74 protein-coding genes (2 of these 74 running past the window's edge) are annotated in these 52,069 nt (G+C 55.4%); 44 read left to right on the top strand and 30 right to left on the bottom strand.

Features of this window, described 5'->3' with window-relative positions; all coding sequences use genetic code 11:
• The 13 genes from BJP61_RS12305 to BJP61_RS12245 all read right to left on the bottom strand — a co-directional run.
• Positions 1–661, bottom strand: the 5' portion of a protein-coding gene (locus BJP61_RS12305; protein ID WP_171998459.1) for a putative FMN-dependent luciferase-like monooxygenase. Its footprint begins 389 nt before the window's first position; 661 of the gene's 1,050 nt are visible here — the first part of the coding sequence; it begins with the start codon at positions 659–661; the stop codon falls past the left edge of the window.
• Entirely contained in the window at positions 658–2,268 is a 1,611-nt protein-coding gene (locus BJP61_RS12300; protein WP_171999319.1) for an ABC transporter ATP-binding protein, read from the bottom strand. The genes BJP61_RS12305 and BJP61_RS12300 overlap by 4 nt, the downstream gene beginning before the upstream one ends.
• Positions 2,268–3,116, bottom strand: coding sequence for an ABC transporter permease (locus BJP61_RS12295; RefSeq protein ID WP_161578978.1), 849 nt, complete (start codon positions 3,114–3,116; stop codon positions 2,268–2,270). Before BJP61_RS12295 ends, BJP61_RS12300 begins: the two co-directional genes overlap by 1 nt.
• Entirely contained in the window at positions 3,116–4,060 is a 945-nt protein-coding gene (locus tag BJP61_RS12290; RefSeq protein WP_171998458.1) for an ABC transporter permease, read from the bottom strand. Before BJP61_RS12290 ends, BJP61_RS12295 begins: the two co-directional genes overlap by 1 nt.
• The gene (locus BJP61_RS12285; protein ID WP_171998457.1) at positions 4,060–5,676 is read right to left on the bottom strand and encodes a TIGR04028 family ABC transporter substrate-binding protein; all 1,617 of its coding nucleotides are present in this window, start codon (positions 5,674–5,676) and stop codon (positions 4,060–4,062) included. Before BJP61_RS12285 ends, BJP61_RS12290 begins: the two co-directional genes overlap by 1 nt.
• 146 nt (positions 5,677–5,822) lie before the next feature.
• Complete coding sequence (locus BJP61_RS12280; RefSeq protein WP_161578981.1) at positions 5,823–7,010, bottom strand: carbohydrate porin; 1,188 nt, start codon at positions 7,008–7,010, stop codon at positions 5,823–5,825.
• Between the two features lie 114 nt (positions 7,011–7,124).
• Positions 7,125–8,645: an alpha-N-arabinofuranosidase gene (locus tag BJP61_RS12275; RefSeq protein WP_171998456.1), complete on the bottom strand. Its 1,521-nt coding sequence runs from the start codon at positions 8,643–8,645 to the stop codon at positions 7,125–7,127.
• Positions 8,646–8,657: 12 nt separating this feature from the next.
• Positions 8,658–10,061 (bottom strand): MFS transporter, encoded by a 1,404-nt coding sequence (locus BJP61_RS12270; RefSeq protein ID WP_075192072.1) that lies wholly within the window; start codon positions 10,059–10,061, stop codon positions 8,658–8,660.
• Between the two features lie 409 nt (positions 10,062–10,470).
• Positions 10,471–10,800, bottom strand: a complete 330-nt coding sequence (locus tag BJP61_RS12265) for an SMR family transporter (RefSeq protein WP_075192071.1) — start codon at positions 10,798–10,800, stop codon at positions 10,471–10,473.
• Between the two features lie 3 nt (positions 10,801–10,803).
• Positions 10,804–11,373 (bottom strand): TetR/AcrR family transcriptional regulator, encoded by a 570-nt coding sequence (locus BJP61_RS12260; RefSeq protein ID WP_171998455.1) that lies wholly within the window; start codon positions 11,371–11,373, stop codon positions 10,804–10,806.
• Positions 11,374–11,521: 148 nt separating this feature from the next.
• A complete protein-coding gene (locus BJP61_RS12255; protein ID WP_071603685.1) occupies positions 11,522–11,659 on the bottom strand; it encodes a DUF2474 domain-containing protein in 138 nt (45 codons plus the stop codon).
• A complete protein-coding gene (cydB, locus tag BJP61_RS12250) occupies positions 11,659–12,669 on the bottom strand; it encodes a cytochrome d ubiquinol oxidase subunit II (protein WP_038863098.1) in 1,011 nt (336 codons plus the stop codon). Before cydB ends, BJP61_RS12255 begins: the two co-directional genes overlap by 1 nt.
• Positions 12,669–14,078 carry a cytochrome ubiquinol oxidase subunit I gene (locus BJP61_RS12245; protein WP_038863096.1) on the bottom strand — a complete coding sequence of 470 codons (1,410 nt, stop codon included), beginning with the start codon at positions 14,076–14,078 and terminating at the stop codon, positions 12,669–12,671. The genes cydB and BJP61_RS12245 overlap by 1 nt, the downstream gene beginning before the upstream one ends.
• 197 nt (positions 14,079–14,275) lie before the next feature.
• On the opposite strand from BJP61_RS12245, the gene BJP61_RS12240 reads away from it, so the two are divergent.
• The 6 genes from BJP61_RS12240 (at position 14,276) to patD (ending at position 21,441) form a co-directional block, all read left to right on the top strand.
• Positions 14,276–15,718 (top strand): PLP-dependent aminotransferase family protein, encoded by a 1,443-nt coding sequence (locus BJP61_RS12240; protein ID WP_038863095.1) that lies wholly within the window; start codon positions 14,276–14,278, stop codon positions 15,716–15,718.
• A 369-nt stretch (positions 15,719–16,087) separates the two neighbouring features.
• Positions 16,088–17,233 (top strand): putative ABC transporter substrate-binding protein YdcS, encoded by a 1,146-nt coding sequence (gene ydcS / locus BJP61_RS12235; protein WP_038863094.1) that lies wholly within the window; start codon positions 16,088–16,090, stop codon positions 17,231–17,233.
• A 13-nt stretch (positions 17,234–17,246) separates the two neighbouring features.
• On the top strand, positions 17,247–18,257 hold the full coding sequence (locus BJP61_RS12230) for an ABC transporter ATP-binding protein (RefSeq protein WP_171998454.1): 1,011 nt from the start codon (positions 17,247–17,249) through the stop codon (positions 18,255–18,257).
• A gap of 1 nt (position 18,258) precedes the next feature.
• Positions 18,259–19,203, top strand: coding sequence for an ABC transporter permease (locus BJP61_RS12225; RefSeq protein WP_171998453.1), 945 nt, complete (start codon positions 18,259–18,261; stop codon positions 19,201–19,203).
• Positions 19,193–19,999 (top strand): ABC transporter permease, encoded by an 807-nt coding sequence (locus BJP61_RS12220; RefSeq protein WP_171998452.1) that lies wholly within the window; start codon positions 19,193–19,195, stop codon positions 19,997–19,999. Before BJP61_RS12225 ends, BJP61_RS12220 begins: the two co-directional genes overlap by 11 nt.
• Before the next feature lie 17 nt (positions 20,000–20,016).
• Entirely contained in the window at positions 20,017–21,441 is a 1,425-nt protein-coding gene (patD, locus tag BJP61_RS12215) for an aminobutyraldehyde dehydrogenase (RefSeq protein ID WP_171998451.1), read from the top strand.
• 31 nt (positions 21,442–21,472) lie between these two features.
• Here the strand turns inward: patD and BJP61_RS12210 are convergent, their stop codons facing one another.
• The 16 genes from BJP61_RS12210 to BJP61_RS12135 all read right to left on the bottom strand — a co-directional run bounded on the left by BJP61_RS12210 (position 21,473) and on the right by BJP61_RS12135 (position 28,204).
• A complete protein-coding gene (locus tag BJP61_RS12210) occupies positions 21,473–22,759 on the bottom strand; it encodes a site-specific integrase (RefSeq protein ID WP_171998450.1) in 1,287 nt (428 codons plus the stop codon).
• 33 nt (positions 22,760–22,792) lie between these two features.
• Entirely contained in the window at positions 22,793–23,041 is a 249-nt protein-coding gene (locus BJP61_RS12205) for an excisionase family protein (protein WP_032804352.1), read from the bottom strand.
• 734 nt (positions 23,042–23,775) lie between these two features.
• Positions 23,776–24,000 carry a hypothetical protein gene (locus tag BJP61_RS12200; RefSeq protein WP_171998449.1) on the bottom strand — a complete coding sequence of 75 codons (225 nt, stop codon included), beginning with the start codon at positions 23,998–24,000 and terminating at the stop codon, positions 23,776–23,778.
• A gap of 80 nt (positions 24,001–24,080) precedes the next feature.
• Positions 24,081–24,323: a transcription factor gene (locus BJP61_RS12195; protein WP_171998448.1), complete on the bottom strand. Its 243-nt coding sequence runs from the start codon at positions 24,321–24,323 to the stop codon at positions 24,081–24,083.
• Between the two features lie 91 nt (positions 24,324–24,414).
• Entirely contained in the window at positions 24,415–24,639 is a 225-nt protein-coding gene (locus BJP61_RS12190; protein WP_171997504.1) for a hypothetical protein, read from the bottom strand.
• Between the two features lies 1 nt (position 24,640).
• Entirely contained in the window at positions 24,641–24,985 is a 345-nt protein-coding gene (locus BJP61_RS21560; protein ID WP_181954715.1) for a hypothetical protein, read from the bottom strand.
• Positions 24,978–25,262 (bottom strand): hypothetical protein, encoded by a 285-nt coding sequence (locus BJP61_RS12180; protein WP_105739360.1) that lies wholly within the window; start codon positions 25,260–25,262, stop codon positions 24,978–24,980. Before BJP61_RS12180 ends, BJP61_RS21560 begins: the two co-directional genes overlap by 8 nt.
• On the bottom strand, positions 25,259–25,420 hold the full coding sequence (locus tag BJP61_RS12175; protein ID WP_171998447.1) for a DUF2737 family protein: 162 nt from the start codon (positions 25,418–25,420) through the stop codon (positions 25,259–25,261). The genes BJP61_RS12180 and BJP61_RS12175 overlap by 4 nt, the downstream gene beginning before the upstream one ends.
• Positions 25,421–25,430: 10 nt before the next feature.
• Positions 25,431–25,736: a hypothetical protein gene (locus BJP61_RS12170; protein ID WP_171997501.1), complete on the bottom strand. Its 306-nt coding sequence runs from the start codon at positions 25,734–25,736 to the stop codon at positions 25,431–25,433.
• A 23-nt stretch (positions 25,737–25,759) separates the two neighbouring features.
• Positions 25,760–26,137: a hypothetical protein gene (locus tag BJP61_RS12165; protein ID WP_171998446.1), complete on the bottom strand. Its 378-nt coding sequence runs from the start codon at positions 26,135–26,137 to the stop codon at positions 25,760–25,762.
• Complete coding sequence (locus BJP61_RS12160) at positions 26,137–26,748, bottom strand: ERF family protein (protein WP_171998445.1); 612 nt, start codon at positions 26,746–26,748, stop codon at positions 26,137–26,139. Before BJP61_RS12160 ends, BJP61_RS12165 begins: the two co-directional genes overlap by 1 nt.
• Before the next feature lie 7 nt (positions 26,749–26,755).
• Entirely contained in the window at positions 26,756–26,941 is a 186-nt protein-coding gene (locus BJP61_RS12155) for a hypothetical protein (RefSeq protein ID WP_012125672.1), read from the bottom strand.
• Positions 26,942–27,031: 90 nt separating this feature from the next.
• The gene (locus BJP61_RS12150) at positions 27,032–27,187 is read right to left on the bottom strand and encodes a host cell division inhibitory peptide Kil (RefSeq protein ID WP_171998444.1); all 156 of its coding nucleotides are present in this window, start codon (positions 27,185–27,187) and stop codon (positions 27,032–27,034) included.
• Positions 27,166–27,297 carry a protease FtsH-inhibitory lysogeny factor CIII gene (locus tag BJP61_RS12145; RefSeq protein WP_029464155.1) on the bottom strand — a complete coding sequence of 44 codons (132 nt, stop codon included), beginning with the start codon at positions 27,295–27,297 and terminating at the stop codon, positions 27,166–27,168. Before BJP61_RS12145 ends, BJP61_RS12150 begins: the two co-directional genes overlap by 22 nt.
• A gap of 401 nt (positions 27,298–27,698) precedes the next feature.
• Positions 27,699–27,860: a hypothetical protein gene (locus BJP61_RS12140; protein ID WP_165608639.1), complete on the bottom strand. Its 162-nt coding sequence runs from the start codon at positions 27,858–27,860 to the stop codon at positions 27,699–27,701.
• Between the two features lie 8 nt (positions 27,861–27,868).
• Positions 27,869–28,204 (bottom strand): hypothetical protein, encoded by a 336-nt coding sequence (locus BJP61_RS12135; protein ID WP_171998443.1) that lies wholly within the window; start codon positions 28,202–28,204, stop codon positions 27,869–27,871.
• A 36-nt stretch (positions 28,205–28,240) separates the two neighbouring features.
• Between BJP61_RS12135 and BJP61_RS12130 the strand changes: the two genes are divergently transcribed.
• Positions 28,241–28,510: a hypothetical protein gene (locus BJP61_RS12130; RefSeq protein WP_171997499.1), complete on the top strand. Its 270-nt coding sequence runs from the start codon at positions 28,241–28,243 to the stop codon at positions 28,508–28,510.
• A gap of 133 nt (positions 28,511–28,643) precedes the next feature.
• Here the strand turns inward: BJP61_RS12130 and BJP61_RS12125 are convergent, their stop codons facing one another.
• Positions 28,644–29,306: a LexA family transcriptional regulator gene (locus BJP61_RS12125; RefSeq protein WP_012125662.1), complete on the bottom strand. Its 663-nt coding sequence runs from the start codon at positions 29,304–29,306 to the stop codon at positions 28,644–28,646.
• A 117-nt stretch (positions 29,307–29,423) separates the two neighbouring features.
• On the opposite strand from BJP61_RS12125, the gene BJP61_RS12120 reads away from it, so the two are divergent.
• From BJP61_RS12120 to BJP61_RS11945, 37 genes are all read left to right on the top strand, one after another.
• Entirely contained in the window at positions 29,424–29,639 is a 216-nt protein-coding gene (locus BJP61_RS12120) for a helix-turn-helix transcriptional regulator (RefSeq protein WP_041460603.1), read from the top strand.
• A 112-nt stretch (positions 29,640–29,751) separates the two neighbouring features.
• Entirely contained in the window at positions 29,752–30,030 is a 279-nt protein-coding gene (locus BJP61_RS12115; RefSeq protein ID WP_146378952.1) for a lambda phage CII family protein, read from the top strand.
• 186 nt (positions 30,031–30,216) lie between these two features.
• Positions 30,217–31,128 (top strand): DNA replication protein, encoded by a 912-nt coding sequence (locus BJP61_RS12110; RefSeq protein WP_171998442.1) that lies wholly within the window; start codon positions 30,217–30,219, stop codon positions 31,126–31,128.
• Positions 31,118–32,518, top strand: a complete 1,401-nt coding sequence (locus BJP61_RS12105; protein WP_171998441.1) for a DnaB-like helicase C-terminal domain-containing protein — start codon at positions 31,118–31,120, stop codon at positions 32,516–32,518. Before BJP61_RS12110 ends, BJP61_RS12105 begins: the two co-directional genes overlap by 11 nt.
• Before the next feature lie 223 nt (positions 32,519–32,741).
• Entirely contained in the window at positions 32,742–32,984 is a 243-nt protein-coding gene (locus BJP61_RS12100) for a hypothetical protein (RefSeq protein ID WP_171998440.1), read from the top strand.
• Positions 32,981–33,961: a DUF551 domain-containing protein gene (locus BJP61_RS12095; RefSeq protein WP_171998439.1), complete on the top strand. Its 981-nt coding sequence runs from the start codon at positions 32,981–32,983 to the stop codon at positions 33,959–33,961. The genes BJP61_RS12100 and BJP61_RS12095 overlap by 4 nt, the downstream gene beginning before the upstream one ends.
• 147 nt (positions 33,962–34,108) lie before the next feature.
• Positions 34,109–34,579, top strand: coding sequence for a winged helix-turn-helix domain-containing protein (locus BJP61_RS12090; RefSeq protein ID WP_255485163.1), 471 nt, complete (start codon positions 34,109–34,111; stop codon positions 34,577–34,579).
• A 1-nt stretch (position 34,580) separates the two neighbouring features.
• Positions 34,581–34,724, top strand: coding sequence for a hypothetical protein (locus BJP61_RS12085; RefSeq protein WP_007706486.1), 144 nt, complete (start codon positions 34,581–34,583; stop codon positions 34,722–34,724).
• On the top strand, positions 34,717–34,992 hold the full coding sequence (locus BJP61_RS12080) for a hypothetical protein (protein WP_255485162.1): 276 nt from the start codon (positions 34,717–34,719) through the stop codon (positions 34,990–34,992). Before BJP61_RS12085 ends, BJP61_RS12080 begins: the two co-directional genes overlap by 8 nt.
• Entirely contained in the window at positions 34,992–35,177 is a 186-nt protein-coding gene (locus BJP61_RS12075; RefSeq protein WP_171998438.1) for a hypothetical protein, read from the top strand. Before BJP61_RS12080 ends, BJP61_RS12075 begins: the two co-directional genes overlap by 1 nt.
• Complete coding sequence (locus BJP61_RS12070) at positions 35,149–35,559, top strand: recombination protein NinB (RefSeq protein ID WP_171998437.1); 411 nt, start codon at positions 35,149–35,151, stop codon at positions 35,557–35,559. The genes BJP61_RS12075 and BJP61_RS12070 overlap by 29 nt, the downstream gene beginning before the upstream one ends.
• Positions 35,556–35,738, top strand: a complete 183-nt coding sequence (locus BJP61_RS12065) for a NinE family protein (protein WP_171998436.1) — start codon at positions 35,556–35,558, stop codon at positions 35,736–35,738. The genes BJP61_RS12070 and BJP61_RS12065 overlap by 4 nt, the downstream gene beginning before the upstream one ends.
• The gene (locus BJP61_RS12060) at positions 35,728–35,952 is read left to right on the top strand and encodes a hypothetical protein (RefSeq protein WP_171998435.1); all 225 of its coding nucleotides are present in this window, start codon (positions 35,728–35,730) and stop codon (positions 35,950–35,952) included. The genes BJP61_RS12065 and BJP61_RS12060 overlap by 11 nt, the downstream gene beginning before the upstream one ends.
• Complete coding sequence (locus tag BJP61_RS12055; RefSeq protein WP_171998434.1) at positions 35,952–36,302, top strand: phage protein NinX family protein; 351 nt, start codon at positions 35,952–35,954, stop codon at positions 36,300–36,302. The genes BJP61_RS12060 and BJP61_RS12055 overlap by 1 nt, the downstream gene beginning before the upstream one ends.
• Entirely contained in the window at positions 36,295–36,477 is a 183-nt protein-coding gene (locus BJP61_RS12050; protein ID WP_171998433.1) for a protein NinF, read from the top strand. The genes BJP61_RS12055 and BJP61_RS12050 overlap by 8 nt, the downstream gene beginning before the upstream one ends.
• Positions 36,455–36,736, top strand: a complete 282-nt coding sequence (locus tag BJP61_RS21735) for a hypothetical protein (RefSeq protein ID WP_075198475.1) — start codon at positions 36,455–36,457, stop codon at positions 36,734–36,736. The genes BJP61_RS12050 and BJP61_RS21735 overlap by 23 nt, the downstream gene beginning before the upstream one ends.
• Positions 36,733–37,128, top strand: a complete 396-nt coding sequence (locus BJP61_RS12045) for a crossover junction endodeoxyribonuclease RusA (protein WP_171998432.1) — start codon at positions 36,733–36,735, stop codon at positions 37,126–37,128. Before BJP61_RS21735 ends, BJP61_RS12045 begins: the two co-directional genes overlap by 4 nt.
• Before the next feature lie 211 nt (positions 37,129–37,339).
• Positions 37,340–37,597 carry a hypothetical protein gene (locus BJP61_RS12040; RefSeq protein ID WP_171998431.1) on the top strand — a complete coding sequence of 86 codons (258 nt, stop codon included), beginning with the start codon at positions 37,340–37,342 and terminating at the stop codon, positions 37,595–37,597.
• Positions 37,594–37,773, top strand: coding sequence for a hypothetical protein (locus BJP61_RS12035; protein WP_171998430.1), 180 nt, complete (start codon positions 37,594–37,596; stop codon positions 37,771–37,773). Before BJP61_RS12040 ends, BJP61_RS12035 begins: the two co-directional genes overlap by 4 nt.
• Positions 37,770–38,534, top strand: a complete 765-nt coding sequence (locus BJP61_RS12030; protein ID WP_171998429.1) for an antitermination protein — start codon at positions 37,770–37,772, stop codon at positions 38,532–38,534. Before BJP61_RS12035 ends, BJP61_RS12030 begins: the two co-directional genes overlap by 4 nt.
• A gap of 559 nt (positions 38,535–39,093) precedes the next feature.
• The gene (locus BJP61_RS12025) at positions 39,094–39,339 is read left to right on the top strand and encodes a phage holin (RefSeq protein WP_032986368.1); all 246 of its coding nucleotides are present in this window, start codon (positions 39,094–39,096) and stop codon (positions 39,337–39,339) included.
• A gap of 2 nt (positions 39,340–39,341) precedes the next feature.
• Entirely contained in the window at positions 39,342–39,845 is a 504-nt protein-coding gene (locus BJP61_RS12020; RefSeq protein WP_105605628.1) for a lysozyme, read from the top strand.
• A complete protein-coding gene (locus BJP61_RS12015; protein WP_171998428.1) occupies positions 39,835–40,296 on the top strand; it encodes a lysis protein in 462 nt (153 codons plus the stop codon). Before BJP61_RS12020 ends, BJP61_RS12015 begins: the two co-directional genes overlap by 11 nt.
• 130 nt (positions 40,297–40,426) lie before the next feature.
• Positions 40,427–40,666, top strand: coding sequence for a DUF2560 family protein (locus BJP61_RS12010; RefSeq protein ID WP_171998427.1), 240 nt, complete (start codon positions 40,427–40,429; stop codon positions 40,664–40,666).
• 1 nt (position 40,667) lies between these two features.
• Positions 40,668–41,279: a hypothetical protein gene (locus BJP61_RS21555; RefSeq protein WP_181954714.1), complete on the top strand. Its 612-nt coding sequence runs from the start codon at positions 40,668–40,670 to the stop codon at positions 41,277–41,279.
• Positions 41,280–41,336: 57 nt separating this feature from the next.
• Positions 41,337–41,801, top strand: coding sequence for a terminase (locus BJP61_RS12000; protein WP_171998426.1), 465 nt, complete (start codon positions 41,337–41,339; stop codon positions 41,799–41,801).
• Positions 41,801–43,261, top strand: coding sequence for a terminase (locus BJP61_RS11995; protein ID WP_171998425.1), 1,461 nt, complete (start codon positions 41,801–41,803; stop codon positions 43,259–43,261). The genes BJP61_RS12000 and BJP61_RS11995 overlap by 1 nt, the downstream gene beginning before the upstream one ends.
• Entirely contained in the window at positions 43,261–45,435 is a 2,175-nt protein-coding gene (locus tag BJP61_RS11990; protein ID WP_171998424.1) for a portal protein, read from the top strand. Before BJP61_RS11995 ends, BJP61_RS11990 begins: the two co-directional genes overlap by 1 nt.
• Before the next feature lie 13 nt (positions 45,436–45,448).
• A complete protein-coding gene (locus tag BJP61_RS11985; RefSeq protein ID WP_171998423.1) occupies positions 45,449–46,357 on the top strand; it encodes a scaffolding protein in 909 nt (302 codons plus the stop codon).
• Positions 46,357–47,661 (top strand): P22 phage major capsid protein family protein, encoded by a 1,305-nt coding sequence (locus tag BJP61_RS11980; RefSeq protein WP_171998422.1) that lies wholly within the window; start codon positions 46,357–46,359, stop codon positions 47,659–47,661. Before BJP61_RS11985 ends, BJP61_RS11980 begins: the two co-directional genes overlap by 1 nt.
• A 40-nt stretch (positions 47,662–47,701) precedes the next feature.
• The gene (locus BJP61_RS11975; protein WP_171998421.1) at positions 47,702–47,899 is read left to right on the top strand and encodes a hypothetical protein; all 198 of its coding nucleotides are present in this window, start codon (positions 47,702–47,704) and stop codon (positions 47,897–47,899) included.
• Positions 47,883–48,398 (top strand): packaged DNA stabilization gp4 family protein, encoded by a 516-nt coding sequence (locus tag BJP61_RS11970; protein WP_171998420.1) that lies wholly within the window; start codon positions 47,883–47,885, stop codon positions 48,396–48,398. The genes BJP61_RS11975 and BJP61_RS11970 overlap by 17 nt, the downstream gene beginning before the upstream one ends.
• Complete coding sequence (locus tag BJP61_RS11965) at positions 48,358–49,779, top strand: packaged DNA stabilization protein (protein ID WP_171998419.1); 1,422 nt, start codon at positions 48,358–48,360, stop codon at positions 49,777–49,779. Before BJP61_RS11970 ends, BJP61_RS11965 begins: the two co-directional genes overlap by 41 nt.
• The gene (locus BJP61_RS11960) at positions 49,779–50,450 is read left to right on the top strand and encodes a phage tail protein (protein WP_171998418.1); all 672 of its coding nucleotides are present in this window, start codon (positions 49,779–49,781) and stop codon (positions 50,448–50,450) included. Before BJP61_RS11965 ends, BJP61_RS11960 begins: the two co-directional genes overlap by 1 nt.
• Positions 50,450–50,905 (top strand): DUF2824 family protein, encoded by a 456-nt coding sequence (locus BJP61_RS11955; RefSeq protein ID WP_171998417.1) that lies wholly within the window; start codon positions 50,450–50,452, stop codon positions 50,903–50,905. Before BJP61_RS11960 ends, BJP61_RS11955 begins: the two co-directional genes overlap by 1 nt.
• A gap of 8 nt (positions 50,906–50,913) precedes the next feature.
• On the top strand, positions 50,914–51,591 hold the full coding sequence (locus BJP61_RS11950) for a DNA transfer protein (protein ID WP_171998416.1): 678 nt from the start codon (positions 50,914–50,916) through the stop codon (positions 51,589–51,591).
• Positions 51,592–51,600: 9 nt separating this feature from the next.
• Positions 51,601–52,069, top strand: partial view of a phage DNA ejection protein gene (locus BJP61_RS11945; RefSeq protein WP_171998415.1) — the beginning only. Its footprint extends 866 nt past the window's final position; 469 of the gene's 1,335 nt are visible here — the first part of the coding sequence; the start codon lies at positions 51,601–51,603; the stop codon falls past the right edge of the window.

Here is a 52,069-nt window from a genome sequence, read left to right as displayed (position 1 = left end):
TGACGCCGGCGGGCAGCGCATCGAGATAAGCATCGATAATCGGGTTTTGCAGCGCGTCCAGCGGCATATCCGGCTCGCCCGGCGGGCGTGGCTGGGTGCGTGACAGCATCAGCCCGTCACCGGCGCGTCCGGCGCGCGCGCCGCCGTCAACCGAGAACGTCGCCTGCCAGAGCCGCAGGCGCAACCCGCGCGCCGCCGGGTAGAGATGATTATCGGTGCCCGCCAGCGGCTCATCATTCAGCGCCGCACGCAGCAGCGCCAGATGACGTCCATAGGCTTCGCCGCGTTCCTCGCTTCGCAGCCCGAACGGCGGAAATGAGGAGGGCGTGCCGCCGGAGCCAAGCCCCAGCTCCACGCGCCCGTCACTCAGCACATCCAGCACGGCGGCGTCTTCCGCCACGCGCAGCGGCGATTCCATCGGCAGCGTAATGATCCCCGTACCGAGCCGGATGCGCCGGGTTTGCGCCGCCACGTGCGCTAAAAACAGCAGCGGCGAGGGCAGCCCGCCTTCCGCTTCATGAAAGTGATGCTGCGCCACCCAGGCGGTGTCGAAACCGCTGCGCTCGGCATGGAGGATTTGCTCGCTCGCCAGCCGGTAGCGCTCGGCCGCGCTGACGCGGTCCAGCAGGCGGGTGAAAAAACCTAAGCGTTTTGTTGTCATGCGACATCCTTATTAAACGGGCGGGGCGCCGGAATGGCGTTAAGCAACTGGCGCGTGTAGTCGTTTTGCGGCGCGCGGAAGACCGTGGCGACATCGCCGTGCTCCACAATCTTTCCGGCGCGCAGCACCGAGACCTGATGCGCGAAGCGGCGCACGGTCGCCAGATCGTGGGAGATAAACAGGTAGGTGAGGCCAAGCTCATCCTGCAAGGTTTCAAGCAGCGTCAGGATCTGCGCCTGTACGGTGACATCGAGCGCTGACGTCGCCTCATCAAGAATGACGATTTGCGGGCCGGGGATGAGCGCGCGGGCAATCGCCACGCGCTGACGCTGACCGCCGGAGAGCTGGTGCGGCTTATGCGCCAGCAGCTCAGGAGTCAGCGCCACGCGTGCGGCCATGTCATAGACCTTCTCGCGCCGCGCCGCGCGGGAGAGGCGTGTAAAGTTGCGAAGCGGCTCCTCAATAATGGAAAACAGACTCTGGCGCGGGTCGAGCGACGAAAACGGGTTCTGCCAGACCATCTGGATGGTCTGGCGCAGCTGGCGTCGCGCGGCGCGGTCGGTGGCGTTAACGTCGACGCCGTCAATCGTCACCGTGCCGCTGGCGGGCGTCTGAAAGCCGAGCAAAATGCGCGCCAGCGTGGTTTTTCCGCTGCCGGATTCGCCCACCAGCGCATGGGTCAGGCCGCGTTCCAGCGTCAGGTTTACCGCATCCAGCGCGGTCAGCGTATGGCTGCCGCTCAGCGTGCAGCGCTGCGTCAGCGCGCGGATCTCCGCAGCCGGTGGGCCGTTTGGCGCCTGGCGCGTCCGAAAGCCGTCGGCAAACGCCGGGGCGTCGGCAAACAGCTGCCGGGTATAGGCCGCACGCGGTGCATGGGTGATTTGCGCCGCACTCCCCAGCTCCTGAATCTCGCCGTGACGAAACACCAGCAGCCGGTCGGCGCGCGAGGCGGCGAGCGCCAGATCGTGCGTGATAAACAGCACGGCGGTGCCGGCGTCACGGCGCAATTCATCCAGCAGATCGAGAATGCGCGCCTGCACCGTGACGTCCAGTGCGCTGGTGGGCTCATCGGCGATGATAAGCGCGGGCTTCAGCGCCAGCGCAATGGCTATCAATACCCGCTGCTTCATCCCGCCGGAGAGCTGGTGCGGGTACTGTTTCGCCCGCAGCGCCGGTTCGCTCAGGCCGACGCGCGCAAGCAGCGCCACCACCTCTGCGTCACGTGCGCGTCGGCTAAGCGCCGTGTGAAGCGCTAACACCTCCGCGACCTGATCGCCGATGGTTTTCACCGGGTTCAGCGAACTGCCGGGGTCCTGCGGCACCAGGCTGATAACGTTGCCGCGCAGCGCGTTCATCCGCCGCTCGTTCGCCCGCGTTATCGTTTCGCCGTTCAGGTAAATATCGCCGCCCAGCCACACGCCGTTTTCGCCGGCAAGCCCGATAATCGTCTGCGCGAGCGTGGTCTTGCCGGAGCCGGATTCGCCGACAATCGCCAGCACTTCGCCGGGAGCGACGGAAAAAGAGACGTTATGAACCACGCGGCGCACGTCGCGCCCGTGACGCCAGCCGAGGCTAAGATTGCGCACATTCAGTACAGGTTCGCTCATCATGCTCTCCGGGTGTAGTGATGGCTAAGGGTATTGGCGGCCAGCACCACGGCGATCGCCGCAAGGCCGGGAAAGGTGGTGAGCCACCAGGCGGTTGAGAGATAGTTGCGCCCTTCGGCAATAAGCAGCCCCCATTCCGGCGTGGGCGGCGGTGTGCCGTAGCCGAGAAAGCTCAGCGTGGAGAGCGCAAGAATGGCGTTGCCAAACTGGAGCGCCGCAAAGGCCAGCACCGAAGTCAGCGAATTAGGCAGAATATGACGCCACAGCGTGCTGAAGAACGTGCCGCCGCAGGCGAAGGCCGCCTCGACATAATCGGTATGCCGCACGCGGACGACTTCGGCGCGGGCGAGGCGTGCAAAGTTCGCCACCGAGGTGACGCCCACCGCCAGCGCGGCGTTGACCGTACCGAAACCCAGCAGAATAATGACGCACAGCGCCAGCAGCAGGCCAGGGATGGCGAGCAACACATCCACCAGCCGCATCAGCCACTGTTCGGCGCGCCCGCCTGCGGCACCGGCGATGACGCCATAGAGCGTGCCTGCGCCAAGCCCCAGCGCGACGGCCACCAGCGCGCCGCTCAGCGTATGCGATGCGCCCCAGACCAGCCGGGCGTAAAGATCGCGCCCAAGCTGATCGGTGCCGAGCCAGTGTTCGGCTCCCGGCGGCAGTCGCTGCGCGCCCGGCGTGCCGGTGAGCGGATCAAACGCGGTAAAAAGGGACGGAAAGAGCGCCCACAGCGCGGCCAGCAAAAGCGTCAGCCAGGCGAGCGTCAGCCCTGGCGGCAGAGAAAGGGGGCGCAGAAAGCGCGTGCGGCGCGCCCGGACGTGCGAGAGGTCAAGTATGGTCATCAGGCGGCCCTCCGCGATAGCGACAGCCGGGGATCGAGCAGCGGATAGAGCAGATCCACCAGCAGATTGATGAGAACAAACCCAAGCGCCGCCACCAGCACAATCGCCTGTAACACCGCCAGATCCTGATTGTTCACCGCGTCGCGGGTCAGTTGCCCAAGCCCGTTTAAGCCAAACACGGTTTCAGTCACCAGCGCGCCGGCGATGAGTTCACCCAGCAGCAGGCCCGCGACGGTCAGCACCGGCAGCATGGCGTTGCGCGCCACGTGACGCCACAGCACGCCGCGGTGGCTGGCGCCTTTGGCGCGCGCGACGGTGACAAACGGCTGGTGCATGACGACGTCAATATTGCGAATCAACAGTTGCGCCAGCGGGGCGCTGATGGGCACCGCAAGCGTCATCACCGGCAGTATCAGCCCCTCCCAGAAGCCCGGATTAATCACCGGGATCAGCCGCCACTGGAAAGAAAAAAGCTGAATAAGCGTGATCCCAAGCCAGAACGTTGGCACCGCGACAAACAGCGACGGCAGCGCGGCGAACGCCCGGCGCAGCACGCGCCCGTAGCTCAGCGTTGAGAGCGCGGCGAGCAGGACGGCGATAACCAGCGCCAGCGTAAACCCGAGCGCGGCGAGGCGCAGCGTGGCGGGGAGGCTTGCGGCGAGCAGGGCGCTCACCGGTACGCCCGCCTGGAGCGAAAAGCCGAAATCGCTGCGCAGCGCGCCACTGAGGCTTTCAAGATATTGCCGCCACAGCGGCGCGTCGGCCCCGTAGGCGGTACGCATCTGCGCTATCTGCTGCGCGTTCAGACCAAGCTCCGGGTTCTGAAATTTAATGGCGATCGCATCGCCCGGCAGCAGTTGCAGCAGCGCAAACGAGACCGTAAAGCTTGCCCACAGTACCAGCAGCGCCTGGCCAACCCGCGCGCCGAGATAACGCCCGTCCATCAGTGTTTCTCCAGCCAGACGCCGTAAAAGCTCGGACGGCCTACCGCTTCAAACGTGAGGTTTTTCACCCACGGCGCGGCGGCGTAGACCTGCGGCTCTTCAAAGACAGGAATGATATAGGCGTTATCTATGAGATACGCCTGCGCTTCCCCCGCTGCGGCGAGGCGTTTTTGCGGGTCGACCTCCGAGGCGATGGTGGTGAGCAGCGCATTAAGCTTGTCGTCGATAAAATCGGTTTTCTGGCTCAGACCGCCTTTTTGCAGCAGCGCGTCGCGGTTCAACGGGTGAAACTGGCTTTTGATGACGTCCGGATCGGCGCGGCCCACTTCCACCACGTTAACCGGCGTTTTGGCCGGGTCGAGGCTGTCCTGCGCTTTGGTGCCCGCGTCGCCCGCCCGAACGTTGAGCTGCACGCCCACCTGTTTCCACTGCTGCGCCACCAGTTGCAGCACCTCTTTATTCTGCGGCTGCGGCAGCGATTCATAGACCGTCAGGCTCAGCGGCTGTCCCGCTTTGGCCCGGATGCCGTTCGCGCCTTTTTGCCAGCCCGCTTCGTCCAGCAGACGGTTAGCCAGCGCCGGATCAAAGGTCAGTCTGGCGCTTAGATCGCGGTAGCCGGGCGCGCTTTTCGCCACCACAGAAGTGGCGACCGGATAGTGGGGAGAAAAGAGCGTGTCGACAATCTGGCGGGCGTTGGTCGCATGGAGCAGCGCCTGGCGCACTTTCACATCGGCCACCAGCGGGTTGGCGGGGCGAAAGGCGAGGCTGTCATTGACGCCGCGGGTCGGCGCGGCATACACCGGGAACTGCTGGTCGGCCGCCTGTTTTTCATCATATGCCTGCACCTGGCGAATGGCGTCCGCCTGGCCTGCCAGCAGCGCGCCGATGCGCACGCTGTCTTCGGGCGTCACCACTATCTTAATGCCGTCGAGATTCGCCGGGCCTTGCTGCGCGCTGTTCTGCGGCCCCCACTGGTAATCCTTGCGCTTGGTAAGATTCACCTCCCGCCCCAGCGTCTCGCTCTGCACCACAAACGGGCCGGAGCCGATGATATGGCGCGCGTCGCCAAGCTCATCAAGATTGCGCGCGAGCGTACTGAGCGACACCAGCCCGGAGCCAATCGCCGAGGTGCCCTGTAAAAAGCCGGGCGAAGGCTTGCTGAAGTAAAACTTCACGGTGAGCGGATCGATGACTTCGCTGCGCTGGTAGTTGTTAATCACTTCAGAAACCGGCAGGCGCTGCGCCTTGTTGCCAAGCCCGTAAGTATCGAAGTTTTTCGCCACCGCGCTCGCGTCAAGCGGCGTGCCGTCAGAGAACGTCACGCCGGGGCGGATTTTAAAGGTGTATTCGGTTTTATCCGCGTTGCTGCTCCAGGACTGCGCTATCCACGGCTCTATCTCCAGCGTTTTCGGGTTCTGCCAGGTGAGCTTATCGGTTATCTGGTTCAGGATGCCGCCGTTGGGGTAAAAACCACCTGCGGGCGGGTAGAGCGTGGTGTGCGCCTGCTGCTCCAGATAAATCAGCGTGCCGCCTTTCACCGGCGAGGCGCTGGCTGTGGCTATCAGGCCAAACGCGAGGCCGAGCGCCACGCCGCGCGCGGTAATGGAAAAATGCATGGTGAATATCCCTTATCGTCCGTTGTTATTAACTGTCTTTCGACGTTATAAAAACGCAGGGCGTCGGGGATGAGAACCAACAAAAATCGCTATCTAAATGCGGAAAATATATTTGGCCCCTCCGCTGGCGCGAAGGGGCGAGGGCGTCAGAAGAAGTATTTAAAGCGGACGCGGGCGCCGTAGCGGTCTTTATCGCCTTCGTTATCGTACTCACTGTCTTTCAGCGACAGTTGCGACCAGTAAGCGCCGAGATAGATATTGAAGTTGTCCATATCCATCACGTTGGTGAAGCCATAAGAGAGATGCACAGTGTGAATGTCATATTTGCCCGGGTATTTTAGCTGGCCGTCCTCTTCGCCGACGCTCGACACATTGAACTCATCAATATTGTTATGGGCGTAGATATATCCGAGCTCCAGATGACGCCACAGGACGTTGGCCCCGGCGCTGAAGTCGGTTTCATCGGTGGCGTCCATATAGGCCGTGTTGAGGTTAATCACGGTGCCGTCGTCCGGGTCGTTTTTCAGGCTGTTCCAGGTAAAGGTGGCGCCGTAGCCGGTGCGGTCTGACTGATCCTGAAACCGTCCCTGGGCGTCGTTATAGCCATAGGCGTTACTCACCACGTTGGTTTCCATCGCCACCGCCGCAGAGACGTGATCGTCGCGCCAGGCGATGACCGGGCGCATATAGATGACGTTCTTTTTGTTCTCCAGCGCGTTGCCGTGATAGGCATCGTCGGCAAACAGCGTGGTGCCGTCTTTCACCATGTTGTTCAGCTCGAAATACCAGTTGCCATATTCGCCGCTCAGTTGCACCGCGCCGCCGTTGCTGCTGCGCCCCCGGCCCTCTTTCATCATGTAGACATAGCCAAAGCCGTCGCCGTAGATGTCGTTGGCGGTGTTGCCGGAGTACTGAATAAAGGTGTCCTGATTGAGCGGGAACATATCGTAGGCTTCAAAACGGCCCACTTTGATTTTCCATGCCTGCGGCTGGCCGAAGTAAAACGCCGCGTCATCAAGGTTGGTATGCCCGGAAAGATCCGCCAGCGGCTGCACCGTGAACCCGGCGAAATTACCGTTTTTCTCACGATAGCCGTCAACGCCCAGCAGAATGCGACCGTTGACGTCCCATTTCTCGTTATCGCCCGGCTTCCAGTCTTTATCGTCGGAAGTGCGCAGCGACGTGAGCTGACCGGTGCGGCTTGCCGCATCGACGTTAAATTCCACGTCGCCGTAGAATTTCAGGTCGCCCTGCGGCGTATTCACTTTTAATTCCGCCATCGCGCAGGGGGCGAGCAGGCTAAACACGCAGGGCAGTACCATCATCTTTTTCATGGGGGACTCTCTTATTGTTGTCAGTTTTCAGGCATACGGCGGCCCTGCCGCCGTCCGAAAACGGCGGTGGGGCCTTGTCAGAGGTAGTGGGCGCGCGAGCGCCGGGCGTTCTCCTTACGCGCGGGCGACCGACAGCGTGATGCGGTTCCAGGTCAACGGTGAGAGCGTTATCTGGTTGTCGCGCAGGCGGCTGTGCGGATAATCGATAATTTCCGGATGCACGCGATTCGGATCGTCAAAGGTGTTTTTGGCGTAGAGATCGTCGCTACGCAGCACTTTATGTTCCGTCAGGCGGCAGTCACTGAAGGCGGGCAGATTGATATCCAGTTCATAGGGGGTGGTGAAGTCGCAGTTGACGGCAAAAATATAAATTTCGCCGCGCGCTTCGTTATAGACCACAGACGACTGGACGCTGCGCGCGTCGCCATATTTGCTTTTGAACGTCGGCACCGGCAACTGGTGGCGCAGCACCACGCCGTCGCTGACGCTCGCCACCATTTCGAACGGCCAGAAGAGCGTCTGGCAGAGCGCGCCTTTACCCGGCTCGGTGAAAATCGGGGCGATCACATTCACCAGCTGCGCGAGGCTTGCCATTTTCACCCGGTCGGCATGGTTCAGCAGCGAGCAGAGCAGGCCGCCCATCACCAGCGCGTCGAGGAAGGAGTAGCGGTCTTCCAGCAGCGGCGGGGCGATGCGAAAGCGGTTCGCCGGATCTTTCATCGGCGCATCCCACGGGTCGCCGCGCAGATACCAGACGTTCCACTCGTCGAACGAAATCATCATCTCTTTGTTGCTGCGCCGCACGGCTTTGGCGTAGTTGGCGGTGCTGACGATAGTCTCGATGAAATTATCCATATTGACGAACGAGGCGAGAAAATCAGTCTCGCTGCCTTCGTTCTCGTAATACTGGTGGCAGGAGATGAAATCGACGTAATCGTAAAGCTCTTCGAGCACGATGCGATCCCACTCAGGGAAAGTGGTCATGGCGGAGCTTGAGCTGCCGCACGCCACCAGTTGCGCCTGCGGGTCGATACAGCGGAGGATCTTGGCGGTTTCGCGCGCCTTATGAGCATATTCGCGGGCGTTCATCTGCCCGGTCTGCCACGGCCCGTCCATTTCGTTGCCAAGACACCACAGGCGGAAGTTATACGGCTCGCGGCGGCCATGCTGAATACGCAGATCGCTGAGCGTTGTGCCGCCAGGGTGGTTACAGTACTCGGCGAAATAGCCCGCCTCCTGCGGCGTGCCGGTGCCAAGATTGACCGCGATCATCGGCTCGACGCCGGTTTTCTCGCACCAGCGGGCGAACTCGTCGATACCGAACTGGTTGGTCTCTTTGCTTATCCAGGCGTAATCCAGGCGCACCGGGCGGTCCTCTTTCGGGCCGATACTGTCGCGCCAGTTAAAGCCGGAGACATAGTTGCCGCCCGGATAACGCACCGTGGTGACGTGCAGCGCTTTTACCAGCTCGATGACGTCCTGGCGAAACCCGTCTTCATCCGCCTGCGGATGCTCCGGCTCATAGACGCCGGTATAGACCGCGCGGCCCAGATGTTCGATAAACGAGCCAAACAGCCGCGGGTCGATGGCGGAAATCACGTTCTGCGGGTCAAGCGTGAACGATAACGTGGTCATAACGTCTCCTTATTAACGAAGGGCGGAATCGCTGGCATATTTCCCGACGCTCAGATCGTCCTGAATTTTCTGCATCGTCTTTTTGTCCAGCTTGTAGAACAGGAATATGGTGGAGGTCAGCACGCCGCCGATGGCCGGAATAAAGGTAATCAGCATCATAATGGCCTGCTGGGTCGCGGGGGCCTGGACGGCGGCTTCCGGCACATAATGGGTGGCGGAGAGCACCAGCGCGGTGATGGCGCCGCCAATGGCGAGACTCACTTTTAACGCGAACAGGTTGCCGGAGGCGTAAATACCCGACATGCGTTTTTTCAGTTTCCACTCGCCATAATCGTCAGCATCGGCAATAAATGACCAGAATACCGGTACGGTGATGGCTCCAATCCAGGCGCGCAGCGTATTAAGAATAAAGATCAGCATCACATTTTGCGGGTCGACAAAATAAATAACGATCGAAATCCCTGCCGTAATAAAGCCTACAGCGATATACAGTTTCACTTTGCAAATATAACGGGTGACGAAACTGGTCGCGAGATTGCCGAGTACGCAGGCCACCACGCCAATACTGATAAACAGCGTGGTCATGGTGTTATCGAGATGCATTAAATATTTGGTGAAATAGATAGTGGCGCCGCCGCAGACAAAAGCAGGAATACAGCCGATAAACATCCCGGCGACGACCATTAACCACTGGTCATTTTTAAAGGCGGAACGGAAATTGCGGACGATATTTTCCTGCTTTTCACGCTGCGGCATTATGCGCTCGCGGGTATTAAAAAAGCAGAGTAAAAACAGGCACAGGCCAATGACCGAGAACATGGCGTTAGTAATAAAAAAGCCTTTTTGCTGGTTGCCGCCGCCGAGGTAATCGACCAGCGGCAGCAGGGTCAGCGAGCAGAGCAGTACGGCGCTGTTGGCCATCGTAAAGCGGTAGGACTGGCAGGCCACGCGGTCTACGGGGTTGGCGGTAATCACGCTGCCGAGCGAGCAGTAAGGAATATTCACCGTACTGTAGAGGACCGAGAGCAATAAATAAGTGACGAAGGCGTAGATTTCTTTCGCGCTGCCGGTTAAATCCGGCGTATAAAACGCGAAAATACAGATAGCGCAAAACGGGCCGCAACCATAGAGGATCCACGGACGAAAACGCCCGTGGCGGGTCGGGTAACGGTCGGCAAGCGCGCCGATAACCGGGTCGATAAAGGCATCCAGCAAACGCACCACTAAAAACATGGTGGCGATAAGCGCTGCGTTTAATCCAAATATATCGGTATAGAACCAGGTTAAAAACATGGTTACCGGCCCCCAGCTCATATTGCAGGCCGCATCACCAAATCCGAAACCTAATTTTTCCCGGACCGTCAGGCGGTCCTGGGCAGGCGTCACTTTATCCAGCACTGCTGATTGCTGCACCATGATAAACCTCGTTGAATGAATAACCTGAAAGCCAGGGTGAGCATAAGGTAGCGGAGGAATTCCCGGTGCGATGTGGCGGGGTTTTTATATTTTATAAGTGCCGCATCTCATCCATATAAACGACAAAAAAATACATACCGCTATTTTGAATGAAAAACGGCGAGGCATGGAAACTATTCCGGAAGGTGATTATATTTTCGCAAAATAGTCTCATATATTGCGGTGGGGATATTTATTTACCGCTTTGCTTACAGGCTTAATAACAGTGTGGTTATAGTGGTAAGCGCCCCAACATATATTTCAAAGGCTCTAAGATTATCCTTAGGGTGACGCGGAGATAAAAGCGGCGATAACAGGCGGGCATTCATAAGAAAAGGCAATCGCCGGGCAGGGGCCACCCGGCGATGATTCAGTGCGCGACCGCGCGGGAGAAAAGGTTAATCACGATAACGCCTGCGATGATAAGCCCCATACCGAGCATAGCGGGGAGATCAAGCTTCTGGCCGAGGAAGATCCAGCCCACGATGCCTATCAGCACAATGCCGACGCCCGACCAGATGGCGTAGATAATGCCGGTCGGGATCGTGCGCATGGTGACGCTCAGGCACCAGAAGGCGATGCCGTAGCAGAGGGCCGTCACCAGCGTCGGCACCAGGCGGCTGAAGCCTTCCGACAGTTTCAGAAACGTGGTGCCAATCACTTCACAAACAATCGCTACTGAGAGCAGTACCCAGGTCATACATTACTCCGTCATGGCTAATAGTGTCTCAATTAACGCCGCCCGTTCGCCAGGCGGCACCGTGTGATTGCCGCACAGCGCGGCGAACCAGAGCCCGTCCGCCGTCATCCGGCAGAGCAGCCGACGCCGCGCTACCTCCGGCGACGCCTTTTCATCGTCATCACGGGGCAGGGCGTCGTTTAAAAATCGTCCCCAGTTTTGCTGCAGCGCCGGGTCGGCAAAAATGGCCGTCATCAGCGCGCGGTTCACCGCCTGTTCGCGGTCCGGCATCGCTCTGACGCAGGAATGAATATAGGCGCGGGTGGCGCGCCCGTTGGGGTTCGGATCTTTCGCCATCAGCGCATGGATTTCCTCCAGCAGCGCCGTCTGGAGATGCGTCACCACGCCATCCACCAGCGCCTGGCGCGTCGGGAAATGGTGCTGTAACCCGCCTTTGCTTACGCCTGCGCGGCGGATCACTTTCTCCTGCGTCAGGCCCGCGAGGCCCTGTTCGGCGATGAGCTGCGCGGCGCAGTCGAGCAGCGTCTGGCGCAGGGTTTCCGGTGATTTTGAACGATGATGTGCCTGAGTCATAGTAAACAATCCGTCTGGATGGATTGTTTGAGAATACCGATATAAAAAAAACGCCGCAATGCCTGGCCGCGAAAAAAGACATTGGTTGAGGCTGCGTTGAGAAAACAGGAAAAAACAGGGCCAGCGCGAAGGCTGGCCCGACATGAGATTATGGCGTTTTCAGCCCGGCCGCGCTCATCAGCAGACGCAGCACCATACTGACCGCGCCGAGCGCCAGCACGCTGGCGGACCAGATAACCACCAGCCACAGCAGCTTTTTCCAGCGCGGCGAATCGTGATGTTCCATCAGTGATAACCCTCCCCATGCTGAACTTTTCCGCGGAACACATAGTAGCTCCAGAAGGTGTACACCAGGATTATCGGGATAATCAGCAGCGCGCCTACCAGCATAAAGCCCTGGCTTGCGGGCGGCGCGGCGGCTTCCCACAGCGTGATATCAGGCGGAATAATATGCGGCCAGATGCTGATGCCAAGCCCGCTGAAGCCTAAGAAAATCAGCCCCAGCGTCAGCACAAACGGCAGCGTATGGCTCGCCGGGTTCGCAAGCTGTCGCCACAGCCAGAGGCTGAAAAGCCCCACCAGCACCGGCACCGGCAGCAGGAACCAGAGATTCGGCAGCGTAAACCAGCGCTCGGCAACCGCCTGATGCGCAAGCGGCGTCCAGGCGCTGATAATGGCGATAACCACGAGCAGCGCCAGCAGCAGCGAGCGCGCCAGGCGACGCATATTCTGGTGCAGCTGGTTTTCGCTCTTCATCACAATCCAGCTCGCGCCGAGCAGCGCATAAGCGACCACCAGACCCACGCCGCAGAAGAGGTTAAACGGCGTCAGCCAGTCGAGCGCCGAGCCGCTGAAGGTGCGGCCCGTCACCTTAAAGCCGTTAATCACCGCGCCGACCACGATACCCTGGCAGAAGGTGGCGAGAATCGACCCGCTCAGAAACGCTTTATCCCAGAACGGACGGTGCGCGGGTGTCGCCTTGAAGCGGAACTCAAACGCCACGCCGCGGAAAATCAGCCCGATCAGCATTAAGGTCAGCGGAATGGTCAGCGCGTCGATTATCACGGCATAGGCCAGCGGAAACGCGCCGAACAGCCCGGCGCCGCCCAGCACCAGCCAGGTTTCGTTGCCGTCCCAGACGGGCGCCACGCTGTTGACCATCACATCACGGTCATGGCCGTCGCGCACAAACGGGAACAGAATGCCGATGCCAAGATCAAAGCCATCCATCACGATATACATCAGCGTGGCGAAGACGATTATCACAAACCAGATGATGGAGAGATCGATACCCATTACGCTTTCTCCTCTGCGCTATCCAGAGATTCGCCCGCCGCTGAAAGCGGACGCGCTGGCCTGCCGTCGGTGCTGGAAGGAATATCGTCCAGCGGCTGCGGCCCTTTTTTAATCAGTCGCACCATATAGCTGTAGCCGACGCCGAACACCGAGGTATACACCACGATAAAGGCGATAAGGCTCAGGCTCATCTGCAAATCGCCGTGTCCGGAGACCGCGTCGCGCGTGCGTTGCAGGCCATACACCACCCACGGCTGGCGGCCCACTTCGGTCGTTACCCAGCCTGCGAGGATGGCAATCAGCCCGGCCGGGCCCATCCACAGCGCGAAATGGTGGAACGGGCGCGAGGTATAGAGGCGGTTTTTGTAGCGCAGCCAGACGCTCACCACGCCCAGCAGGATCATTAAGAGCCCCATCGCCACCATAATGCGGAATGACCAGAAGACGATGGTGGAGTTCGGGCGTTCGTCTTTCGGGAACTCTTTCAACGCCGGCACCTGTTTATCCAGGCTGTGCGTCAGAATAATGCTGCCGAGCTTCGGCACTTCCAGCGCATATTTGGTGCGCTCTTCGTCCATATCCGGGATGCCGAACAGCGTCAGCGGCGTCGCCTCGCCTGGCGGGTTCTCCCAGTGCCCTTCGATCGCAGCAATTTTCGCGGGTTGGTGTTTAAGCGTATTCAGCCCGTGCATATCGCCAATCATCGCCTGCACGGGGGCGACAATCAGCGCCATCCACAGCGCCATTGAGAACATCCGGCGAATGGCGGGGGTATCGTTGCCGCGCAGCAGATGCCAGGCGGCGGATGCACCGACAAAAAAGGCGCTGCTCAAAAACGCGGCTATCGACATATGCAGCAGGCGGTACGGGAAGGAGGGGTTAAAAATCACCGCCACCCAGTCTACGGGCACCACCTGGCCATTGTGGATCTCAAAGCCCTGCGGCGTGTGCATCCAGCTATTGGAGGCGAGGATCCAGAAGGTTGAGATCAGCGTGCCGAGCGCCACCATGCAGGTGGAGAAAAAGTGCAGGCCGGGGCCGACTTTATTCCAGCCAAACAGCATCACGCCGAGAAAACCCGCTTCCAGGAAGAAGGCGGTCAGCACTTCATACGTGAGCAGGGGGCCGGTAATACTCCCGGCGAACTGGGAAAAGCCGCTCCAGTTGGTGCCAAACTGATACGCCATCACCAGGCCGGAGACCACGCCCATGCCGAAGTTAACTGCGAAAATTTTCGACCAGAAATGGTACAGCGAGCGCCAGACCGGATTTTTTGTTTTCAGCCACAGCCCTTCCAGCACCGCGAGGTAACTGGCGAGACCGATAGTAATGGCGGGGAAAATAATGTGGAAAGAGACAGTAAAAGCAAACTGAATCCTTGCCAGATGAAACGCATCTAAACCAAACATGCAAACCTCATGACATAAAGTTGTCCGCGACAATGGTAATCAGGGGCAGCACGAACGTGCAGAAACAGAAAGACGTTATTTGACTATAACAGTTAAATAAAAAGTTGCGATTTTGCTTGCCTGATCTAACCAGACGGCACGATGATACCCGTCAGTTGTTAACTCCCTGTGAATGCGGCCGGATGCCGCGAGGTGCGATGAAAAAATACGAGCGGCTGGCCCAGCAGATAACCGATCAGATTGCGCTTGGGGTATGGCACCCTGGCGACCGGCTGCCCTCCCTGCGCGAGCAGGTGGCGAACAGCGGCATGAGTTTTATGACCGTCAGCCACGCATACCAGACGCTGGAAAGCCAGGGCGTCATCGTGGCGCGTCCGCAGTCGGGCTATTACGTGGCGCCGAAACCGTTAGCGCGCCCGCCGCGCGCGCTTGAGCAGGTGACGCGCGATGAGCAGGTCGACATCAACACCTATATTTTCGACGTCCTGCAGGCGAGTACTGACGCTGCGGTGGTGCCGTTCGGCTCCGCGTTTCCCGACCCGCGCCTCTTTCCGCTGGCGCAGCTCAACCGATCGCTGTCGAGCGTCAGCCGCTCGGCCAACGCCATGAGCGTGATTGAAAACCTGCCGCCCGGCAACGAGGCGCTGCGCCACGCGATTGCCCGTCGCTACGCGATGCAGGGCATGAATGTCTCGCCGGATGAAATCGTCATCACCGCAGGGGCGCTTGAGGCATTAAACCTGAGCCTGCAAGCCGTGACCGAGCCGGGCGACTGGGTGATTGTCGAAAACCCCTGTTTTTACGGCGCGCTCCAGGCGCTGGAACGCCTGCGGCTTAAAGCGCTGTCGGTCGCCACCGACGCGCAGCAGGGAATCGATCTTGATGCGCTGGAAAAGGCGCTCCAGGAGTACCCGGTGAAAGCCTGCTGGCTGATGAGCAACGCGCAGAACCCGCTCGGCTTTACCCTGAGCGCGGAGAAAAAGCAGCAGCTGATGGCGCTGCTGGCGCGCCATCAGGTGGTGTTGATTGAAGATGACGTCTACAGCGAGCTCTATTACGGCCGCGAAAAGCCGCTGCCGGTAAAAGCCTGGGACAGCCAGGGCCTCACGCTGCACTGCTCGTCGTTTTCCAAATGCCTGGTGGCCGGATTTCGCATCGGCTGGGTGGCGGCGGGGCGGCACGCGCGGCGCATCCAGCAGTTGCAACTGATGAGCACGCTCTCCACCAGCTCGCCGATGCAGATGGCGCTGGTGGATTACCTCGCCACCCGGCGCTACGACACGCATCTGCGGCGGCTGCGGCGCATTCTCGCCGAGCGCAAGCAGGCGGCGTGGCAGTCGCTGCGCAGACACTTTCCGGCGGCGGTGAAAATTCACCGCAGCGAGAGCGGCTATTTTCTGTGGGTTGAACTGCCCGCGCCGCTCGACGCAGGCAAACTGCATGAGCGCGCGCTGGCGCACCAGATAAGCATCGCGCCGGGGAGGATGTTTACCACCGGCACGCTGTGGCATAACTATTTTCGCTTTAACGCCTCCTGGGCGTGGGGCGAGCGTGAAGAGCAGGCGGTGAAAACCTTAGGCGCGCTTATCCGCGAGGCACTGAAAGACACGCCGCACGTTGCCGAATCCCGCGCGGAATAATCCGCGCAATTATTTGCCGTTTATATTCTCAAATAAAGAACAGGTTATTGCCGTAATAAAAATCCCTCCGGGAATAAGGCTTATTCCAGAGGGATTATTTCTGTTAATAGTGATTTGCCCGACGCATAGGAAATCATAATATTTAACGGAAAACGCTTCACTTCGCTAAGCGCCTGTCTACACTGTAAAAAACCACTCCCGTGTTTATACGGCTTTAGCGCCAGAACAATAAAGAGTGCGCGGTTTGTCACAACCTGAATAAATTCCACAAGCGCGCGCAGGCGCGTTTATCAGCGCCTGTATATGGTTATTTTGGGAGATATTTTTACGGCACGGCGGCCGACTATCATTCAGACAGGAGTAACGACAATGACCCATTCTTTCGTGCTTAGCGCGGCCGCCGCGCTGTGCCTGACGGTAAGCGTCGCCAGCGCCGCCGAACCGCCATCTCAACTCGGCCAGGGGGAAGGCCGCCTCGATATCATCGCCTGGCCAGGCTACATCGAACGCGGCCAGACGGATAAAGCCTACGACTGGGTGACCGAATTTGAAAAATCCTCCGGCTGCACAGTGAACGTGAAAACCGCCGCCACGTCGGATGAAATGGTCAGCCTGATGGCGAAAGGCGGCTATGACCTGGTCACCGCCTCCGGCGACGCCTCGCTGCGTCTTATCATGGGCAAACGCGTGCAGCCGATTAACACCGCGCTTATCCCTAACTGGAAAAACATCGACCCGCGCCTGGTGAACGGCGAATGGTTTAACCTGAACGGCAAGGTCTACGGCACGCCTTACCAGTGGGGGCCGAACCTGCTGATGTACAACACCAAAGCCTTCCCGACGCCGCCGGACAGCTGGGCGGTATTATTTATAAAACAGCCGCTCGCGGACGGTAAATCCAACCAGGGCCGCGTGCAGGCCTACGACGGGCCGATTTATATCGCCGATGCGGCGCTCTATGTCAAAGCCACGCAGCCGGAGCTTGGCATCACCGATCCTTACCAGCTTACCGAGGCGCAGTATGGCGCGGTGCTGAAAGTGCTGCGCGATCAGCATCAGCTGATCCACCGCTACTGGCACGACACCACGGTGCAGATGAGCGATTTCAAAAACGAGGGCGTGGTGGCCGCCAGCGCCTGGCCGTACCAGGCGAATGCGCTGAAAAACGAAGGTCAGCCCATCGCCACTGTCTTTCCGAAAGAGGGCGTGACCGGCTGGGCCGATACCACCATGCTTCATGCCGACGCGAAACACCCCAACTGCGCCTACAAATGGATGGACTGGTCGCTGACGCCGAAAGTGCAGGGCGATGTCGCCGCCTGGTTTGGCTCGCTCCCGGCGGTGCCGGAAGGCTGTAAGGCCAGCACACTGCTTGGCGAAAAGGGCTGCGACACCAACGGTTTCACCTTCTTCGACAAAATCGCCTTCTGGAAAACGCCGGTCGCGCAGGGCGGGAAATATGTACCGTACAGCCGCTGGACGCAGGATTACATCGCCATTATGGGCGGTCGCTAAACGCGGGGGACGTATGGCTTATGCAGTGGAGTTTCAGCAGGTCTCCCGCCACTATGGCGACGTGCGGGCGGTCGATAACGTCAGCATGACCATCGAAGACGGGGAGTTTTTCTCCATGCTGGGGCCGTCCGGCTCCGGCAAAACGACCTGTCTGCGCATGATTGCGGGCTTTGAGCAGTTAAGCCTGGGCGCGATCCGCCTGTTTGGTCGCGAGGCCAGCCTGCTGCCGCCGTGGTCGCGCGACGTCAACACCGTGTTTCAGGATTACGCGCTGTTTCCGCATATGTCGGTGCTGGAGAATGTCGCCTACGGGCTGATGGTCAAAGGCGTCGATAAAAAAACGCGGCTTACCCGCGCCCGCGAGGCGCTGGAGAGGGTCGCGCTCGGCTTTACCCATGTACGCAAACCATCGCAGCTCTCCGGCGGGCAGCGTCAGCGCGTCGCCATCGCCCGCGCACTGGTTAACGAGCCGCGCGTGCTGCTGCTGGACGAACCGCTCGGCGCGCTCGATCTCAAACTGCGCGAGCAGATGCAGGTCGAATTAAAAAACCTGCAACGCTCGCTCGGCATTACGTTTGTGTTTGTCACCCACGATCAGAGCGAAGCGCTGTCGATGTCTGACCGGGTGGCGGTGTTCAACCACGGGCGCATCGAGCAGATCGACGCGCCGCGCGAGCTTTACATGCGCCCGCGCACGCCGTTTGTCGCCGGTTTTGTCGGTACCGCTAATGTACTGAGCGACGCCCTGACGCAGCAGCTCGGCGGCGCGGCGGGCACCTTTTCACTGCGCCCGGAGCATATCCGGCTTAACGAACCCGGTGAAATCCAGGTGCGCGGCACGGTGCAGGCGGTGCAGTTCCAGGGCGCGGCCACGCGCTTTGAGCTGGCGCTTGAGAGCGGCGAAAAGCTGCTGGTAAGCCAGGCTAATCCGTCGCCCGCGCCCGATGCGCCGCCGCTTTGCGCAGGTCAGCCGGTGACGGCGTCCTGGGCGCGCGCCGCGATGATCCGGCTGAGCGAGGGGTGAGATGGATATGACACTCCCTGCCACCGCGCGTTCCGGCGGCCTGCTGCGACGCGGCGCGACGCTCCTCTGGCGGCGTCCGACGCTCTGGCTGTTTCTGCTGTTGCTGCCGCCGCTAATGTGGTTCGGCATCGTCTATCTCGGCTCGCTCCTGACGCTCTTATGGCAGGGTTTTTACACCTTCGACGATTTTACGATGTCGGTGACGCCGGATCTGACGCTGGCCAATCTGCGCGCGCTGTTTAATCCTGCCAATTACGACATTATTTTGCGCACCCTGGTGATGGCGATTGCTGTTTCTCTCGCCTGCGCCATTCTGGCATTCCCGATGGCCTGGTATATGGCGCGCTACACGCGCGGCACGCTGAAGGCGTTTTTCTATATCGCCGTAATGCTGCCGATGTGGGCGAGCTATATCGTAAAGGCGTATGCGTGGACGCTGCTGCTGGCGCGCGACGGCGTGGCGCAATGGTTCCTGCAACATCTGGGGCTTGAAGGGGCGCTCAGCGCGCTGCTGACGGTGCCGGGCATCGGCGGCAACACGCTCTCCACCTCCGGGTTCGGGCGGTTCCTGGTGTTCGTTTATATCTGGCTGCCGTTTATGATCCTGCCGGTGCAGGCGGCGCTTGAGCGCCTGCCGCCGTCGCTGTTGCAGGCCTCTGCCGATCTCGGCGCGACGCCCGCGCAGACTTTCCGCCACGTGGTGCTGCCGCTGGCGGTGCCGGGCATTGCGGCAGGCTCAATTTTCACCTTCTCGTTAACGCTCGGCGATTTTATCGTGCCGCAGCTCATCGGCCCGCCGGGCTTTTTCATCGGCAACATGGTCTATTCTCAGCAAGGGGCTATCGGCAATATGCCGATGGCGGCGGCGTTTACGCTGGTGCCGATTGTCCTGATTGCCGTTTATCTGGCGTTTGTAAAGCGCCTGGGAGCGTTCGATGCACTCTGACCGCGCGCCGTGGCCCCTTAAAATTGCCGCGTGGGGCGGGGTGATTTTCCTGCACTTTCCGCTGGCGATTATCGCGCTCTACGCCTTTAACACCGAAGAGTCGGCCTTCAGCTTTCCGCCGAAGGGCCTGACGCTGCGCTGGTTTGAGATTGCAGCACAGCGCGCCGATATTCTCGATGCCGTGTCGTTGTCACTTAAAGTGGCGCTGCTTGCGACGCTGCTGGCGCTTGTGCTCGGCACGCTTGCCGCCGCCGCGCTCTGGCGACGGGAGTTTTTTGGTAAAAACGCGGTCTCGCTGCTGTTGCTGCTGCCCATCGCGCTGCCGGGCATTATCACTGGTATCGCGCTCCTGACGGCCTTTAGGCAGTTCGATATTGAGCCGGGCTTTCTCACGATGGTGGTCGGACACGCCACGTTTTGTGTGGTGGTCGTCTTTAATAACGTCATCGCCCGGCTGCGGCGCACCGCCTGGAGCCAGATTGAGGCGTCAATGGATCTCGGCGCGGACGGCTGGCAGACCTTTCGCTACATCATTATGCCGAACCTCGGCACCGCGCTGCTGGCGGGCGGCATGCTCGCCTTCGCGCTCTCGTTTGATGAAATTATTGTCACCACGTTTACCGCAGGCCACGAGCGCACCCTGCCGCTGTGGCTGCTGAACCAGCTCGGCCGCCCGCGCGACGTGCCGGTGACCAACGTGGTGGCGCTGTGCGTCATGATCCTTACCATGATCCCTATCCTTGGGGCGTGGTGGCTGACGCGCGATGATGAAACTGTCGCCGGTAGCGGCAAATAACCTCAAAGGAATACGCTATGCAGAGTCAATTACTGATTAACGGCGCGCTGGTGGAAGGCAAGGGCGAGCGCCTGCCGGTCTATAACCCCGCCACCGGCGAGGTGCTGATTGAGATTGCCGAAGCCAGCGCGGAGCAGGTGGATGAGGCGGTTACCGCCGCCGACGCGGCCTTTGAACACTGGCGTCTCACCACGCCCAAAGAACGCGCCGAAGCGCTGCTTAAGCTCGCGGACGTCATTGAGCAGAACGCGCAGACCTTCGCGCAGCTTGAATCTCAAAACTGCGGCAAGCCGCTGCACTGCGTGGCGGGTGATGAAATCCCGGCGGTGGCGGATGTGTTTCGTTTCTTCGCCGGGGCCGCGCGTTGCTTAAACGGACTCGCCGCGGGTGAATATCTGGCGGATCACACTTCCATGATCCGCCGCGACCCGGTAGGCGTCGTGGCGTCCATCGCGCCCTGGAACTACCCGCTGATGATGGCGGCCTGGAAGCTCGCGCCCGCGCTGGCGGCAGGCAACTGCGTGGTGTTAAAGCCCTCGGAAATCACCCCGCTCACCGCGTTTAAGCTCGCGGAACTGGCCAAAGATATCTTCCCGGCAGGCGTGCTGAATGTACTGTTTGGCCGCGGCCAGACGGTCGGCGACCCGCTGACCAGCCATGAAAAGGTGCGTATGGTGTCGCTCACTGGCTCCATCGCCACCGGCGAGCATATCATCCGCCGCACTGCGTCATCGATTAAGCGCACCCATATGGAGCTTGGCGGTAAAGCGCCGGTGCTGGTCTTTGACGACGCCGATCTCGACGCGGTGGTGGAAGGCATCCGTACGTTCGGTTTCTATAACGCGGGCCAGGACTGCACGGCAGCGTGCCGCATCTACGCGCAAAAAGGGATTTATGACCAGCTGGTGGAAAAACTCGGCGCGGCGGTCGGCAGCCTGAAAACGGGCGCGCCGGAAGATGAAAGCACCGAGCTTGGGCCGCTCAGCTCCGAGGCGCATCTTAACCGCGTGATCCAGGCGGTGGAGGCCGCGAAAGCGCAGGCGCATATCCGCGTGGTGACGGGCGGCGAAAAAGTCGACGGGCCGGGCTATTATTTCCAGCCAACGGTGCTGGCGGGCGCGAAGCAGGAGGACGCGATTGTGCAGCGCGAAGTCTTCGGCCCGGTCGTCAGCGTCACGCCGTTTGAAGATGAAGCCCAGGCGCTGGAGTATGCCAACGACTCGCAATATGGCCTCGCGTCCTCCGTCTGGACGCGCGATGTCGGCCGCGCGCACCGCCTCAGCGCCCGCCTGCAATATGGCTGCACCTGGGTCAACACGCATTTTATGCTGGTCAGCGAAATGCCCCACGGCGGCCAGAAACTCTCCGGCTACGGCAAAGATATGTCGATGTACGGGCTTGAGGATTACACCGTGGTGCGGCATGTCATGATAAAACACTAGGAGGTGGTGAAGTGGTTGATTTGCTAAAGGATTACATGTCAGCCACTTTACCCTGGGGCATCAGTGGGGCATTAAAGCCAAAGTTTTGGTTCAGTATGGCTACCTGGTCTCCGTTTTTATCGGACATCCACTTTGCATAGACGTTGAAAACCATCTGTGCATTTGTGTGCCCCATCTGATTTGCAATGAAGCTCGGATTCACTCCGGCACTTAGAGCCCAGCATGCAAATGTATGCCTGGATTCGTATGCTTTCCTATGCCTGATTCCGGCTCGCTTTAGCAGATGGTTCCATGAGGCTGCAATCGAGCCTGGAATGTAGCATATGCTTTTGGTTGGATACCGTCCGGAAACTGATGGATTGAAAACAAATGTGCACTGGTCAGTCCTGGTTTTACCGTACTCCCTGAGGTGGACAGTAACGTCATGCTGTTTTTGCATTCTCGTATACTGCATCTGGTCCTTTATGGCCTCTATGGCTGCGCTGGTCAGAATGATGGTGCGGATTCCACTTTCAGTTTTTGGCGGTGTGAAGTGATCTGAAATAGCCAGATTGCGCTGCACCTTAATTGTCCAGTCTGTGGTATCAATATCTTCCCATGCCAGTGCGCATATCTCCCCATGCCTCATGCCCGTACTAACGGCCAGTATCCATAGATTTCTTATCTGCGGGTGATTAGCCATTGCCAGCATCCTTACGAACTCATCCTTGCTTAGCGGATCTGGCTCAGACCTGGACTTTCTGAGAGGCTTCACATCTGAAATTACTTTCCCGCCGGTATATCCATTTTTCTCTGCAAACTTAAGCATCTCCAGCATAACCGCCATGTATCCGTTAACGGTTCGTACTGTTCGGCCCTTTTTGTGTGATCGCTCCAGCGTTTTCCCTATAAGCTGGTAACCGGTCAAAAGCTCATGACGCAAAGAAAGCAGGTTCTCATGAGTAAGAGAAGAAACAGGCATCGTCTCATCCAGAATTCTAAGGCACATCTTTACGTAAGACGTGTATCTCATGTGGGTGTTCTTAGCCAAAACGGTTTCTTTTAGCGAAAGCCATTTATTGGCTAACTCCTCAATCGTCACCTTAGCTTTTGTGTCCTCATGCTGCGTAACCCGCGGCGAGTTAGGGAACTGCGATGCGTAATCAAAATTACCAGTCCTGATTGCATAGCAAACCGCCGTCCTTAACTCGCCAGCGGCTTTCCTGTTTTTCGGTGTATCAGGGACGCCGAGGTTTTCCCTTACCCTTGCGCCCTTATAGATGAACCATATCCGCAGTGTTCCGCCGTGATTCTCCACTCCTGTTGGATACTTCGTCATAACGATTCCTCGTCAGTTAATGGGGAAAGGTATTTAAGCAGATTTCTGGCGGGGAATCGCTGGCCGCTGACGCTCAACCCATGCGTCGACTTCATGCCGGTTGTAGAGAATAGGGGAGTTGTCCTTGGGCTGGCAGTCGCCTGAGTAGTGCCGGTACTCCTTACCCTCCATCCATGACTTCTCGCGCGCTGACTTGATGGCGTTTTTCGTCAGTCCGGTGATCGCCATCAGTACTTCTTCGGATACCCATTTGTTGGGGACAAGCTGAATCACTTCATTCATTCGATTATCTCCAGGCGTAAAAAAGCCGCCATCAGGCGGCGTTTGTAGACTTCACTTCTTTACTGATTACCTTGTAGAGGTAATGGCTGTGCGCTTCATGACACGACGACTTCTTTTCAACCATCGCATCAGCGTCCTTTTTGCTCTCAAAGACAGCAACCACTTCGTAACCAGTGCCATTCCTGCCTATCTTGTAAACAATATGAACTCTCTGATTCTGGGCTCTCATATTCGCTCCAATAAAAAACCCGCCTAAGCGGGTCATGGTGTTAACTCAAAATTGTCATCCCACGGCGGGAATGTCTGCATCCTTCCATGCGACATGATGTATTCCGATGCTGCGGTCATCGAACATGGTTTCTCGAACTCCAGCATAAACACATCATCGTATGCTTTTCCTAGCCACCACCCACCGCCGTATTCCTTTCCACGCTGAATGAGCACCCATCTCCCGGGAGTAATGCGGTGATGTATCTCTCCGCGATAGATAATCAGATAGTCCGAGTCTTTGCTCATGACACACCCCAAAATAACTGTATTTATATACAGTAAATTGAGGTTGGCGGGCTGTCAATTCGTGGCGCTATCGGATGCTGATTTAGGCGTCTCGGCATGTATTTTCTGCTGCTAGCATTCTGCGGATTCATCAATCGGAGCTACAAAATGCATGTGGCTTCCAGAACGAATGGCGTAAAAAAAACCTGCTTAAGCAGGTTTGTTTTTATGGGTGACAGTTAACTTTCTCTAAGGATTTTTTCTATATCTTCCTTCGGCAAATCGCGGTCTGAAAGACAGATTAAATACTCTTTTCCATCAAGCTCATATGTGCTTATTGGAATTGTTAGATGTGTGGTGTCAACCCCATTGAAACCACTAAAAGTAACATGCTTATCGCCATCAGCGACGTACGCCACCTTAACTTGCCCATGTGGCAATATACCAATAACTTTTCTATTCATTTACCTTCCTCTTTCTGATAAATCAAGCAGCGCCTTTCGGGAGAATCCTAGGGTTATATTGCAGTGTGATGATGAAAGAATCAGATTTTTGAAGTATCCAGACCAGCTGATTTTAGTCGATTAATAATGTTGCGCATTTTCCCTATCTCGGCAGTATAAGAATGGCCTATCCCTAGCTCTTCGCAGATCGCCTTTCTGTCAACGTTACGTAATTCATCGGCATATTTTAGCAACTGTAAGTGAAGCTCAGCAGTCTTCTCTCGCTCAGGAGCTTTGCTGCGAGCTGCTCTGATTGCTGCGTAAATCTTCTGCTCATTCGTCATTTTTATGTCTCCTTATGAGCTTTTATTTTTACCTCCTTACCTAATCACACACAAGCTTATCCACTGCCATCTGCTTTCAGGTTTGCTGCGCTCACAATTTCACCTCTACATCAATCTCAAGTCCATTTGGCACCTTAACTTCGATAATGTCGTTTTTGACGAAGTAAGACAGAGGCTCACTTTCCTCCTGAAGAAACAGCGTCGTGCGCTCGCCAAGATAATTTACTTTCCTGACTCGATAGTACTCATCGAAAACAGAAAGCACGGTATTCGGGCCAATCTCATCAGCGCGGACCTTTTTTAGATGCCTTATCATCTCACTCACCCCCTGTCTCAAGATTGATGCCCGACTCAAGCTCAGCGATGCGCTTCTGCGCGGCTTCCAGCGCTGCTATCAGCTCAAGCACGGCGGCGGGGTTGGCGGCCCGTAAATACTCTTCTGCCGCACCGTGGTGCTCGCCAATGCCGTAAAACAGAACACCGAGCGCTACGCCGTCGATATTACAGAAGTCGGCGTCTACGTCGACATGACCTTCTCCGCAACACACTGGACACTCCACGCACTCGTCTTCGCGTTGTATTTCAGCAGAATCCAGATTAAGCGCCGTAGCTGCCAGCGCCGCCGCTTTCAGTGTTGCCATCAGTTCGTTGGTGTTAGTCATGGGCGGCCTCCGATTTTTTCCTTGCGTTGAAGCGCGGAACCGACTCCATCTCGACTAAGAACGTGCCCACGCTTTTGCCGTCTACAAAAAGCTCGATCTCCATAGGCCATGAAGATTCCCAGCCATCATGGTTATCGTAGAAATCAAGCGCCGCATCCTGCGCTAAGCTCTCGAAATACCACTCATGAGTGGTTTCATCGATATGCTGGGGATCAAGGTAATATGCATCCTCAGGAAATACCCCTTCATCAATCACTACATACTGGATAGTGCTCATGCGGCACCGCCTTTACGCAGCCAGCGGTTGAGGTATTTGTTGTTATTCACAGAGCCGAAGCTATTGCGCGCCATTAACTCTTCGCGGCTCGGCATCGGCTGAGATTTGACGCGAGCGGCCAGCTCGCTTGGTGTGATAAGCGGGTCATGTGTAATCATGATTGACTCCTTAATCGCTACGAACGTGACCGTAGCGACCGAGGAATCGGCGCATACGGTTATCTGTTTCTTCAGGGCGGCGAGGGCCGGTGGTAACGAATCCGGGCATAAACGATGCCGCGAGGTTGTCGTCCCACAGCTGCCGGTCGGCCAGCGCATCAGCCTGGCGTGTCATACGAGCTTCCTTGCTCTCGGTTTCGTACTGATTCCCTATGGTCTCTTGCAGGTGTGCTTTGATGCGCGCCAGCACCTCTTCTTTGGTGCCGGAGCGTTTTGGCGGGCGGGCATATCCCGCCCCGGGAAGAGGTGATGACATTTTGTTGGCCTTATTGGGTTAAATCAGAAGGGGATTGAATCGTCGAACTGCTCTGAGCTAGAAGTTGTTTGCGATGGCTGCTGCTGGCCTGAAGAAGCAAAGCCAATCTTTGCATTCTGAAGCTCAAGCGTGATGGTTTGCCCATTGCTTCCCTGGTAAGCATCAACCTTAATGCTGTCGCCAGTTAACTCCACGATAGACCCTTCAACCAACACGCTGCGGTAGTAATCCGCTTGCGGACCCGGCTTGGCAAACACAGCGGCGCTGTAGTTCGTCCACTCCTTTTTCTTGGACTGCCTGTCGTAATACTGAACGCCTGCGCGGACATTAAATCCGATGCTTTCGCCTGCCTGAAACTCCCTGGCTGGTTTGTTGAGTTTTACTGTTATTGAGTGCGCCATTACGCTTCCATCCCTTCAAGTTCATCTTTGCGAATGTTGTAAATGTCCTGAGCCTTTTGCTGCTCAGGCGTACCTTCCAGCATCTTCCACGCCTTAGCGAAGGCTCCCTTAAGCTCTGCGACGCTATTTTTTGCAGATGCGGCCTCAGTAAACGCTTTTAAAACCTGCTCGGGCGAGGCATGCTTTTTAGCCGTCGCGTTGCTTTCCTGCCTGGATTGCTGCTGTTTATGCTCGTCAGTATCCGCATCCTTTGCGTCATCAATGCCAAACAGCCCGTTAAGGCAGTACTTGCGAGCATATGAGCTTGTCGCGCCGGTAACCTGTGCTGCGTCCATTCCTTTTTTGCTTTCCTCCTCGCGAGCCATTGCAGTGGCGGTGTGGCAGCTTTCGCCATCAGTAATAGTCGCCACGGCCTTCACGTAATGGCGATCACCAATAAGCACGATCTCATCGCTTATTGAGAGAAACAGCCCATCCAGAAGCGGCTTAACACCTTCCAGAATGTCCTCGCAGCTACGGTATTTGTATTTGCCGAATGAGTTGTACTGGTTCTTCGGCGCGTTAAGATGGGCCTGTATTTTTGCCAGACGTGCATAAAACTCTTTGCTCATAGAAACCTCAGAACGGCGCAGGGCCGAGTAATTCACGAACGTTCATGCGCTCAAGTTGAGCCGCTAGCAGAGCAAGTTTTTTCTCCCTGCGGTCGCCAGCTCGGCGGTATTCGAGCGCCATCTTGATATATGCTTCACGCCATATCTTGCTGATCGCAATCGTCGACGCGAGACGGGGAGGATTGGTTGTCATGTTCGGACTCCTGCTCTGAGTAATTGTCGAAAATGTCATGGACAAGCCGATAGAACTGCTCATCCGTCATGTCGCGGGGATTGAGATGATTCATTGCGGCCTCCGGTGCCAGGGCATGCTTAACGCGGCTTTCATCTGCTTTGCAGCTTCCAGCCACATGTCGCCGTTACCAAGGAAGCGCGCGATTGCTGCCTTGCTCTGCGCGGCCATAAGGGCCTGATGGTTTACTGTTTGATTGCCGTACATGTCAGCTCCTTAAGCGTTTTGCAGATGCCGCGCATGCGGCGGGTGATGAGGTCGAGTAGCGATTCAGAGCAGCCCACAACAGGCCACCCTGCAAAAGCGAACTGTTGCATGGTGTTATCCTTGGTTAATTGGCATAGCGAAAAGGCCGCGCTAATAAGCAGCCTTGTTGATATGCAGGCGAAAAAAAGCCCTCCGGAGAGGGCAAACAACTTCAGGGGATAATGAGGGTTTCTCCAATAACCAGAACAGGTCTTCGTCTCCTGTAGTGGTTATGATGCGGATTGCATCAGATAACCGACTCCATGAATCGGCTATCGGCTGCTATTCAGCGGGCGCGGTAGTAATCGCTTCGTATTCAACTCCCCACGCCGCAGTTACCCATGAGAGGTTTTCGTGTGCGTTTAAACGTGGTGACCACATCCGCTGCACCCCATTCACGGTACTGATTTCCGTTTCATCACCTGGCCGAACAAATGTGCAATTTGATTTGGTTATTCTTATCCTTTTCCATTCACTCCTCCTCGCCGATGGCTTTAGCTTGCGAGCATTCATCATCAATGTCGTAAATGTCGTGATAGCATTCGTGGCACAGCTCTTCATTACCATCGCCACTGTAAACGGCAACCGCAGCAATCCCTTTGCCGCATACGTCGCATTCGACTTCATCATCCATATCTCACCTCAAATTAATGGAATCGATTTGCCGCGCATTTTCTGATGCGCGTTAATCAAGTGGGTAGGGTGGTTAACCGGCTTGCGATTAGCCGGGTTACGCTTGCGTTCGGTTACTTCCGGCTCCTGATAATCGCGGAGAGCTACGAGCGAAGTGGCTCGGTCAACGCGGCTTGCATGCTTGCGTGATTCTTCCTGAGAAGCGTCAGGAGCCTCGCAACCTAAAATTGAGTCGATGATATTGCCGATAGCGTCACGCTCGATAGCGAGCTTTCTGCGCCGCTCATGACGGCGAGTTTTAGCGTTACCAGCTGATACTGAAGAACCGTATTGGATAACCGTCATGGCTTTGTCCTCGTGTGAAATGGCTTTGGTGATTGGATGGCCGGTGCTGATCTCCGGCGTTGTGGTATCGGTTATTTTGGTTGGCTGCCGGGAGCGGCCGCTGTACCAACCCATATCCCGTCGTATTTTCTCGCCGACATTTCATACCGCTATCAAGCGCTACCGTTAGCGCATCAGCCTGCGCATTCACCCAATCCCAAACCCATCTCGTTTGGTATCTGTTCGCGCTTTGTCAGCGCACCGTCGAAGTTAAAGAGCGATGCCAATCTGTTCCGTTTGGCTACCAGCGTCCTGCTGATGGCCTAACAATACAAAACGTACTGAATATCGTCAATACAAAATGTACTTAAAAATGGCGTAAAAATACGAAGTGTATGTTTTATATTGGAAAATAGTTTTTGCGGGTATTAAAAAACCCGCCGTAGCGGGTTGGGGAATTTTAGAGGCCTTGCCATTTGGCTTCGATGACGACGCCAATTATTCGGCAGTTACCGTCGATGGGGATCATGTGATAGCTGGGGTTAAGTGGTTTCAGGTACTTTTGTCCGGCGTCGACGATATACTTCTTAAATGTCGCCTCGTTCTCAGAGTCCAGCTTTGCCACCACCAGTCGACCGCTCGTTGCCTCAATGGCCGGGTCTACCAGTATCTGCATTCCTTCTGGAATGCTGAGTCCTGACGGCGCTGTCATCGAGTCGCCTCTTACCGTCAACCAGAACGATCGCTCGCTGGCATGAGATGTCGTTTCCGGCCATACCTCTACTTCCTGAAGCTGATATGGCTCCACAGCCTCGCACCAATTTCCTGCGCTCACCCAACTAATCAGAGGGAATCTCCTTACTTCCGTATGAGGGCGTGGATTGGAAACGTTGGCCAGATCGTCACTCGGGTAGTCAACCATACCATCAGAGCTCAGAACCAGCTCCTTCAGTCCGAGCTGCTTCATGATTGCCGCTATATCTTCAATGCTTGGCTCGCGGCGGCCATTCAGCCAATGACCTATCGCACCCTGAGTTTTACCCAGAGCTTCAGCAAGTTTGTCCTGCGTGAGGCCAATCTGTTTCATCCTGGCTTTTGCCAGTTCATTCCACGGTGTTTTCATACGCCGATTATTACGACTTGTATTGACAGTGACAACGCACAAAATGTATTAATCCTCTTGCGTTCTCTCAGTACGGAATGTATTATTGATGCATGTACCATCCTGAGGAGATAACCGATGAGCAATCTTCGGAAAATCCGGGAAACCATGAAGGTCTCCCAAGCCGCACTGGCTGAAAAGGTTGGGTGCACTCAGGGAGCGATTGGACATTACGAATCAGGGCGGCGACATCCGGATTTAAAAATGTGCCGTTCGCTCGTTGAAGCACTCAATAGTTTTGGGGCGAAAGTTCAACTGGACGATGTATTTCCTCCTGAATTGAACGCCGCCTAAGCAGTACCCGCTCTTTATCAATCTGAACCGCCGACAACGCGGTAATTCATTTAAGTGGCAGGCCACACGGTCTGCGTACGTATCTATCTAAACAACAAAGGAAGAATACCGAATGGAACACGCAAATAAACGCAACGAGGCGTTACGCATTGAGAGCGCCTTGCTTAACAAGATCGCAATGATTGGCACAGAGAAAACAGCCGCAGCTGTCGGTGTCGATAAAGCGCAAATAAGTCGATGGAAACGCGACTGGATACCGAAGTTCTCGATGTTACTTGCAGTACTGGAATGGGGTGTCGTGGATGACGAGATGGCCCGTCTTGCTGAGCAGGTAGCGAAGATATTGAGAAATGAAAAAGCCCCGATGAGCGGTAACTCATTCGAGGCTTAGCAAACTGTGTTACGCCAACACAATCAACAGGAGACATTTTAATGCGAAAACGCAGGAAGTACCAGGAAAAAGAAGAGATTCGGCACCCTGAATCACCTGACGGGTTGGTTGTAGCGGCAGCCAATAACAGATCGTTCGCTGAACGGTTCATTGGTGTTTATCGACTGGCTAAGGCAGGAGTGAAGAATGGGCGTCGTTAAATTAGCAGACTACCGGCAGCAAGAACGCCGCGTAAACCAGCAGGAGGCAGCCGGTATGGGGTTTGTCTCTATACACCGCCAGTTTATGGATAGCCGACTCTACAAGGACTCTCAGGCCGTGCATCTTTGGGTGCATCTCATCCTCAAGGCAAACCATGAGGATGCCGTCGTAAACACCGATGTTGGACCCGTCACCGTTGAGCGCGGGCAGATGATTACGGGCCGCCCGACACTGGTCAGCGAAACGTTCATTCCCGACAACAAAGTGAAAAGCCTCCTGCGCAGTTTTGAGGCTAAAGGGATGATTACCGTCACGTCGATGCAGAAGAAATTCAGCCTCATCACCATCGTAAAATATGACGATTTTCAGACTCAAAATTGTCCAACGAATGTCCAAGACTTGTCCAACGCAAACACCAGTAAAAATGCGGCTCTCAGAGCTGTTTGTCCAAGCGATGTCCAACGTTTGTCCATAAACAATAATATAAATAATAACTCATTACCTTTAGGTAATGAGTATGTCGCAAACGAGCCTGAAGAACAGAATCAAAAGCCCGTCGTGCAGAAGCCAAAAATTTCCTGCGAAGAAGTCTGGCAATGCCTGAAAGATGAATTGCCAGAAGCCAGGGGGTGGAGATGCCTCACTGATGAGCGTCGTAACCTCATCCGCACCTTCTGGGGCAAGGCGAACAAGATCGCCCGCAATCTGGATGGCAAGCCTCTCGACATGGAAGGCTTCAGGGGATACCTGAAATACATCAGCGAAAACTGCCGCTGGATGCTGGAAGACCGGCCTGACAAGAAGACCGGCAGGACGTGGCGCCGCATGAAGTTTGACAGCTTCCTGAACTCCAAGCTCTACATCGAAGTGCGTGAGGGTGATCGCGATGACCGATGACATCAAAACCCCGCCATGTAACTACGAAGCTGAACAGGCCGTTCTCGGCTCAGTGATGGTCGCCCCGGACAGCGACAACGTCCAGAAGGTTCTCGGCTTCCTTAATGCGGATATGTTCTACAGCAGGCAGCACGGCAGAATCTTCGCAGCGTTGCAGGGGCTGAACGCCAAAGGCAAAGCGCTGGATATGCTGACGCTTTCAGACGCACTGGAGATGCAGGGAGAGCTTGAGCAGGTAGGCGGATTCGCTTACCTGGCAGACATATCCCGAAACACGCCAAGTGCAGCTAACGTCATGCACTACGCCAATGTCGTGAAGGACAAATCGACCGAGCGCATGGCAATCGAGCAGGCAACGCAGATGCTTGAGGTGCTCTACTCGCGCTCAGGAATGACGACCGCACAGAAGCTGGAAGCGGTGCAGGCGCTGGCGATGAAGGTCGATGACAAAGCCAAAACCGGCAATCATCGCGGCCTGATGACGTTCAGGGATGCATTCAACAAGTGGACTTATCAGGTCGGTGAGCGACTGGAAGGCAACCCGTCATCGGTAGGCCTGACATCGGGGATTGAAGCGCTGGACGAAATGCTGGAGCCCAAGCGAATCGTACGCGGATCTCTTTTCGTTGTCGGCGCGCGGCCAAAGATGGGTAAGACCACGGTATACCAGAAAATGGCTATCCACTGCGCGCTGGTAGAAAACCTGCCAACCCTCGCGTTCAGCCTCGAAATGCCAACCGAGCAGCTCGTAGAGCGAATCATCTCGCAGCACTCCCGCGTGAAGTCGGATGTGTTTTACCAGAATGGCTACAACGAAAACCAGTTCGCCCAGGCACTCGCTATGGGTACGCAGATTGCCGACAGCAACAACCTGTACATCGACGACACGCCGGGCCTGTCTCTGGCTCACATCGTCTCCGAGTCGCGCCGCATTAAGCGCGAGCGCGGCGAGGTGGGGATGGTACTTGTCGACTACCTGACGCTCATGGCTGCCGAGAAGGCGGATACCGAGTCTCAGGCGTACGGCATCATCACCAAAGGTCTCAAGATACTGGCTAAAGAGCTTAACTGCGTTGTCGTGCTTCTGACGCAGCTCAACCGTGGTTCCGAGGCTCGCGCCAATAAGCGACCGCAGCCGAGCGACTCACGCTCTACCGGCCAGATTGAGCAGGACTGTGATTACTGGGTCGGTATCTATCGCGAGAATGAGGATGACGACACGGTTAATCCGGCAGAAACAGAGTTGCTTTTGCGACTCAACCGCCACGGCAACACAGGCACTGTTTACGTTGAGCAGCGCAACGGCATTCTTTACGACGTCGACCAGCAAGAGGCGCGTTTCCGCAAGGAAGAGCGCGAGCGCAAACCGAATAAGAAAGGGGGATTTTGATGGTCGTCAGTGGATATTCAATGGAGCTTTATTGCGATTGCCAATCCTGTGAAGAGTACCGATCGCAACCTGAAGCGGCATCGACGCGAATAGGCTTCGATGAGTACGGCGGAGAGACGTTCAGAGATTGCCTGAGGGAAGCAAAGAAAGGCGGCTGGCGTTTCACTAATGACAACCTTAAATGTTACGCACCGGGCCACGCCATGCGTGCGGAGGATTAACCATGAGCAAGGCAACCACAACGGCGGCGCTACAGAGCGCAGCGCTGAAGGAGTTCTCTGCGCGAAATCAGCGCTACTGGTCAGCATCAAGCCTGCCGACGCGCGAGAAGGTAAAGCACCGGAAGCCGCTTAAAGCATACCGCCGCGACCGGGTAATGAACGCCATACTGCGACGGGATATCAACCGTAAGATTGAATCAGCTCGCAACGAAATCATCGCCAGCATTGAAGGTAAGAAATCATGAGCACTATTAGCAATGTAACCCGTTATCGCGCAGGTCTTGATGAAGACGGCATCGTCTGTCACCGAGAGAAGGAAGATGGCAGGTGGGTTAAGTACGAGGATTACGAGCAGCTTGAGAAAGAGCTTCTGGCGCTGCGCAAAGAGCGTGAGCGGGCGGAGCCTGTTGAGCATGAATCGCACATCAGGAGAGAGGTCAACGTTGGCGGAAATACGTGGGTTCAGTGCTCAACACAGGCATTCGAAAGAGAGAAGGCGAGAGGCGCTATATGTAGAGTGCTTTACGAATCACCGCCCGCACCTGGTGTTCCCGCCGCTTACGAAATTGATTCTAACGCTACTGATTATCACCGTGGATGGAACGCTTGCCGCGCCACTATGCTTCAGTCTGGTAATGACGAGATTGGTTCATGGAGCAACCATAAGAACACGCCGACCGATAAGCCCAAAAGCGAAATGAGACAGGCGGCAGAGCAACTGGTACGCGATACTACAGCGTTGGCTGCAACTCTGAGCGCAGAAGCCGACACCACATCGCACCAGTTCGAATCGCTGGCATGGAGGACTATTGGCGGTAGTGATGGTTTCGAGTGCACTCCGGTAGCTGACCTGTACGAGCTTCTGACCAAGTGTGGCGAGTGTTACGACTATACAACCTCGGCAAAAGTCGCCGCTGACTGGATTAAAGAAGGCTATTCAGCTCGGGAATACGTGAAGCTTGATCGCCTGCAGGAAGCCATGACGCAGGGTTCATCCGGGGAGGATGATGGCTGGATTCCATGCAGCGAGCGGATGCCTGGAATCGGTGAGGCGGTACTAATGCGTATCTCATGTAATGACCACTTTAATATCGAGAGTGGAAAATACAAAGGTGATGGGATGTGGCTGGGCTGTTGGTTTTCCACTTATGGGAAAAAAGGAAGTCCATATCAAGTTGCGCACTGGATGCCTATCCCAGCGGCACCCGAGCCATGCAAATAACCCTCGATGATATTCAGGTAATATCAGCCTACATCGGCACTCCTTACTTCCTCAGCATCGAAACACTCACTAAACAATATCTCAATTCCAGCCTGCTAATTGCTTTGGAAGCGATAAGCCGCGCGAGGTATTGAGCGGAGCAATCCCATGAAAACGATACGAGCCAAAATTCTCGCCATCATGCAGGCAGGGAAGGTTATGACCACGACCGAAATAGCTGACCGGACAGGAAATACGCTTGAGGCTGTGCGCAGCGTACTTAATCGCATGAAGCGCGACGGAGAGCTTACCGGAACCAGCCAGAACCCCAAGCGCTGGCGTCTGGTCGACTCTGTTAACCACAGAGCCGAGCTTATCGCCTGCGTAAAAGAACATGGAGCCGTTACGGCGACTCAGGCCAGCGAAATCACCGGGCTGTCACCTGTTTACTGCATCAACACTATGCGGGTGCTGGAGATGAACGGTGAACTAACACGGAAATCGGTTCGCGCATTGTTACCAGATGGCCGCAAGACGCGGTGCTACGAGTATTACCCGGCACCTGAACGTAAGCCGATTAGCCAGTGCGCGCGGATTAGCCCGTTTGCAAAACTCATCACCTCACGAATTGGAGCCTGATATGAGCGTCCTGATGACTGGATTTACCGGCGCTATGTTTCTGATTGGCGCTATCGCTATGCGGGATGGACTGATGTTCACCAACGCCTGCGTATTCATTTGCTGTTCGTTGTTGCTGGCCAAAGAGGAGAAGCGCCGTGGATAAGAGCAGAGAGCAGTTTGAGGCGTGGTGGTGCCAGTATGCAGACGAACCAATTGAATATGTTGAGGGGCAGCGTTCAACTATTGGTGGGTATTACAACGAGTTTATTGATCGCGCATGGCATGCATGGAAGGCATCGCGTGAAGCGGTAGAGATTGAACTCGATGCCAAAGTGATGGTTGAGGACGAATTCGACAAAGGCCACAACTGCGCCATCGACTACTGCGCTGAGTCTATCAGGGCCGCCGGTCTCAAGGTTAAGGGGGAGTGATGGGCGCATCGGTTTTTGTCGTAAGCATCCCGGGCTTTGAGGGTGATATGGAAGCGGTGGCTGCATTCACCACATATAACAAAGCGAACAAATATCTGAAGAAAAACGGAATAACTTCATGGGCAATTGAAGAGCTCAAACTTGACGAGGAATGCCATGAAACAAACGATATTTCTCAGGGGTAAGTTGCAGCAACAGGAAGCAATAAACTCCATCCTCTCATCACCTCTCGACACCGACCGCCCGGTCACCATCAGAATTACTGACTACAAGCGCAACCTTGACCAGAACGCGAAATTCCACGCGCTCCTGGCAGATATTGCTGCGCAGGTTCAGTGGTGCGGGAAATGGTTACGGCCGGAGCAGTGGAAGGTGCTGCTGATTAGCGGTCACGCCGTAGCGACAAAGCAAGAGGCTGAGGTTGTGCCCGGTCTTGAGGGTGAATACGTAAACATCCGCGAGAGCAGCGCTGAGATGAGCGTTAAGCGCATGTCCAGCCTCATTGAGTACACGATAGCGTGGGCGACCGGGCAGGGCGTCAGATTCACTGACAGGAGGTATATGTGAGGCGACAGCGACGAAGTATTACCGACATAGTCTGCGAAAACTGCATCTACCGCGTTACCCACCGAAAGAAACGAAAGCCAGAAGTATCCCCGTCCGAAATAAAAACCTTCGCGTATACCTCTCACCTTCACGATGTGATGTGGGAGCGCCTGCGCGCCAGGAGGAAACATGACAGCTGAATACGAGTACGCAGAGCGCTTCGCCGATTTGATGGAAGACATGCAGGGCGATGGCGTGGATGCCATGAGCATCCTGATGAATTACCTGATGGGCTTCGTCGAGCAGGCGACTGAAGGTGACGAGGACAAGGGGCTCATCTGGCAACTGGAAGACAAAGAGCTGGTTATCACGATTGAGCCAGTAGACGGCACAAACACAGCGAGGCTGCACTGATGGACTATTCAAAGTTAAGTGATTACGAAATTAATAAACGAGTCGCCATAGCGACGGGGCATAAAAAGTTTAACAGCCTCGGGTGGCAAGGGGCGCAAGAGGATGGATGTAGCGCAGTGGTTGTTCGGGGGCCGATGAGGATTGGTGTTTTTGACCCATGCAACAACACCGCCGACGCATGGCCGATTATTGTCGGTAGCAAGATAAACATCAGGTTCGGTGCAGAGGGAATGCCTTGCGAGGCGCAGTTTATGCAGTATGGGTGTGAGAGTGTAGAGTGTTATCACAATAACCCGCTGCGTGCCGCCATGATTGTTTTCCTCATGATGCAGGAAAGCCAAGATGCTTAACCCCATCCAAACCCAAACCTACGAGCAGCAGAGCATAACAAGGGCTCTCTGCGCAGGGTGCAGCAAGCAGCTGGAGCCGGATGAAACCTACGCATGCGGAGAGTGCATCAACGAGTGGCTTGTGTATCGAGACCCGAACGGAGATATCGCAAATGACGATATTCAGGAGCAATAAATGGCTTCAGGCAGTCAGGGAGATAGATTGCTGCGTTCTGTGTGGCCGGTATGGAGTTCAGGCTGCGCATCGAAACGAAGGGAAGGGAATCGGCCTTAAGGTCGACGACAGCTTAACAGCGGCGCTTTGCCCGTCATGTCATGAGCGCATCGACAACGGCAAAGAACTCAGTCGGGAGGAGCGACGCTCTGAAATGGATCGCGCTATCGTCCTGACGCTGCAAAAGCTAACGCGAGAAGGGAGGGTAACGGTGCGATGAATCAATACCGAATAGTTCTTCCATGGCCGCCCTCAGTCAACAAGTACTGGCGACACTCAAGAGGAATCCACTACATCAGCGATTGGGGTAAGCGATACCGAAGAGAAGTAATCGAAATCATTCAGCAGCACAAGTTAGACATAAAAATCCAACCCCGCATCAAAATCACCATCCACGCAGCACCTCCCGATAACCGCAAACGCGATTTGGACAATCTACCCAAAGCCGTTTTTGACGCACTCACAAGTGCGGGCTTCTGGATGGATGACGGTCAGGTAGACGATATGCGCATCAAGCGCTGTCAGGCGGTTAAAGGCGGAATGCTCGTTTTGGTGGTGACCGAGCTGGGCGGGAAGTTACCCGATATAGCCGAGTTAATGGAGGCAGCATGAAAATAACTTTTAGCGATGAAGGTTCATTCGCCCGCATATGGATTAACGGTCCATTTTGGGAGATCGCAAAAGCCAGGCGTCTTGCTGACGAGGGGTTGCGAGCTTCACCCGTTCAGTCGTGGGAATCGAGAGGTCTGACGTATCAGATAACCCTTTACGGGAAAAACTCTCATGTGCTTCGTGCTTACAAACGAATTACCAAGGTGGCCGTATGAGTGAAGCTAACAGAGAGGTCTGTGAGGAATATCTCGATGCCCTGGTCACGGTGGAGTTGGCCGCCAGACTCGCACAAAAAGACGGACGAAAAGTTAACGGCGCTATCCGCGCAACGGTTAGTGCATTGCTGCCACGACTTAGCGACCGGAAGGTGAAGGGAATATTCACCGGCCTAGCGCGCCAGCCATTCCCGGACGGCGCGCTGAAGATGTTAAGGCGACAACTCGATTCAATGGTGGGGGAGCCAGTATGAGCACAGTAACCAGCATCGCATTAGCTCAGCAGCGCCAGAAGGACCGCGAGATGCTCGAAGATATCGACAATGCGTTGAAGACCAACGATGAGGCGCGCAAGCGACTGGAAGCGATGCGCCGGGAAGTTATCAATCGTCTCGGACTCAATAAGCCTGATGGGGGAAGCGCAGCATGAACCTGGAAAACTCAATCAAATATCACTTTCCAAAATCCACGCTTATAAGTGATTCCCCGAGAGCCACAGCATCAGACGCACTGACCGGCACTGATATCATGGCCGCTCAGGGAATGGTGCAGAATCGCGCGCAAATGGGATTTGCAGCGTTTATGGGGAAAATGGGCGTCAGCAGCAATGACCGTGAGAAAGCTATTGAACTGCTGACCCTGTATGCAATTGAGCGCTGCGATAAGGTAGCCGCCTTACGCAAGCTCGAAAGTGATATTAAGCCAAAGGTAATGCAAGCGCTCGCAACTTACGCCTTTGAGGATTATTCACGCAACGCCGGGAGCACCCGGCAGTGTGAATGCTGCAATGGCGTTGGCTTCATTCATGCGGAAGTCGTGACCATGAAGCACATTGGTCGACCGAATCTGGCGGCCAGAAGGGAGCAGGTGAAAGTGCTGTGCCAGAAGTGCAAAGGGAAAGGGGTAGTCTCGACCGCATGCTCTGACTGCAAGGGACGAGGGAAGGCGATAAATCAGGAGGAGACGGAAAGGCAGGGAATTCCGGTTATATCTGACTGCAAGCGCTGCGGCGGCGTCGGCTATCCTCGACTGCCCTCTACCGAGGCCTTTGCTGCGGTATGCCAAATCACGGATTCCATATCACTCGACACGTGGAAGAAGTCTGTTAAGCCGTTCTACGACGCCCTCATCATCAAGTTTGAAGTGGAAGAATCGTGGGCTGACGCACAGTTACGAGAAGTCACCAGGTGAAAACCGAAAATAGCGCATTAATTTATCGTGCGCTATTTACTTTTCCCGAACCTGCGGATATGATTTCTAACAGTGGAAGTTGCGCACGTTGTTAAGCGCTAAAAACATTAAGCCCTGAGTTAATAGCTCGGGGCTTTTTCGTTTCCGGGAATAAGTTATCTCACGAGTGAGCTTACTCACGGGCACGAGCATTAACGCTGAAAATAAGTTCCCGACAGGTGCGGATTGATTGCCCGCCGTTAGCTCAACGAAACGGAGCCTATAACGATGAGAGTATTGCCAAGTTACGACAGTGACCGCAGTCAGGTATTGCTCTCAATGTTGTGGTAATAACAGGGTCTGTAATGGGTACTCAGCCAAAAAACCTTCCTGTAGGGCGCTGAGCTAAGCAGCACGTAGTGGCCAACCACAACCAAATAACTCCAGATATTCAAGGCTCGCATATCGCGGGCCTTTTTCGTATTAGGCCACAGGCAATCAATCACAGATGAACCCTCGCATCCGATGCCTCGCTGGCCTTTCCTAACTACACCACAGCACTTCCTATCGGAGGTGTGAGATGTCACATATGAGCAAATTAGCTTCTGGCGCAGCTTATGGCGCATCTGCCGGGACGGTGGCTAATGGGTTGCTAACCCGGCTAAGTCCTGACGAGTGGAGCGCAGTAGGCGTTATCGCCGGTATTGTCGTGGCGCTACTGACGTTCGGTATCAACTGGTATTACAAACGAAAAACCACGCTGGCGCAGATTCAGGCGTATGAGCGATGGCCTTCCGCAGCCGGGCAGTTATCAAAGGAGGACTAACGATGGCTATCCCGTCCTCACTGAGAAACAAACTGATTGCCGCAGCGGGTGCAGGCTCGATGGTCATCGCCACGATATTCATTGGTGGCAAGGATGGCGTAGAGGGTCGCAAGTATCAGGCTTACAAGGATGTCGCTGGCGTCTGGACTGTCTGCGACGGCCACACTGGCAACGACATCATTCGCGGCAAGACCTACACCGACAAAGAATGTGATCGGCTTTTGTGGAAAGACCTGCAACCGGCTAAGGCGACCGTAGACAAGCTGGTTAAGGTTCCTCTGAACGAATACCAGCGCGCATCCCTCTACAGCTTTGTCTTCAACGTAGGCGGTGATGCCTTTGCTAAGTCGACTCTTCTCCGCAAGCTCAACAAAGGCGACCAGGAAGGGGCGTGTGAAGAAATGCGCCGTTGGGTCTATGCAGGTGGCATGAAGTGGAAGGGATTGCAGAACCGGAGAGAGATGGAGCGCTCCATGTGCCTGGCGGAAAGTGAAAATGACCTTTAACTGGAAGCTCATCATCTTCGCCGTAATGGCTCTGCTACTGGCAATCGCCATAGTCATCGCCAGTCATTACCGGTCATCGCTCACAGAATCACAGGAGTCTTTAACCAAAGTTAATCGTGAATTAAATCTGGCTAAAGACACTATCACAGATATGCAGACTCGGCAGAGAGATGTTGCAGCCCTTGATGCTAAATACACAGGTGAACTTGCTGATGCGAAAGAAACCATTGAGCGTTTGCGTAGCGATGTCGCTTCTGGCGCTAAACGGCTGCGAGTCTCCGCAAATTGCCCGAGCGGAACCTCCGGCACCGGCAGCCTGGGCGATGCTTCCACCGCCAGACTTACAGACTCCGCTCAACGGGATTATTTCACCCTCAGAGAGCGAATCGAAACAGTAACAAAACAGGTTAACTATCTGCAGGACTACATCCGGCAGCAGTGCCTCAAATAAATTGTGTAACCACGTAAGGATGGTGATCGCAATCTTGCTGACGGGTAAGCCGTAAGTGGGTTAGCCATTCTGTGAAGAACCGCAACTCCTGCGCCACTGGCGTCAGATTAACAACTAACTGGAGCCAATCATGGCAGAAGTAACACAAATGACCGATACGCAGCAGCTCAACCTTGAGCTGTATCGTCTGGTGATGAAAGACACCGCCGCAGCTAAAAAGGCAATCGCATTCGTTGCCGGAAATCAGCTCAAGGCTGAACTGTTCAAAGACGCCTATACGCTGGCTACCGCTGAAACTGGTGTTGTAGCCCGCACTGACAAAGCAATCCAGACCGCAACCGAAGCGCTCGCGCTGTTCGAAGGAGAATAAGATGAGCTATCAACAGCAATGGCCGTCCTACTCTGACGCCAACGGCGTGTATGTATCCGCACTGCCGATTAAGTCTCTCAAACAGGCCGTCGAGGGTTATGCGATCGCAAGCTTTGACGGCAACTATAAAGACCAGATGCTCTCCAGCCAGTTTATGAGCATCTTCCGGCCTGTGGTTGGTGGCTATCTGTTTACCAGCGCATCAGGCGAGTTGCTCTACATGAGCAAGACCGCATTTGAAGCGCAGTACAGTGCGGCCGGCGCTGCAGTAACCTGGGCATCAGTGACTGGTAAGCCTACAACGTTCGCGCCGGTAATTGGCACCACAGCGACAACCGCAATGGCCGGTAACAAAGTGCCGACAAGTACAGATCGCGGTGGTGTACTCCAGCAGTCAGCCATTACCGCCATTACCGACTCATCCGGTGGCACATCTGGCGGTAACACAGTAGCAGCAGTTCCAGCAGCCACAGCAGCGACCACTGACACATCAGCCGCATCCCTGGCGTCGACTAACGCAGCTCTCACTGCGATTAAGAACGACTTCGCCACCCTGTCAGCGAAATACAACGCGCTTCTGGCAGCGGTCAAGGCAGCAGGCATAACGGCCTAATGCAATACACAGCTCATTCACCGAGTGGGCTGGATAATGCAACAACGAGGAAATGATATGGCGACCGAAGATGGAGATAAAAAAGTCGGACGCCCATCGGCCTACAAACCTGAGTATGCCGAACAGGCGAGGAAGCTTTGCCTGCTAGGGCATACTGACGCAGAGTTGGCCTCTTTCTTTGAGGTGACTGAGACGACAATCAACAACTGGAAAAAAGATTATCCAGAGTTTTTTGAGTCCATAAAAAAGGGAAAGGAAGTTGCTGATGGTGAAGTGGCGGCAAAACTGTTTCACCGAGCAACTGGTTATGAACATCCAGAAGACGATATTCGTTCAGTCGATGGCTCAATCGTTATCACGCCGACAGTGAAACACTACCCACCGGACACTACTGCGGCCATCTTCTGGCTCAAGAACCGACAGCGCGATAAATGGCGCGATAAGCAAGAAGTTGAACACACCGGAGAGGTTAACCTGATTCAGCGCATTCAGGAGGCCAGAAAACGCGCGAGAGGTGAGTAATGTCATCAGAATTTGAGGCAATGCTTGCCGATGATATGGGGCGATTCTTTTACGATCCGCTTGGCTTCGTTATGTACGCGTTTGACTGGGGGACGGGTGAGCTTGAAGGCTTTGATGGACCTGATGAATGGCAGAAAGAGTTTCTTACAGATTGGGGTGACGCAATCAGGACTAACAATTTCGACGGCGTTAAACCTGTTGAAGCCTATCGCTGCGCTACCAGCTCTGGTCACGGTATCGGTAAAAGTGCTCTAACCGCCTGGGTCATTCTGTACATCCTCAGCACCCGCCCTTTCTGCAAGGGCGTCGTGACAGCCAACACCTCTGAACAGCTTCGCACCAAAACATGGGGTGAGCTAGGGAAGTGGAAGAAGCGGTGCATCACCGGTCACTGGTTTGAGTACAACAACGGCAAAGGCAACATGAACATCTACCATGTGGATCACATGGAGTCATGGCGCTGTGACGGCCAGACGTGTCGGGAAGAAAACAGCGAGTCATTTGCTGGCCTGCATGCAGCTAACTCAAGCCCGTTCTACATCTTCGATGAAGCCTCAGCGGTTCCTGACAAAATTTGGGAAGTGGCAGAGGGCGGTCTTACTGATGGCGAGCCTTTCTGGTTCGCATTTGGGAACCCGACGCGTAACACCGGGCGTTTCCGTGAGTGCTTCCGCAAGTTCAAACATCGCTGGCGTCGCCGTCAAATTGACAGCCGCCTGGCAAAGATGACCAACAAAGAACTCATCGAAGAGTGGCGCAAGGATTACGGAGAAGACAGCGACTTCTTCAAGGTGCGTGTTCGCGGGCTATTCCCGTCGACATCAGAAGTCCAGTTCATACCTCAGGCATATGTGGATGAGGCAATGTCTCGCACCCTTGAGCCCGGCTCTTACACATTCGCATCAAAAATAATCGGCGTTGACCCTGCTTACACTGGCACTGACGAGGCGTCAATTTACCTTCGCCAGGGGCTTCATGCGCGCCTGCTGGGCACCTACCCGAAAACAGATGACGATGTGAAGTTCGCGCAAATCGTCGCTGGATTTGAGGATGAGCATAAGGCAGATGCAGTGTTCATAGACTTCGGCTATGGCACCGGCATTCACTCAATAGGTAGATCGTGGGGCAGGAAGTGGCAACTGGTTAACTTTGGCGGTGAATCCAAAGACCCCGGCATGCTGAACAAACGCGGTGAGATGTGGAACTCAATGAAGTCATGGCTCAAAGAAGGGGGCAGCATCGATGACCAGCAGACAGCTGACGAAATCGTCGCCCCTGAGTACAGAGTTAAACTTGATGGGCGCATCGTGCTTGAGGCAAAAGATGACATGAAGCGCCGAGGCGTTCCATCACCAAACCGCGCCGATGCCTTAGCCCTGACGTTTGCATTCCCGGTAGTCAAAAACAAACCAACTAAGCCATTACCGGCTCCAATTCGTCCAATTTCCCGAGGTAGATAATGGCCGACCAAGACGACAAATTGCGAACCATTCTCCTTCGGTTTGACAGGGATTGGGCAGCAAGCGATGAGGCCAGAAACGAGGCGATTAACGACCTCTTCTTTAGCCGAATTAGTCAGTGGGATGACTGGCTTTCACAATACACAACACTGCAATATCGCGGACAGTTCGATGTAGTCCGCCCGGTTGTCCGTAAGCTCGCCGCAGAGATGCGCAAGAACCCGGTAGACGTTCTGTTTAAGCCGAAAGATGGCGCGTCTCCTGATGCTGCTGACATCCTCATGGGCATGTACCGGACAGACATGAGGCATAACACCGCGAAGATATCGGTCAACGTCGCAGTCCGTGAACAGATTGAAGCCGGTGTTGGTGCCTGGCGTCTGGTGACTGAATACGAAGACCAGAATCCAACCAGCAACAACCAGATTATCCGCCGCTTGCCAATCCATGAAGCATGCTCCCATGTCGTGTGGGATGCCAACGCCAAGCAGATGGATAAGAGCGACGCGAAGCATTGCACAGTTATCTCGGCGATGAGTAAGGATGGTTGGGAAGAGTTTGCCAGAGAGCAGGGGCTTGATGAGGATGACTTGCCAGACTTTCAGTCTCCAGCCTCTAACTGGATATTCCCGTGGACGACCAACGAGGTCTACTACATAGCGGAATACTACGAGGTCGAAGAGAAGAAAGAGGTCGCCTACATCTACCAGGATCCTCTTACCGGCGAGCCTGTCAGCTACTTCAAAAAAGATATCGCTGATGTGATTGATGAGCTGGCTGACAGGGGAATGGTGAAAATCGGTGAGCGCAAGGTTAAGCGCCGCCGTGTCTACAAGACGCTCCTTACACAGACGAAAATCCTCAAAGACCGTGAGCGCATCGCCGGTGAGCATATCCCCATTGTGCCGGTGTTCGGTGAGTGGTCTTTTGCCGGTGACAAAGAGGTCTATGAAGGTGTTGTGCGCCTGACTAAAGACGGCCAGCGCCTGCGCAACATGATTATGAGCTTCAACGCCGATACGGTAGCCCGGACGCCGAAGAAGAAGCCATTCTTCACGCCTGAGCAGATCGCCGGTTACGAGTTCATGTACAACGGCAATGACGATTACCCGTACTACCTGGTGAACAGCAAGGATGAGAATGGTAATGACCTGCCAGTTCAGCCGTTGGCCTACATGGAAAACCCGGAAGTCCCGCAGGCTAACGCATACATGCTTGAGGCGGCCACCACCGCAGTTAATCAGGTGGCGACAATGGGCGTTGATGCAGATGCGGCGAATGGACAGGTGGCTTTCGACACCGTAAATCAACTGAACATGCGCGCCGACCTGGAGACGTATGTATTTCAGGACAACCTTGCTACCGCAATGCGGCGTGACGGCGAGATTTACGCCTCAATGGTCAACGACATCTACGACGTTCCGCGTCGCGTAACGATAACGCTGGAAGATGGCGGAGAGAAGGAGGTCCAGCTATACACGCAGGTTGTCGACCTCCAGACCGGAAATGCCATCACTCTTAACGATATCCGCGGGCGGTACGAGTGCTACACGGACGTCGGGCCGAGCTTCCAGAGCATGAAGGAGCAAAACCGGGCAGAGATTCAGGAGCTGTTATCTAAAACCGCACCTGGCACGCCAGAGTATCAGTTGCTGCTTCTCCAGTACTTCACGCTGCTCGACGGAAAAGGCGTCGAGATGATGCGCGAGTACGCCAACAAGCAGCTTGTGCTGATGGGACTCAAGAAACCTGAAACGCCGGAAGAGCAGCAGGCAGTCGCCGAAGCTCAACAGCAGCAACAGCAGCCTAATCCGGAAATGCTGGTTGCTCAGGGTCAGTACCTTGCCGGTCAGGCCGAGCTTATCAAGGCGCAGAATCAGCAGCAGCAAATCGCCGTTGAGGCTGGCAAGGTTGAAGCGCAGAACCAGCTCACAGCAGCCAAAATCGCAGAAATCTTCAACGGTATGGACCTCGACAAGCAGAAAGAGCTGCGCGAAGTCCTCAAGACCGTTGGTCAATTCCAGCAGCAGCGCAGCGAAGATGCTCGCGCCAATGCTGAGTTACTTCTCAAGAGCAACGACCAGCGCCACAAACAGGGCATGGACGTAGCTAACCACCTGCAATCGCAGAGACAAAATATCCCCACCGGCGGTGTAGCCGAGATGCCTCAATAAGAGAGAGTTAATCATGACCGATACCACCGAAATTCAGGGCTCTGAAGGCCAACCCCTGCACGTCGACTCAACGGCGGCATCCGTTGTCGATACTGAGCCACATGCCAATGGCGAAGGTGTGCAGAGCGAAGGCTTTGACATTGTCCTGAACGACGATGAGACCAAACCAAAACAAGACCCGGCAACTAACGCGCACTTTGCAGCTAAACGTCTGGAGCGCAAGCGTCAGCGTGAGCTTGAGCAAAGGATGGAAGCAGTAAAGCGCGGTGAGCTGCCGGAGGACTTACGGGTAAATCCTGACCTTCCACCCCAGCCGGATATCAACGCCTTTCTCTCAGACGAAGGTCTGGCTAAGTACGACTACGACCAGAGCCGCGCACAGGCCGCTTTCAATGCCGCTAACACTGAATGGCTGATGAAGGCAATGGATGCGAGAAGCAATGCCGTAGCCGAACAGGGTCGCAAGACGCAGGAGTTTACCAAGCAATCAGCACAATACGTCGAAGCTGCCCGCATGCACTATGACGCCGCAGAGAAGCTCAACATTCCTGACTATCAGGAGAAAGAGGACGCATTCATGCAGATCGTCCCTCCTCAGGTTGGGGTGGACATCATGACGCTCTTCCCGAAGAAATCTGCAGCGCTCATCTACCACTTGGGTGCAAACCCGGAGAAAACCCGGCAGTTACTGTCGATGAACGGGCAGCAGGCACTTATTGAGCTCGCTTTACTATCCGAACGCTTAACTCTCAAGCCTCGTGCTAACCAGGTATCCAGCGCACCACCGGCAGATGAGCCGGTCACGTCATCCGTAGCGGCGGCCAATATTTCTGCAATTCAAAAGCAGATGGAAAAGGCGGCCGCAAAAGGTGACACGGAAACCTATCGCAAGCTCAAGGCTCAACTTAAAGGAAACAGATAATGGCATTATCCGAAGGCCAACTGGTCACTTACGCAATCGACGAAGTGATCGAAACCGTTCAGAACCTCACCCCGATGGCTGAGCGCGTAAGCAAATACACCCCTCCGGCCGCGTCCATGCAGCGCTCTGGTAATACCGTGTGGATGCCGCTGGAGCAGGAAGCGCCGACTCAGCGCGGATGGGATTTGACTGGCAAAGAGACCGATATTCTGGAACTCTCTGTTAAGGTCAACCTGAACGATCCTGATAACGACTTCTTCGCGCTTCGCGCCGATGATGTCCGCGACGAAACCTCCTACCGTCGTCGCATTCAGGCATCAGCCAAGAAGCTGGCGAACAACGTCGAGGCAGAAATCGCCCGCCAGGCTGTTGAGATGGGCTCTCTGGTCGTAACCAGCACTTCACCTATCGGCAGCGCAAACTCCGGTTGGGATTTCATCTCTGAAGCCGAATCCCTGATGTTCGCGCGTGAGCTTAACCGCGACGCCGGTCTTTCGTTCTTCTTCAACCCGAACGATTATCGTGGCGCTGGCCGCGATCTGGCAGGCAAAGACTTCTACGGCCGCATTCAGGACGATGCCTACAGCAAAGGCGTAATCCAGAAGCAGGTTGCAGGCTTCAACGATGTTCTGCGTTCTCCGAAGTTGCCTTCACTGGCCGCCTCTACCGCAACTGGCGTGACCGTATCCGGAGCGCAGAAGTTCAAGCCGGAAGCGTGGAAAGTTGATGTTGATGGCAACCGCGAGAACGTTGACAACCGTACCGCAGTGGTCGCTGTCAGCTCAGGCACTGGCTTCAAGCGCGGCGATAAGATTTCTTTCGCTGGCGTGAAATTCCTGTCGCAGATGGCTAAAAACGTGCTGACTCAGGACGCCACCTTCTCCGTGGTTGCGGTGAACGGTAACAACCTGACCATCACGCCGAAGCCGATCGCGCTCGACGATACCAGCCTGACCGCTGAACAGCGCGCTTACGCTAACGTAAACACCTCGCTGGCTAACAACGCTGCTGTGACCGTGTGGAACACTGACACGGTGTCCGCGAACGTGTTCTGGGCTGACGATTCTATCCGTCTGGTGTCTCAGCCTATCCCGCTGAACCACGACCTGTTCTCCGGCATGAAGTCTCAGAGCTTCAGCGTACCGGGTACCGGCCTGAACGGTGTGATCGCATTCCAGGGTGATATCGACCAGCTCGGCGGTAAGTGCCGTATCGCGCTGTGGTACGCAGCGTCCGCTGTGCGTCCTGAAGCTATCGGCGTCGGCCTGGCGAATCAGAACGTGGCTACTACTCCGTCTGCATAACCATAAGGGGCTTCGGCCCCTTTCTTAATGGAGATACGACATGAGCACAATGCTATATCGAGAAGGTCGCGGCACCCGCGTTTGGGGCAAAGAGTACGAGACCAAAATCGTCGCCGACGAAGAAGTCAGCAAGCACCTCAAAGAAGGCTGGAGCGAGCATCCTGACGATGTGAAGACCAGCATCACCAATCAACGCGGCCGCAAACCTAAGGCGGGCAGCGATGAATCTGACGACTAAAGGTGATTTGGCTCTCGCCGCATTACGCAAGTTGGGCGTCGCCTCAAGTGCCACACTCACAGACGTTGAGCCGCAATCACTGGAGGACGCGGTTAATGACCTTGAGATGATGATGGCGGAGTGGTCAGGCAATGAATCAGGGAAGGTTATCGACGTTGGCTACATCTTTGCAGCCGATGATGAACCTGTAGACCCAGGCGACGCCCACGGGCTGGCGCGAAACGCGCTAAATGCCGTAATCCTTAATCTGGCCTGCCGTATTGCCCCGGACTATTTAGTAGAGCCAACGACGAAGCTCATCACAGGCGCAAGGTATGGCAAAGAGCAACTCTATCGCTCGTCCGCCATCAAGCGCGCAAAAGACGGTTACGGCATTTATCCATCACGTATGCCGGTAGGTTCTGGCAATCGCTGGGCCAATCTGAACAACATCAACTACTATCCCGGGAGAGAGAAAATTGCCGATCCAACAACTCCCACTGATGAAGGGAACGGGTAAAGACTACCGCAACGTCGATTATGTCGACCTCCTACCGGTGAACATGCTGGCTACGCCGAAGGAGGTGCTTGGTGCTAACGGTTATCTGCGCTCATTCCCTGGAATCGTCAAACTAAAAGATGTTGCCGGGCCATCGCGCGGCGCAATGTATAACTCGCATGAGAGTGCTGTATATAGAGTATGTGGTAATGCGCTTTATAAATCCGGCTCATCAGTTGGAGAGGTGTTAGGGCAAGGTCGTGTAAGCATGGCTGCAAGTTACAACAGCCAGGCGGTAGGAACCAATGGAACCATGATGCTTTACCGGTATGATGGAACAACCAAGACCCTTTCCAACTGGCCAACATCCACAGGCTATGTGCAATATGATCTTGGAGAACTTCGCGCCCTGTGCCGTAACCGTTCTCGATATATATGGAGCAAGGACGGCAGCGACTCTTTCTTCATTAGCGACCTTGAAGACGAGTCAAAACCGGACCGATACGCGGCAGAATACCGGGCTGAGAGTCAGCCTGATGGTATAATTGGCATCGATGACTGGCGCGATTTCGTCGTGTGCTTTGGCACCAAGACCACCGAGTATTTCTCTCTTACCGGCAACGCCAGCGCAGTTGGGGTGGCAATTTACCAGGCTCAGCCGTCGATGATGGTTCAGAAAGGCATCGCCGGCACCTACTGCAAGACCAAATACGCTGACACTCACGCAATTATCAGTCATCCGGCTACCGGAGCGCCTTCTGTCTACCTGATTAACTCAGGCGCAGTACAACAGATTGCAACGGCATCCATTGAGCGCATTCTTCAGGGCTATTCAGAGGCTGAGCTCGCCACTGGCATAATGGAAACCACGCGATTTGAAGCGCACGAACTGCTGATAATTCACCTTCCACGGCATGTGCTGGTTTACGACGGTGGCGTCACTCAGGGCGGCGTACAGTGGACGATACTTAAAACCGGGCTCGGTGATGGAGTTCATTCTGCTATTGACTACGTGTATGAGGGCAACCAGATAACCTGCGCCGACAAATTCTCATCAGTAGTCGGGGTTCTCGTCAAAGCGATAAGCAGCCAGTATGGAGCGCAACAGGAGCACCTGCTATACACGCCTCTGTTTAAAGCGGACAACGCGCGCGCTTTCGATTTCGAACTGGAATCAGCTACAGGAGTGTCGCAATTCGCTGAACAGATGTTCATCTCCGCCACCACTGATGGCATCAACTTCGGCAAAGAGCAGCTAATTCCCTGGAATGCTCCCTTCCGCTATGACCAACGCGCCATCCTTCAGCGCATTGGGCGAATCCGCAAGAATATCGGTTTCAAAATCCGCATTGTCACATCATCACCCGTTACGCTTAGTGGGTGCCAGGTGAGGTTAGAATAATGGCAGATGCACCGCAAAAAGTAATAGTCCAGGCTACTCGACTTGACGCATCAATGCTTCCTAAGGGCCTTTCTCAGGCTTACTGGCAGTACCTCATACTGCAAGACCGGGACCTGAACAACATAGCCAATGCGTCAAATGGCGCAAATGAGCTGGCGTATCAGGCCACAGTTAAAAACGGCGAGCAGGACGCAACTCTGGATGACCATGAAAGCAGAATTTCAGGATTGCGCAGTGAGGTCGATGACCACGAGACTCGAATCACCGCAAACACAAATTCAATAAGCTCGCTCTCATCAAGAGTTACGGCAACTGAAAGTGACATATCAGGACTGAAGACGCGCGCTACAACTGCGGAAGGGAATATCACCGCATTGCAGGGCGATTATGTTTCAAAGTCAGCCACGACAACGCAGAGCCTGACATCACCCTTGAATGTCACTACGTCTTATTCTGTTAACGGCACAAAGGTGATTGGGGCCAGACAAACCGGATGGACTGCCGCGACGGGAACTGCGCTGCTAAGCGCTTTCAATGCCAGCCAGACATATTCAGCGAGCACAACCTACACACAGTCTGAGATAAGTGCTCTGGCGACTGGACTTGTGCAGGCAAGACAAAGGATTAAGGCGATTGAAGATGCGCTTAGAACGCACGGGCTGATTAACTGATGATCACCTTTACCCCAACACGAAACATCGACCTCATAGAGGCGGTAGGAAACCACCCGGCCATCATCGACGGCAGTAACAATGGCGATGGTTACGATTACCGGCCTGAATGTCGATACTTCGAAGTCAGCGTGCACGGAAATTTTGGCGGCATCGTTTATTACAGCGAAATCCATCCCCTGACTTTTGACTGCCACGCGATGTACCTGCCGGAAGCTCGCGGTTTCAGCAAGGATATTGGTCTCTCATTCTGGAAATATCTGCTTCTGGAAACCAATGTTCAGTGTGTCGTATCGTTCGCTGCTCGTAAATTCCGCCACGGCCAGATTTACTGCGCCATGATTGGGCTAAATCGCGTTGGCACTATCAAGAAGTATTTCAAAGGGGTTGATGACGTAACTTTTTACTCCGCGACCCGCGAAGAACTCCAGGAATTCCTCTCCCGTCAGAAATAGGTAACAACATGCTCATTTTTCAATTAGCGAGTAAGCATCTCGAGAATCGCCTGTACCTGAAAGGCGGGAAGGGTGGTGACGGCGGAGCTGCAAAAGCGCAGGCAAAAGCAATCGACCGCCAGACCGACCTTCAAAGGCAACAATGGCAGACGGTTATGAATAACCTCGCGCCTTTTACGCCGCTGGCTCAGCAATATGTTGGGCAACTCCAGAACCTGTCCTCGCTTCAGGGGCAAGGGCAGGCGCTCAATCAGTATTACAACTCGCAACAGTACAAAGACCTGGCAGGACAGGCTCGATATCAGTCTCTGGCTGCCGCGGAGGCAACTGGTGGGCTCGGCTCGACAGCTACGTCTAATCAACTGGCGACAATTGCCCCGACGCTGGGTCAATCATGGCTTAGCGGGCAAATGCAGAATTACAGCAACCTCGCGAATATCGGTCTTGGCGCTCTACAAGGGCAGGCCAATGCAGGACAGACATATGCAAACAACATGGGATCGCTATACCAGCAGCAGGCTAATCTCGCAGCAGCCAATGCTAACAGGCCATCTGGTTTCCAGTCCGCGCTAACCGGTGGGATTGGCGGTGCTCAGGCTGGCGCGGCTATCGGTTCAGCTTTTGGCGGCCCGGGTATCGGCACCGCAATCGGGGCTGGTATCGGCGTTCTTGGCTCGCTGTTTTAAGGGGGATTCATGGCTACATGGGATATGGGTAATGGCGGAAGCCTCCTTGCAGGACTTGGCGGCATTAACTCCAACGCGCCGTCAGTCAGCGACTCTAACGCAGCACTGGCTCTTATTCGTGACAATAACGAAATTCAGCGGTCAGGCGCCAATAATGTTGGCCTTCAGGCATTGCAGGGAATCGGCAGCGTAATGCAGGTTCAACAGCAGGCGCAACAGCAGCAGCGCCAGCAGGAGTTCCAGCAGGCATACTCAACCGCATACGCAACAGGTGATCGCAATGCTATGCGCAAACTGGCCGTGCAATATCCGGAACAGTTTGACGCAGTACGGAATGGCATGGGTTTCATTGATGAAGACCAGCGAAACACCGTAGGGAATCTTGCCGCAGGCGCCCGCCTTGCGTCTTCATCGCCTGATGCGATGGCTAACTGGCTTCAGTCTAACGCCGGTGAGTTAGCTCGTGTTGGTGTAAATC

The sequence above is a fragment of the Cronobacter sp. JZ38 genome, assembly GCF_008932145.1.
In the GTDB taxonomy this organism is placed as follows: domain Bacteria; phylum Pseudomonadota; class Gammaproteobacteria; order Enterobacterales; family Enterobacteriaceae; genus Cronobacter; species Cronobacter muytjensii.
This window is presented reverse-complemented; position numbering and strand designations above follow the sequence as displayed.

What these genes read in the sequence shown, in the direction of transcription:
- BJP61_RS12260 (WP_171998455.1), bottom strand. Translation starts at nt 11,373, where the DNA reads ATGACTCAGGCACATCATCGTTCAAAATCACCGGAAACCCTGCGCCAG.
- BJP61_RS12155 (WP_012125672.1), bottom strand. Translation starts at nt 26,941, where the DNA reads ATGACAACCAATCCTCCCCGTCTCGCGTCGACGATTGCGATCAGCAAG.
- BJP61_RS12180 (WP_105739360.1), bottom strand. Translation starts at nt 25,262, where the DNA reads ATGAGCACTATCCAGTATGTAGTGATTGATGAAGGGGTATTTCCTGAG.
- BJP61_RS12210 (WP_171998450.1), bottom strand. Translation starts at nt 22,759, where the DNA reads ATGACGAAGTATCCAACAGGAGTGGAGAATCACGGCGGAACACTGCGG.
- BJP61_RS12055 (WP_171998434.1), top strand. Translation starts at nt 35,952, where the DNA reads ATGGACTATTCAAAGTTAAGTGATTACGAAATTAATAAACGAGTCGCC.
- BJP61_RS12140 (WP_165608639.1), bottom strand. Translation starts at nt 27,860, where the DNA reads ATGGATGATGAAGTCGAATGCGACGTATGCGGCAAAGGGATTGCTGCG.
- BJP61_RS12205 (WP_032804352.1), bottom strand. Translation starts at nt 23,041, where the DNA reads ATGAATGAAGTGATTCAGCTTGTCCCCAACAAATGGGTATCCGAAGAA.
- BJP61_RS12115 (WP_146378952.1), top strand. Translation starts at nt 29,752, where the DNA reads ATGGAACACGCAAATAAACGCAACGAGGCGTTACGCATTGAGAGCGCC.
- BJP61_RS12245 (WP_038863096.1), bottom strand. Translation starts at nt 14,078, where the DNA reads ATGTTTGGTTTAGATGCGTTTCATCTGGCAAGGATTCAGTTTGCTTTT.
- BJP61_RS12050 (WP_171998433.1), top strand. Translation starts at nt 36,295, where the DNA reads ATGCTTAACCCCATCCAAACCCAAACCTACGAGCAGCAGAGCATAACA.
- ydcS (WP_038863094.1), top strand. Translation starts at nt 16,088, where the DNA reads ATGACCCATTCTTTCGTGCTTAGCGCGGCCGCCGCGCTGTGCCTGACG.
- BJP61_RS12095 (WP_171998439.1), top strand. Translation starts at nt 32,981, where the DNA reads ATGAGCACTATTAGCAATGTAACCCGTTATCGCGCAGGTCTTGATGAA.
- BJP61_RS12085 (WP_007706486.1), top strand. Translation starts at nt 34,581, where the DNA reads ATGAGCGTCCTGATGACTGGATTTACCGGCGCTATGTTTCTGATTGGC.
- BJP61_RS12150 (WP_171998444.1), bottom strand. Translation starts at nt 27,187, where the DNA reads ATGTACGGCAATCAAACAGTAAACCATCAGGCCCTTATGGCCGCGCAG.
- BJP61_RS12040 (WP_171998431.1), top strand. Translation starts at nt 37,340, where the DNA reads ATGAGTGAAGCTAACAGAGAGGTCTGTGAGGAATATCTCGATGCCCTG.
- BJP61_RS12070 (WP_171998437.1), top strand. Translation starts at nt 35,149, where the DNA reads ATGAAACAAACGATATTTCTCAGGGGTAAGTTGCAGCAACAGGAAGCA.
- BJP61_RS12240 (WP_038863095.1), top strand. Translation starts at nt 14,276, where the DNA reads ATGAAAAAATACGAGCGGCTGGCCCAGCAGATAACCGATCAGATTGCG.
- BJP61_RS12145 (WP_029464155.1), bottom strand. Translation starts at nt 27,297, where the DNA reads ATGCAACAGTTCGCTTTTGCAGGGTGGCCTGTTGTGGGCTGCTCTGAA.
- BJP61_RS12135 (WP_171998443.1), bottom strand. Translation starts at nt 28,204, where the DNA reads ATGACGGTTATCCAATACGGTTCTTCAGTATCAGCTGGTAACGCTAAA.
- BJP61_RS12295 (WP_161578978.1), bottom strand. Translation starts at nt 3,116, where the DNA reads ATGACCATACTTGACCTCTCGCACGTCCGGGCGCGCCGCACGCGCTTT.
- BJP61_RS12175 (WP_171998447.1), bottom strand. Translation starts at nt 25,420, where the DNA reads ATGATTACACATGACCCGCTTATCACACCAAGCGAGCTGGCCGCTCGC.
- BJP61_RS12060 (WP_171998435.1), top strand. Translation starts at nt 35,728, where the DNA reads ATGACAGCTGAATACGAGTACGCAGAGCGCTTCGCCGATTTGATGGAA.
- BJP61_RS11980 (WP_171998422.1), top strand. Translation starts at nt 46,357, where the DNA reads ATGGCATTATCCGAAGGCCAACTGGTCACTTACGCAATCGACGAAGTG.
- BJP61_RS12130 (WP_171997499.1), top strand. Translation starts at nt 28,241, where the DNA reads ATGGCCGGTGCTGATCTCCGGCGTTGTGGTATCGGTTATTTTGGTTGG.
- BJP61_RS12010 (WP_171998427.1), top strand. Translation starts at nt 40,427, where the DNA reads ATGGCAGAAGTAACACAAATGACCGATACGCAGCAGCTCAACCTTGAG.
- BJP61_RS12255 (WP_071603685.1), bottom strand. Translation starts at nt 11,659, where the DNA reads ATGGAACATCACGATTCGCCGCGCTGGAAAAAGCTGCTGTGGCTGGTG.
- BJP61_RS12230 (WP_171998454.1), top strand. Translation starts at nt 17,247, where the DNA reads ATGGCTTATGCAGTGGAGTTTCAGCAGGTCTCCCGCCACTATGGCGAC.
- BJP61_RS12280 (WP_161578981.1), bottom strand. Translation starts at nt 7,010, where the DNA reads ATGAAAAAGATGATGGTACTGCCCTGCGTGTTTAGCCTGCTCGCCCCC.
- BJP61_RS12000 (WP_171998426.1), top strand. Translation starts at nt 41,337, where the DNA reads ATGGCGACCGAAGATGGAGATAAAAAAGTCGGACGCCCATCGGCCTAC.
- BJP61_RS12160 (WP_171998445.1), bottom strand. Translation starts at nt 26,748, where the DNA reads ATGAGCAAAGAGTTTTATGCACGTCTGGCAAAAATACAGGCCCATCTT.
- BJP61_RS12265 (WP_075192071.1), bottom strand. Translation starts at nt 10,800, where the DNA reads ATGACCTGGGTACTGCTCTCAGTAGCGATTGTTTGTGAAGTGATTGGC.
- BJP61_RS11990 (WP_171998424.1), top strand. Translation starts at nt 43,261, where the DNA reads ATGGCCGACCAAGACGACAAATTGCGAACCATTCTCCTTCGGTTTGAC.
- BJP61_RS12300 (WP_171999319.1), bottom strand. Translation starts at nt 2,268, where the DNA reads ATGAGCGAACCTGTACTGAATGTGCGCAATCTTAGCCTCGGCTGGCGT.
- BJP61_RS12270 (WP_075192072.1), bottom strand. Translation starts at nt 10,061, where the DNA reads ATGGTGCAGCAATCAGCAGTGCTGGATAAAGTGACGCCTGCCCAGGAC.
- BJP61_RS12100 (WP_171998440.1), top strand. Translation starts at nt 32,742, where the DNA reads ATGAGCAAGGCAACCACAACGGCGGCGCTACAGAGCGCAGCGCTGAAG.
- BJP61_RS11970 (WP_171998420.1), top strand. Translation starts at nt 47,883, where the DNA reads ATGAATCTGACGACTAAAGGTGATTTGGCTCTCGCCGCATTACGCAAG.
- BJP61_RS12015 (WP_171998428.1), top strand. Translation starts at nt 39,835, where the DNA reads ATGACCTTTAACTGGAAGCTCATCATCTTCGCCGTAATGGCTCTGCTA.
- BJP61_RS12220 (WP_171998452.1), top strand. Translation starts at nt 19,193, where the DNA reads ATGCACTCTGACCGCGCGCCGTGGCCCCTTAAAATTGCCGCGTGGGGC.
- BJP61_RS11960 (WP_171998418.1), top strand. Translation starts at nt 49,779, where the DNA reads ATGGCAGATGCACCGCAAAAAGTAATAGTCCAGGCTACTCGACTTGAC.
- BJP61_RS12020 (WP_105605628.1), top strand. Translation starts at nt 39,342, where the DNA reads ATGGCTATCCCGTCCTCACTGAGAAACAAACTGATTGCCGCAGCGGGT.
- BJP61_RS11955 (WP_171998417.1), top strand. Translation starts at nt 50,450, where the DNA reads ATGATCACCTTTACCCCAACACGAAACATCGACCTCATAGAGGCGGTA.
- BJP61_RS12165 (WP_171998446.1), bottom strand. Translation starts at nt 26,137, where the DNA reads ATGGCGCACTCAATAACAGTAAAACTCAACAAACCAGCCAGGGAGTTT.
- BJP61_RS12290 (WP_171998458.1), bottom strand. Translation starts at nt 4,060, where the DNA reads ATGGACGGGCGTTATCTCGGCGCGCGGGTTGGCCAGGCGCTGCTGGTA.
- BJP61_RS12285 (WP_171998457.1), bottom strand. Translation starts at nt 5,676, where the DNA reads ATGCATTTTTCCATTACCGCGCGCGGCGTGGCGCTCGGCCTCGCGTTT.
- BJP61_RS12105 (WP_171998441.1), top strand. Translation starts at nt 31,118, where the DNA reads ATGACCGATGACATCAAAACCCCGCCATGTAACTACGAAGCTGAACAG.
- cydB (WP_038863098.1), bottom strand. Translation starts at nt 12,669, where the DNA reads ATGGGTATCGATCTCTCCATCATCTGGTTTGTGATAATCGTCTTCGCC.
- BJP61_RS12075 (WP_171998438.1), top strand. Translation starts at nt 34,992, where the DNA reads ATGGGCGCATCGGTTTTTGTCGTAAGCATCCCGGGCTTTGAGGGTGAT.
- BJP61_RS12090 (WP_255485163.1), top strand. Translation starts at nt 34,109, where the DNA reads ATGAAAACGATACGAGCCAAAATTCTCGCCATCATGCAGGCAGGGAAG.
- BJP61_RS12125 (WP_012125662.1), bottom strand. Translation starts at nt 29,306, where the DNA reads ATGAAAACACCGTGGAATGAACTGGCAAAAGCCAGGATGAAACAGATT.
- BJP61_RS12030 (WP_171998429.1), top strand. Translation starts at nt 37,770, where the DNA reads ATGAACCTGGAAAACTCAATCAAATATCACTTTCCAAAATCCACGCTT.
- BJP61_RS12120 (WP_041460603.1), top strand. Translation starts at nt 29,424, where the DNA reads ATGAGCAATCTTCGGAAAATCCGGGAAACCATGAAGGTCTCCCAAGCC.
- BJP61_RS11985 (WP_171998423.1), top strand. Translation starts at nt 45,449, where the DNA reads ATGACCGATACCACCGAAATTCAGGGCTCTGAAGGCCAACCCCTGCAC.
- BJP61_RS12225 (WP_171998453.1), top strand. Translation starts at nt 18,259, where the DNA reads ATGGATATGACACTCCCTGCCACCGCGCGTTCCGGCGGCCTGCTGCGA.
- BJP61_RS12190 (WP_171997504.1), bottom strand. Translation starts at nt 24,639, where the DNA reads ATGATAAGGCATCTAAAAAAGGTCCGCGCTGATGAGATTGGCCCGAAT.
- BJP61_RS11950 (WP_171998416.1), top strand. Translation starts at nt 50,914, where the DNA reads ATGCTCATTTTTCAATTAGCGAGTAAGCATCTCGAGAATCGCCTGTAC.
- BJP61_RS12035 (WP_171998430.1), top strand. Translation starts at nt 37,594, where the DNA reads ATGAGCACAGTAACCAGCATCGCATTAGCTCAGCAGCGCCAGAAGGAC.
- BJP61_RS12275 (WP_171998456.1), bottom strand. Translation starts at nt 8,645, where the DNA reads ATGACCACGTTATCGTTCACGCTTGACCCGCAGAACGTGATTTCCGCC.
- BJP61_RS12195 (WP_171998448.1), bottom strand. Translation starts at nt 24,323, where the DNA reads ATGACGAATGAGCAGAAGATTTACGCAGCAATCAGAGCAGCTCGCAGC.
- BJP61_RS12045 (WP_171998432.1), top strand. Translation starts at nt 36,733, where the DNA reads ATGAATCAATACCGAATAGTTCTTCCATGGCCGCCCTCAGTCAACAAG.
- BJP61_RS11995 (WP_171998425.1), top strand. Translation starts at nt 41,801, where the DNA reads ATGTCATCAGAATTTGAGGCAATGCTTGCCGATGATATGGGGCGATTC.
- BJP61_RS12025 (WP_032986368.1), top strand. Translation starts at nt 39,094, where the DNA reads ATGTCACATATGAGCAAATTAGCTTCTGGCGCAGCTTATGGCGCATCT.
- BJP61_RS12200 (WP_171998449.1), bottom strand. Translation starts at nt 24,000, where the DNA reads ATGAATAGAAAAGTTATTGGTATATTGCCACATGGGCAAGTTAAGGTG.
- patD (WP_171998451.1), top strand. Translation starts at nt 20,017, where the DNA reads ATGCAGAGTCAATTACTGATTAACGGCGCGCTGGTGGAAGGCAAGGGC.
- BJP61_RS21560 (WP_181954715.1), bottom strand. Translation starts at nt 24,985, where the DNA reads ATGACTAACACCAACGAACTGATGGCAACACTGAAAGCGGCGGCGCTG.
- BJP61_RS12170 (WP_171997501.1), bottom strand. Translation starts at nt 25,736, where the DNA reads ATGTCATCACCTCTTCCCGGGGCGGGATATGCCCGCCCGCCAAAACGC.
- BJP61_RS12110 (WP_171998442.1), top strand. Translation starts at nt 30,217, where the DNA reads ATGGGCGTCGTTAAATTAGCAGACTACCGGCAGCAAGAACGCCGCGTA.
- BJP61_RS21735 (WP_075198475.1), top strand. Translation starts at nt 36,455, where the DNA reads ATGACGATATTCAGGAGCAATAAATGGCTTCAGGCAGTCAGGGAGATA.
- BJP61_RS21555 (WP_181954714.1), top strand. Translation starts at nt 40,668, where the DNA reads ATGAGCTATCAACAGCAATGGCCGTCCTACTCTGACGCCAACGGCGTG.
- BJP61_RS11975 (WP_171998421.1), top strand. Translation starts at nt 47,702, where the DNA reads ATGAGCACAATGCTATATCGAGAAGGTCGCGGCACCCGCGTTTGGGGC.